General features: G+C 56.1%; 46 protein-coding genes. 36 read left to right on the forward strand and 10 right to left on the reverse strand.

Annotated features, from left to right (window positions below):
• Positions 1–478 precede the first annotated feature (478 nt).
• The 3 genes from AC27KL_RS05995 to AC27KL_RS06005 form a co-directional block, all read right to left on the reverse strand.
• Entirely contained in the window at positions 479–1,966 is a 1,488-nt protein-coding gene (locus AC27KL_RS05995; RefSeq protein ID WP_487169153.1) for a UxaA family hydrolase, read from the reverse strand.
• Between the two features lie 16 nt (positions 1,967–1,982).
• Positions 1,983–3,392 (reverse strand): tagaturonate reductase, encoded by a 1,410-nt coding sequence (locus AC27KL_RS06000; RefSeq protein ID WP_487169154.1) that lies wholly within the window; start codon positions 3,390–3,392, stop codon positions 1,983–1,985.
• A gap of 93 nt (positions 3,393–3,485) precedes the next feature.
• Positions 3,486–4,481 (reverse strand): LacI family DNA-binding transcriptional regulator, encoded by a 996-nt coding sequence (locus AC27KL_RS06005; protein WP_487169155.1) that lies wholly within the window; start codon positions 4,479–4,481, stop codon positions 3,486–3,488.
• Positions 4,482–4,753: 272 nt separating this feature from the next.
• Between AC27KL_RS06005 and AC27KL_RS06010 the strand changes: the two genes are divergently transcribed.
• Positions 4,754–6,997: a helix-turn-helix domain-containing protein gene (locus tag AC27KL_RS06010; RefSeq protein WP_487169156.1), complete on the forward strand. Its 2,244-nt coding sequence runs from the start codon at positions 4,754–4,756 to the stop codon at positions 6,995–6,997.
• A 205-nt stretch (positions 6,998–7,202) separates the two neighbouring features.
• Here AC27KL_RS06010 and AC27KL_RS06015 read toward each other — a convergent pair whose 3' ends face one another.
• Positions 7,203–8,087, reverse strand: a complete 885-nt coding sequence (locus tag AC27KL_RS06015; RefSeq protein ID WP_036706498.1) for a carbohydrate ABC transporter permease — start codon at positions 8,085–8,087, stop codon at positions 7,203–7,205.
• Between the two features lie 321 nt (positions 8,088–8,408).
• On the opposite strand from AC27KL_RS06015, the gene AC27KL_RS06020 reads away from it, so the two are divergent.
• From AC27KL_RS06020 to AC27KL_RS06090, 15 genes are all read left to right on the forward strand, one after another.
• Positions 8,409–9,347: an ABC transporter permease gene (locus AC27KL_RS06020; RefSeq protein WP_487169421.1), complete on the forward strand. Its 939-nt coding sequence runs from the start codon at positions 8,409–8,411 to the stop codon at positions 9,345–9,347.
• A 47-nt stretch (positions 9,348–9,394) separates the two neighbouring features.
• Entirely contained in the window at positions 9,395–10,912 is a 1,518-nt protein-coding gene (locus tag AC27KL_RS06025) for an extracellular solute-binding protein (RefSeq protein WP_212950393.1), read from the forward strand.
• Between the two features lie 79 nt (positions 10,913–10,991).
• Positions 10,992–12,116, forward strand: coding sequence for a glycoside hydrolase family 88/105 protein (locus AC27KL_RS06030; RefSeq protein WP_487169157.1), 1,125 nt, complete (start codon positions 10,992–10,994; stop codon positions 12,114–12,116).
• A gap of 78 nt (positions 12,117–12,194) precedes the next feature.
• Positions 12,195–13,565 (forward strand): glycoside hydrolase family 28 protein, encoded by a 1,371-nt coding sequence (locus tag AC27KL_RS06035; RefSeq protein WP_487169158.1) that lies wholly within the window; start codon positions 12,195–12,197, stop codon positions 13,563–13,565.
• A gap of 79 nt (positions 13,566–13,644) precedes the next feature.
• The gene (locus tag AC27KL_RS06040; protein WP_487169159.1) at positions 13,645–14,628 is read left to right on the forward strand and encodes a pectinesterase family protein; all 984 of its coding nucleotides are present in this window, start codon (positions 13,645–13,647) and stop codon (positions 14,626–14,628) included.
• The gene (locus AC27KL_RS06045; protein WP_487169160.1) at positions 14,619–16,205 is read left to right on the forward strand and encodes a glycoside hydrolase family 43 protein; all 1,587 of its coding nucleotides are present in this window, start codon (positions 14,619–14,621) and stop codon (positions 16,203–16,205) included. The genes AC27KL_RS06040 and AC27KL_RS06045 overlap by 10 nt, the downstream gene beginning before the upstream one ends.
• A 373-nt stretch (positions 16,206–16,578) precedes the next feature.
• Positions 16,579–17,406: a C40 family peptidase gene (locus tag AC27KL_RS06050; RefSeq protein ID WP_487169161.1), complete on the forward strand. Its 828-nt coding sequence runs from the start codon at positions 16,579–16,581 to the stop codon at positions 17,404–17,406.
• A 514-nt stretch (positions 17,407–17,920) separates the two neighbouring features.
• Entirely contained in the window at positions 17,921–18,883 is a 963-nt protein-coding gene (locus tag AC27KL_RS06055) for an ABC transporter permease (RefSeq protein WP_036706504.1), read from the forward strand.
• A 16-nt stretch (positions 18,884–18,899) separates the two neighbouring features.
• Positions 18,900–19,808 carry a carbohydrate ABC transporter permease gene (locus tag AC27KL_RS06060; RefSeq protein ID WP_340997865.1) on the forward strand — a complete coding sequence of 303 codons (909 nt, stop codon included), beginning with the start codon at positions 18,900–18,902 and terminating at the stop codon, positions 19,806–19,808.
• A gap of 46 nt (positions 19,809–19,854) precedes the next feature.
• On the forward strand, positions 19,855–21,465 hold the full coding sequence (locus AC27KL_RS06065) for an extracellular solute-binding protein (RefSeq protein WP_339321654.1): 1,611 nt from the start codon (positions 19,855–19,857) through the stop codon (positions 21,463–21,465).
• Positions 21,466–21,595: 130 nt separating this feature from the next.
• Positions 21,596–23,896, forward strand: coding sequence for a glycoside hydrolase family 3 N-terminal domain-containing protein (locus AC27KL_RS06070; RefSeq protein ID WP_487169162.1), 2,301 nt, complete (start codon positions 21,596–21,598; stop codon positions 23,894–23,896).
• Between the two features lie 98 nt (positions 23,897–23,994).
• Complete coding sequence (locus AC27KL_RS06075) at positions 23,995–25,356, forward strand: sulfatase family protein (protein WP_487169163.1); 1,362 nt, start codon at positions 23,995–23,997, stop codon at positions 25,354–25,356.
• Positions 25,357–25,544: 188 nt separating this feature from the next.
• Complete coding sequence (locus AC27KL_RS06080) at positions 25,545–26,099, forward strand: TetR/AcrR family transcriptional regulator (RefSeq protein ID WP_487169422.1); 555 nt, start codon at positions 25,545–25,547, stop codon at positions 26,097–26,099.
• Positions 26,100–26,300: 201 nt separating this feature from the next.
• The gene (locus AC27KL_RS06085) at positions 26,301–27,713 is read left to right on the forward strand and encodes an MFS transporter (RefSeq protein WP_487169164.1); all 1,413 of its coding nucleotides are present in this window, start codon (positions 26,301–26,303) and stop codon (positions 27,711–27,713) included.
• Between the two features lie 70 nt (positions 27,714–27,783).
• Positions 27,784–28,341, forward strand: a complete 558-nt coding sequence (locus AC27KL_RS06090; RefSeq protein WP_340997873.1) for an NADPH-dependent FMN reductase — start codon at positions 27,784–27,786, stop codon at positions 28,339–28,341.
• Between the two features lie 279 nt (positions 28,342–28,620).
• Here the strand turns inward: AC27KL_RS06090 and AC27KL_RS06095 are convergent, their stop codons facing one another.
• On the reverse strand, positions 28,621–29,499 hold the full coding sequence (locus tag AC27KL_RS06095; protein WP_487169165.1) for a LysR family transcriptional regulator: 879 nt from the start codon (positions 29,497–29,499) through the stop codon (positions 28,621–28,623).
• Between the two features lie 178 nt (positions 29,500–29,677).
• On the opposite strand from AC27KL_RS06095, the gene AC27KL_RS06100 reads away from it, so the two are divergent.
• From AC27KL_RS06100 to AC27KL_RS06175, 16 genes are all read left to right on the forward strand, one after another.
• Positions 29,678–30,913 (forward strand): amidohydrolase family protein, encoded by a 1,236-nt coding sequence (locus AC27KL_RS06100; protein WP_487169166.1) that lies wholly within the window; start codon positions 29,678–29,680, stop codon positions 30,911–30,913.
• Positions 30,914–30,943: 30 nt separating this feature from the next.
• Positions 30,944–32,176, forward strand: a complete 1,233-nt coding sequence (locus AC27KL_RS06105) for an amidohydrolase (protein ID WP_487169167.1) — start codon at positions 30,944–30,946, stop codon at positions 32,174–32,176.
• Between the two features lie 179 nt (positions 32,177–32,355).
• A complete protein-coding gene (locus tag AC27KL_RS06110; protein WP_487169168.1) occupies positions 32,356–33,564 on the forward strand; it encodes an acyl-CoA dehydrogenase family protein in 1,209 nt (402 codons plus the stop codon).
• Between the two features lie 172 nt (positions 33,565–33,736).
• The gene (locus AC27KL_RS06115; protein ID WP_487169169.1) at positions 33,737–34,354 is read left to right on the forward strand and encodes a LysE/ArgO family amino acid transporter; all 618 of its coding nucleotides are present in this window, start codon (positions 33,737–33,739) and stop codon (positions 34,352–34,354) included.
• A gap of 254 nt (positions 34,355–34,608) precedes the next feature.
• Positions 34,609–35,235, forward strand: a complete 627-nt coding sequence (locus AC27KL_RS06120; protein WP_339321645.1) for a nitroreductase family protein — start codon at positions 34,609–34,611, stop codon at positions 35,233–35,235.
• A gap of 163 nt (positions 35,236–35,398) precedes the next feature.
• Positions 35,399–36,037 carry a phospholipase D-like domain-containing protein gene (locus tag AC27KL_RS06125; RefSeq protein WP_487169170.1) on the forward strand — a complete coding sequence of 213 codons (639 nt, stop codon included), beginning with the start codon at positions 35,399–35,401 and terminating at the stop codon, positions 36,035–36,037.
• A 186-nt stretch (positions 36,038–36,223) separates the two neighbouring features.
• Positions 36,224–38,059 carry a UbiD family decarboxylase gene (locus AC27KL_RS06130; protein ID WP_487169171.1) on the forward strand — a complete coding sequence of 612 codons (1,836 nt, stop codon included), beginning with the start codon at positions 36,224–36,226 and terminating at the stop codon, positions 38,057–38,059.
• Between the two features lie 399 nt (positions 38,060–38,458).
• Positions 38,459–39,283, forward strand: coding sequence for an ABC transporter permease (locus tag AC27KL_RS06135; protein WP_339321642.1), 825 nt, complete (start codon positions 38,459–38,461; stop codon positions 39,281–39,283).
• A 15-nt stretch (positions 39,284–39,298) separates the two neighbouring features.
• Positions 39,299–40,339 (forward strand): ABC transporter ATP-binding protein, encoded by a 1,041-nt coding sequence (locus AC27KL_RS06140; RefSeq protein ID WP_487169172.1) that lies wholly within the window; start codon positions 39,299–39,301, stop codon positions 40,337–40,339.
• 27 nt (positions 40,340–40,366) lie between these two features.
• The gene (locus AC27KL_RS06145; RefSeq protein ID WP_487169173.1) at positions 40,367–41,557 is read left to right on the forward strand and encodes an extracellular solute-binding protein; all 1,191 of its coding nucleotides are present in this window, start codon (positions 40,367–40,369) and stop codon (positions 41,555–41,557) included.
• Entirely contained in the window at positions 41,554–42,447 is an 894-nt protein-coding gene (locus AC27KL_RS06150; protein ID WP_487169174.1) for an ABC transporter permease, read from the forward strand. The genes AC27KL_RS06145 and AC27KL_RS06150 overlap by 4 nt, the downstream gene beginning before the upstream one ends.
• A gap of 17 nt (positions 42,448–42,464) precedes the next feature.
• Positions 42,465–42,947 carry a hypothetical protein gene (locus AC27KL_RS06155; RefSeq protein WP_487169175.1) on the forward strand — a complete coding sequence of 161 codons (483 nt, stop codon included), beginning with the start codon at positions 42,465–42,467 and terminating at the stop codon, positions 42,945–42,947.
• Positions 42,928–43,926 (forward strand): CehA/McbA family metallohydrolase, encoded by a 999-nt coding sequence (locus AC27KL_RS06160; protein WP_487169176.1) that lies wholly within the window; start codon positions 42,928–42,930, stop codon positions 43,924–43,926. The genes AC27KL_RS06155 and AC27KL_RS06160 overlap by 20 nt, the downstream gene beginning before the upstream one ends.
• Positions 43,927–43,989: 63 nt before the next feature.
• A complete protein-coding gene (locus AC27KL_RS06165) occupies positions 43,990–44,712 on the forward strand; it encodes a glycerophosphodiester phosphodiesterase (protein ID WP_487169177.1) in 723 nt (240 codons plus the stop codon).
• Between the two features lie 21 nt (positions 44,713–44,733).
• Complete coding sequence (locus AC27KL_RS06170) at positions 44,734–45,756, forward strand: LacI family DNA-binding transcriptional regulator (protein ID WP_487169178.1); 1,023 nt, start codon at positions 44,734–44,736, stop codon at positions 45,754–45,756.
• Between the two features lie 46 nt (positions 45,757–45,802).
• Entirely contained in the window at positions 45,803–47,164 is a 1,362-nt protein-coding gene (locus tag AC27KL_RS06175; protein WP_487169179.1) for an MATE family efflux transporter, read from the forward strand.
• A gap of 162 nt (positions 47,165–47,326) precedes the next feature.
• Here the strand turns inward: AC27KL_RS06175 and AC27KL_RS06180 are convergent, their stop codons facing one another.
• Positions 47,327–48,496 carry an oxalate decarboxylase family bicupin gene (locus AC27KL_RS06180; protein WP_487169180.1) on the reverse strand — a complete coding sequence of 390 codons (1,170 nt, stop codon included), beginning with the start codon at positions 48,494–48,496 and terminating at the stop codon, positions 47,327–47,329.
• A 206-nt stretch (positions 48,497–48,702) separates the two neighbouring features.
• Here AC27KL_RS06180 and AC27KL_RS06185 point away from each other — a divergent pair, with 206 nt between their 5' ends.
• Entirely contained in the window at positions 48,703–49,242 is a 540-nt protein-coding gene (locus AC27KL_RS06185; protein ID WP_487169181.1) for a GNAT family N-acetyltransferase, read from the forward strand.
• An 87-nt stretch (positions 49,243–49,329) separates the two neighbouring features.
• Here AC27KL_RS06185 and AC27KL_RS06190 read toward each other — a convergent pair whose 3' ends face one another.
• From AC27KL_RS06190 to AC27KL_RS06200, 3 genes are read right to left on the reverse strand one after another with little or no spacing between them, the layout of a single operon-like run.
• Positions 49,330–50,832 carry an ABC transporter substrate-binding protein gene (locus AC27KL_RS06190; protein WP_487169182.1) on the reverse strand — a complete coding sequence of 501 codons (1,503 nt, stop codon included), beginning with the start codon at positions 50,830–50,832 and terminating at the stop codon, positions 49,330–49,332.
• A gap of 58 nt (positions 50,833–50,890) precedes the next feature.
• The gene (locus tag AC27KL_RS06195) at positions 50,891–51,853 is read right to left on the reverse strand and encodes a carbohydrate ABC transporter permease (RefSeq protein WP_052146749.1); all 963 of its coding nucleotides are present in this window, start codon (positions 51,851–51,853) and stop codon (positions 50,891–50,893) included.
• Positions 51,854–51,868: 15 nt separating this feature from the next.
• Positions 51,869–52,810 (reverse strand): ABC transporter permease, encoded by a 942-nt coding sequence (locus AC27KL_RS06200; protein ID WP_246537063.1) that lies wholly within the window; start codon positions 52,808–52,810, stop codon positions 51,869–51,871.
• Positions 52,811–53,050: 240 nt separating this feature from the next.
• Here AC27KL_RS06200 and AC27KL_RS06205 point away from each other — a divergent pair, with 240 nt between their 5' ends.
• Both AC27KL_RS06205 and AC27KL_RS06210 read left to right on the forward strand, forming a co-directional pair.
• Positions 53,051–54,823 (forward strand): sensor histidine kinase, encoded by a 1,773-nt coding sequence (locus AC27KL_RS06205; protein WP_340997892.1) that lies wholly within the window; start codon positions 53,051–53,053, stop codon positions 54,821–54,823.
• Complete coding sequence (locus tag AC27KL_RS06210) at positions 54,816–56,417, forward strand: response regulator (protein ID WP_487169183.1); 1,602 nt, start codon at positions 54,816–54,818, stop codon at positions 56,415–56,417. The genes AC27KL_RS06205 and AC27KL_RS06210 overlap by 8 nt, the downstream gene beginning before the upstream one ends.
• On the opposite strand, the gene AC27KL_RS06215 is transcribed toward AC27KL_RS06210, so the two are convergent.
• Positions 56,414–56,626: a DUF2905 domain-containing protein gene (locus AC27KL_RS06215; protein ID WP_036706539.1), complete on the reverse strand. Its 213-nt coding sequence runs from the start codon at positions 56,624–56,626 to the stop codon at positions 56,414–56,416. The genes AC27KL_RS06210 and AC27KL_RS06215 overlap by 4 nt on opposite strands.
• 135 nt (positions 56,627–56,761) lie before the next feature.
• Here AC27KL_RS06215 and AC27KL_RS06220 point away from each other — a divergent pair, with 135 nt between their 5' ends.
• Positions 56,762–57,661 (forward strand): LysR family transcriptional regulator, encoded by a 900-nt coding sequence (locus AC27KL_RS06220; RefSeq protein ID WP_212951335.1) that lies wholly within the window; start codon positions 56,762–56,764, stop codon positions 57,659–57,661.
• The last annotated feature ends 10 nt before the right edge of the window (positions 57,662–57,671 follow it).

Here is a 57,671-nt window from a genome sequence, read left to right on the forward strand (position 1 = left end):
CTCCATCCTTGAGGTTTTTGGGTTTGGTCACTTGAAAACTTCTCCAAGTTGGGGTGAAGTCCCTTTTTTATGTCCGAAAATCCTTACGGCTCAAGGCCTCAGATTACTGCAAAACGCTCAAATAAATGATTTAGGATAAGTCGGAATAACCTTCAAAGCATTAACTTCACTTTGTGAGGGGTCTTTGTTTTTGTTCGGGGCCCCCGCAAAGTAATTGGAATAACCTTCGAAGCATTAACTTCACTTTGTGGGGTGTCTTTGTTTTGGTTTGGGGCCCCCGCAAAGTAATTGGAATAACCTTCAAAGCTTAAGCTCCCCTTTGTGGGGTGTCTTTGTTTTTGTTCGGGGCCCCCGCAAAGTAATCGGAATAACCATCGAAGCTTAAGCTCCCCTTTGTGGGTGTCTTTGTTTTCGTTCGGGGCCCCCGCAAAGTAATTGGAATAACCTTCAAAGCTTAAGCTCCCCTTTGTGGGGTCTCTTATAGCGTGACCCCGGTTTTGAAGATGGCCAGCTCGCGCACGTCGTTTTGCTCGTTTCGGGTTTTCCGGCCGCTGGCGACTTCGATTACGTATGCGATAAATTGCTCCAATATGTCGGCCATCGGGGTTTCGAGCAGCGGCCCGGCGTTAAAGTCCATCCAATGGCCTTTTTTGGCGTACAGCTCGTTGTTGGTCGCGATTTTCACCGTCGGCACGAAGCTGCCGAAAGGCGTGCCGCGTCCGGTCGTAAAGAGGACCAGATGGCAGTCCGATGCGGCCAGGGCGGAGGAGGCGACAAGGTCGTTGCCCGGCGCCTGCAGCAGGCTTAAGCCTTTTTTGCGGAGCTTTTCGCCGTATTGCAGCACGTCGACGACGGGCGCCGTTCCGGCTTTTTGCGTGCAGCCGAGCGATTTGTCCTCGAGCGTGCTGATGCCTCCCGCTTTATTGCCGGGGGAAGGGTTTTCGTACACCGGTTCGCCGTGCGACAGGAAATATTGCTTGAAGTTTTGGATGAGTTCGACGATGGATCGGTAAACCTCTTCGTTTTCCGCGCGGGCCATCAGCATTTTTTCGGCGCCGAACATTTCCGGCACCTCGGTCAGGACCGTCGAACCGCCCTGGGAAATAAGGAAATCGGAAAAGGCGCCCAGCAGCGGATTCGCCGTAATGCCCGAAAATCCGTCGGAGCCGCCGCATTTGAGCCCCACGTTCAATTCGCTGATCGGCACCGGCTCGCGGCGGTCGGTTTTCGCGGCTTCATGCAGCTCTTCCAGCAGCGCAAGACCCGCTTCGACTTCGTCGCCGACCTCCTGCGCCACCAGGAACTTCACGCGCTCCTCGTCATAATCGCCGAGCAGGCTGCGGAATTCGGTTACGACGTTGTTTTCGCAGCCGAGCCCAAACACAAGGACGCCCCCGGCATTCGGATGTTTGACGGCATCCAGCAGGATGCTGCGGGTCTGCCGGTGATCGTCGCCAAGCTGGGAGCAGCCGTAAGGATGCTTGAGGATGGTGACGTTATCGAACGGGCCCAAATCGGGATGGATCGCCTTGAACTCTTGCAGCATCTGCTCGGCGATGCCGTTCACGCAGCCGACGGTCGGGACGATGAACAGATCGTTGCGAATGCCGACTTTGCCGTTTTTGCGGCGGTAGCCCTGAAAGGTCAGGCCGCGCGGCGGATAGGAGATCGGATGCAGGTCGGGCACGTACTCATATTTTTCCTCGCCGCTCAGGTTCGTTTTCATGTTATGGGTGTGCACCCATTCGCCGGGTTCGATCGCATTGGCGGCATGGCCGATCGGATAACCGTATTTGGTGATCATGTCGCCGGGCCCGAACCGGGCAAGCGCGATTTTATGCCCCTGTGGAATATCCGAAAGGGCCGTCAGCGGCCGATCCAGGCCGGTGATCGCTTCCCCGGCGGCAATCGGGCGGAGGGCGACGGCAACGGTGTCCCGCGGGTTTAATTTCAGCCATTGTTTCATTGGGAACCTCCTATTCCTATACCAGTTGTTGTAATGCCGATCGGCTGCCGGCCTGCTCCAACTGCCGGATTCGTTCCGCGACGGCGGGGACCAGGCCCGGGATGAGCGCGAGGTTCTCCCCCCACAAGCTTTCGTTCCTCAAAATGGTCTCGGCGAAAGTATCGGGACGGCTCCAAGCCTCGTCAAAGGCGGCGATCGCCCCGGGAACATCCTTGCGCGGCACGCGATCGCCCCGGTAACTGAGCAGCAGCGCGGCCAAAGACAACGTCAACAACGGCGGGAGCTCTCCCTTGGCGCCGGCGTATTTCCGGAGGATCGGCAGCAGGCGGGCGTTGAACTTCGAAATGCTGTTCAGCGAGATCGACGCCAGTTCATGCCGGATAAAGGGATTGCTGAAACGCTCCCGGATATCCTTCGCATAGGCGAGCAGATCGGCTTGCGGAAGATCGAGCATCGGGGCGATTTCCTTTTCCATGAGGTCCCGCACGAACCCCGAGAAGCATTCATCCTTCATGACGTCCTCCACCGTTTCCAAGCCGGCCAGCAATCCGAGCGGTACCATGGCGGTGTGGGGACCGTTCAGCAGGTGGACTTTGCGTTCGCGATAAGGCGTCATGTCGCCGGTGAACAGCACGTTTAGTCCCGCGCGGTCCAGCGGCAGCCGTTCAGGCAGCCACGAAGGGCCTTCGATGACCCACAGCAGATAGGGCTCGGATGCGACCATGAGATCGTCTTTGTAGCCGAGATCGCTCTCCAGGCTTTCGGCCTCGCCGCGGGGATACCCGGGGACGATCCGATCGACCAGGCTGCAGCAGAAGGTATTTTCCGCATCGAGCCAGGCCATGAACGCCTCGCCCAGCTGCCATTCCCGCGCATACCGCTGCACAAGCTGCTTGAGCTGCTCCCCGTTGCGGTCGACAAGCTCGCAGGGGATGATCACGAATCCTTTTTTGCCGAGCGCAAAACGCCTGAACAGCAGCGCCGTCAATTTGCCCGGAAAGCTGAGGGGGGGGCGGTCTCCGGCTTCATCCCGCGCATCGTAGGCGATGCCGGCCTCCGTCGTGTTCGAGGTGATGAACTCCAGGGAATCGTCCTCCGCCAGCGCGAGGAATTCGTCAAACTGCTGATAAGGGTTGATGACGCGGGTCACGCAGGAGACGATCTCCCGGGAATTGACGGTTTGCCCTTGGAAAATGCCGTTTTGCAGCACGGTATACAGCCCATCCTGCCTGTTGATCGCATCCGCTTGCCCGCCCGGCGTCGGCTGCACGACGACCGCGCTGCCTTGGAACAGCCCTTGGCGGTTCATCTGCTGCAGCTGCCAATCGACGAAAGCGCGCATGAAGTTGCCCGCGCCGAATTGGATCATGCGTTCGGGGTATGCAGGCAGTTCGGGGAGCAGGCTTCTGGAGAGTTGCTGCGCCATTCAAAGATCATCTCCTTATTCAAATAGATAAGTCACGTTGTTTATGCACACGTTAACATTTTGATTAAAAAATAGAGGCCTCTGATGCATCGGTCATACAGAAGCCACGCTCTGGCGCACGACCAGCGAGGTTTTTACGAAAAGGCGCTGAGGTTCGTGGTCCGGTTCCTTCATCAGCTCGATCAACTTGGTCGTGCCGAGCTTGCTGATTTCGGCCACGGGCCGATGGATGGTCGTCAGCGCCGGGTTCGTGTACCGGGCGAACACGATATCGTCGAACCCGATCAGGGACATTTGCTCCGGAATCGAAACCCCTCCGGCGTAACAAGCGTTCATGGCCCCGATGGCCATGTCGTCGTTCGCGCAAAAGACGACGGTTGGCGGATCCGGGAGGGACAGCAGCGAAGCCATCGCCTCATAACCGCTTTCGATGCCGTAGTCGCCCGCCGCAAAATATTCCGGGACGAGCGGCAGCCGGTTGGCGATCAGGCTGTCCAGAAAACCCTGTTTGCGTTCGGATGAAGATTTGAAGCCCGCTTTCCCTTCGATGATGGCGAATTTCCGGTGCCCCTGCGCCGCAGCGTAATCGATCGCCTCTCTGACGCCTTCGCGGTCGCCGGCCACGACGTTCATGATGCCGGGGTCCTCGAGCTGCCGGTTCAGCACGACGAGCGGAATGCCCATTTTTTTGACGTGATAAATGAAGGCGTTGTCCGCGTCGCTTTGGCTCATGACGAGAATGCCGTCGAAGCGCTGCGGCAATATGGCGTCGAAATGCTTGATGCCGTCGATGCCGTGCACGGTCAGGTTGTAATTTTCGTCCAGCACGTGGTGGATGCCCTTCATCGCGTCGACGAGAAAGCTTGACGAAGTGCCTTGGTCGATGCTCGAGAAAAACAGTCCGATCGTGTACGACCTTCTCATCACCAGGCTTTTGGCGCTATAGTTGGGGATGTAGTTCATCTCGGCGGCGATTTTTTCGATTTTGTCGCGGGTTTCCTTTTTGATGAGATGGCTTCCGTTAAGCGCCCTGGAAACGGTGGTGTGGGAAACGCCCGCGACGCGGGCGATATCTTTTATCGTAATCATTGCTACCTCTGGTCTTCCTGAATGGATGGAATCGGGTCATTCCTGATCGGAGCCTGTCGCGTCCCAAACCCAAGAACACGTCCGCGGTTTCGAGCGCTTGCTTGATCCAGGCGCCGATAGGCGCTGCCCGTTTGTTCACGCTTTCAGTTTAAGTTCTTGCCATTCCCAAGTCAAGGAAAATCAAAGAAAATGCACACGTGAAAAATCATTTGTCAATAACATGATGTAAACGCTATAATTGGAACCAAAGACGCAGTTAAAGGAGTATTTCGATGAAAAAAGGCCGCATGTTTTACAAAACCTTCATACCGATCCTGGTACTCGGCGTCGGGCTTGTCATCAGCTTCGGAGCCTATATTTACGTCAATACGACCCATTCCGTCGTGGACAGGGTTTCAAGCAGCAAGCAGAGCTTCATTTCGCAAACGAAAAATTCCTTGGAGCAGAAAATCCAAACGATCGAATACGCCTTCAATACATACAGCACGACCAGCTCGTTCGAATCCGTCGTCAAAAACCCGATTACCGAAAAAGACTTCGAGGCATACCGCAACGTCAACACCCAGCTGAACTACATTGCCACAATGGGACTGGACGGCACGGAATATTCGCTGATCAGCCTGGCCCAAAACTGGAAAATCTCGAACGGCAAGCTCTCCTATTTAACGGAGGCGGACCGCAAGGCGCTGTACGACACCTACATTAACGGCCAGGAGCGGGGGCTCTTCTGGATGAAAACGAAGGACGGCATCCGTTTCGTCAATACGCTGCCCGCGTTTTCGACCAAAAAGCAGGCGATCGCCCTGTCCGACATTTCGCTCGCCACCCTGGACAACACGCTGAAAACCGAAGAGAACACGCCGATCATCATTCTGAACAAACAGGGCGAGCTGATGTACGAGACGGGCCCGGAAGACAAACGGCTGACGAAGGAGCAGCTTGCAGGCATCGCCAAATCGGTCGGCACGGAGCACCGGACCGGGACGGTGACGGTACCGGACGCGGGGGACGGCCCCGTCAAAGCGATATATGCAAGATCCAGCTACAACAACTGGACTTACGTTACGCTGCTCGACCAGAAGGAAATATCCGAGGCGCTCAAGACGACCAAGTTCGGTTTGATCATGATGGGATTCGTCATTACCGTCTTTATCGTCATCATCGCCTATATGATCGCCGTTTACTTCAACAAACCGCTGCAGCAAATCCAGCGCAGCCTGCCCAAACATCCGCATCCGTCCTTCAAAAACGAAGTCGAATGGATTTTGCACTCCATCAACCGGATCGTCACCGAAAAAGAAAACCTGGAGAACCTGATCGAAGCCGAACTGCCGCAGCTTGAAACGCAGCTGATCTTGAACCTGTTCCGCAACCGGGTCACCCCTGAAGAGCTGGAACGGATCATGCCGCGGTTCGGGTACGAAAAAATCGAAAAGCCGCGTTATGTCACGATGCTGATCCAAATGGACAGCTACGGCGGACGCGAGGCGGCGGATAAAGATTTGCTGCTGTTTGCCATCAACAAGATGGTGGAAGAGATCGTGCCGAAGGAATCGAGACTGCTGCCGATCCTGTTGAACGACAAAACCCAGGCGACGATTCTGGTTTTTGACGGCACCGGCGAGCAGGAGATCCGAAAGCAGGTTCTGGATTACGCCAAGACGATCATGAAAGCGGTTCGCGAATACCTGAAGGTGTCGGTCAGCTTCGGCATCAGCCAAACGTACGGCCGGCTCTGGGAAAGCAAGGAAGCCTGCGAAATGAGCAAGCAGGCGCTGCACCATCGGCTGAACCTCGGCAAGGAATCGATCATTTTTTACGAAGACATGGCCATGCTGGTATCCGGCCCGGCGCTCCTCCATTATCCGACCGAGCTGGAATCCCAGCTGTTCGACGCGATCCGGCTTGGGGACGAAGAGCAGGTGCCCCGTTTCCTGTATCCGCTGCTGGCGGAAATGATGAAAAAGAACAACAATTCGATGAATTTCGAAGTGGCGCTCGTGCGTTTCGTGAACAACCTGATCCAGCTGGAGCAGCTGCTGGGCGTCGAGGTGCTGATGACGAAGGACAACCACGCGCTGTACCACCGGTTGCTCGACATCCGGAACCCGGAGGAAATCGAACGCATTTTGGTGCAGGAAGTCATTTTGCCGATGGTCAAAAGCATGAAGGAAAAAACGAACCAGCAGTTCCGTTCCTTGTCCGAAAAAATCGCCGCGATCGTCCGGGCCGAATACGACCAGGAGTTGTCCCTGGAATGGATCGCCGACCGCCTTCATTATAATCCCAACTATTTAAGCAGCATCTTCAAAAAGGAATTCGGCATGACGTTCAGCGAATATTTGATGAATTACCGGCTCGAAATGGCCAAAAAATGGCTCGTGGAAACCGACATGACGATCAAAGACATCGCCGAACGCCTGCAGTACCACAATTCCCAAAATTTCATCCGATCGTTCCGCAAAAAAGAACATGTTACCCCGGGTTCGTACCGCAAGCTGAAGCAGGCGCAGTAGCCGGGGCCGGTCGTCAAGAAGTCTTGTTTTCGCGCATCGAATGCCTGCGGGAAAGCAAGACTTTTTTGGGTTGCGAACGTTCGGATTCAGGGCAAGGGCCCAACACGGGTGGGGCGCTTCGGGAAAGACCGGACGCGTTGCCATGCCGGCCGCTACTGATCCATGCCCGTCAACCGGACGGCTGGATCGATGCATCAGGCTTGCGTCATCCCTTGACCGATCCGAGCAGCGCGCCTTTGACGAAATGCTTTTGCACGAACGGGTAAGCGACGAGCATCGGCACGGTGGCGATCACGATGACGGCCATTTTGATCGTCTGCGCAGGGGGGACGACGTCGACCGACGTGCTTTCGGCCTGCATGCCGCTCGAGACGATGACGATCTGGCGCAGCAGCACCTGGATCGGCCATTTGGCGGAATCGGTGATGTACAGGATGGCGTTCATGTACGTATTCCAATACGCTACGCCGTAGAACAGCGAAATCGTCGCGATGGAAGGCAGCGCCAGGGGAAGCATGATTTTGAAAAATACCCCGAAGTCGTTGCAGCCGTCCATTTTGGCCGATTCCTCGAGGCTGTCCGGCAGCGCCTGAAAGAAGTTCCGCATAATGATGAGGTTAAAGGCATTGATCGCGACCGGAAGGACAAGCGACCAATAGGAGTCGATCAGTCCAAGGCTTTTGACGACAAGGAACGTCGGGATCATGCCGCCGCTGAACAGCATGGAAAATACGACGATGAAGTTGATCGCGTTTCTTCCATATAAATATTTGCGGGAGAGGCCGTACGCCATCAGCGCGGTCAAGGCCATGCTCACCACCGTGCCGATGAGGGTCACGCCGATCGAAACGGCCAAGCTTTTAAAGATGGTCGGCGTCGACAGAATGTACCGGTATGCATCCAACGAAAACGTGGTCGGAAACAAAATGAATTTTTTGGCCACCACTTCCTGCGTCGACGCAAACGAACTGGCGATCACGTTCACGAAAGGCAGCAGGCAGGCGAGCGCGATCAATATCAATAACGTGGAGTTCACAACCGTAAATGCGATGCTGCCTGCGGATTGTTTTTTTCTAAGGGATCGTGCCATAAGTTTGTCCTCCTTGTAGTCGGTTTCATGGACACTTTATCAAGCCGGAAGGGTTACGTATATAATCAAATGCTAAGGTCTTGCCGGGACGGTAAACGGCAGTCGAACCGGGCCGGAATTGCGGCATAATCATTATGTTGCATCGCGATCATCAGATGAGGTGAACAGGCCGGAAACCGCATAACCGCGCCGTTTTGCAATCGCTATCATGAAATGATTATGTACGGAATGCCGAAAAGACCTTAAGCTGAACAACGTAGACGTCAACATGAAGACAAGGAGGTCGACTCGGTGAAGGATTCAAGTACCGCCGCAGTGAACATGAACATGAAAGCCGCCAAAAAGGAGCGGCCGGCGCGAATGCGTCTCGATAGCCTGAAACGGAACAAGCTGCTGTACCTCATGATTTTGCCCGGCGTGCTTTACTTCATTATTTTTAAATATTTGCCGATGGGCGGACTCGTGATCGCGTTTCAGGATTATCAGCCTTACCAAGGCATTGCAGGCAGCCCCTGGGTGGGATTCAAACATTTTATCCGTTTGTTTACGGAACCGACGTTTTTTATGCTGCTGAGCAACACGCTGATTTTGTTTGCGCTGAACATCGTCATTTTTTTTCCGCTTCCGATCATCTTGGCGCTCATGCTGAACGAAGTCAGGCACAAGCTGTTTAAAAACGCGGTCCAGACGATCATTTACATTCCGCATTTTATGTCGTGGGTCATCATCGTCTCCATTACTTACGTGTTCCTGACCGTGGACGGAGGGGTGTTCAACGAGATGCTTGCCGCGCTCGGGCTGCCGAAAATCAGCTTCCTGACCTCTCCCGAATGGCTGCGGACCGTATATATCGGACAAGTCATTTGGAAGGAGCTCGGCTGGTCCACCATCATTTATTTGGCGGCGATCACGGTCGTGGACACCCAGCTGTACGAGGCCGCCGAGATGGACGGCGCGGGAAGGCTGCGCAAAACATGGCATGTTACGCTGCCGGCCATCCGTCCGGTCATCATTACGCTTCTGATTTTAAAAATCGGCAGCACGCTCGATCTGGGCTTTGAACATATGTACTTGCTGCTTAATTCCCTCAACCGCGAGGTCGCCGAAATTTTCGACACCTACATTTACACCGCCGGTCTGAAAAACGGCCAGCTCAGCTTCAGCACCACCGTAGGCCTTTTCAAAGGGCTGGTAGGGTTGATTCTGGTCATGCTCTCCAATCGGCTCGCCAAAAAATTCGGGGAAGACGGCGTCTATTGATCATGCGGGCGGGATGCTCTCAATCATTTGAAAAAGGGGAAATGAAGATGAAAAAAATGGTCAAAAAAATGGCCGCGCTTGCGATCTGCTCCGCGCTGGTACTGACGGCATGCGGCGAGAAAGAAAAAGCGGCGGGGGGGACGACCGGAAGCGGCTCCGACGCAAACGCGAAAACAAGCATCACTTGGCTGAACATTTTGCATACGGCTTCGCCGCCGACGGACACGATCATTAAAAAGATCGAAGAAAAAACGAACGCCGAGGTCAAATTCTCCTGGATCCCGGACGCATCCAAAGAAGAACGCATCAACACGTCGCTGGCTTCGGATTCCCTGGCGGACATCGTCACCTTGACCATTCTCGACAACTCTTCCGTACGCAATGCGCTGAAATCGGGCATGTTCTGGGAAGTCGAGCCGTATCTCAACGAGTTCCCGAACCTGGCCAAAATTTCCGAGGACACGCGCAGATCTGCTTCCATCGCCGGCAAGCTGTACGGCATCCCGTTCCAGAAGGATTTGGCCCGCAACGGCGTTGTCATCCGCAAGGACTGGCTGGATAAGGTCGGACTGCCCGTGCCGAAAACGCTGGATGAGCTGATGGAAGTCGCCAAAGCGTTTACCGAAAAAGATCCCGACGGCAACGGCAAAAATGATACGACCGGTTTCATGGACCGCAGCGACCTCGTGTACGGCGCATTCAAAACGCTCGGCTCCTACATGGGCGTTCCGAACTACTGGAAAGTGAGCGAAGACGGCAAAATGACGCCGGAATTCGATACCGAAGAATACGTCAAAACGATGGATTACATGAAAAAGCTGTACGACAACGGCTACATCAACCAGGACTTTGCCGTGACGGCGAAAACCGACCAGCAGCAAAAATTCGCGCAGGGCAAAGCCGGCATCTACGTGGGAGCACTGTTTGACAGCAAAAACCTGAAAAACATGGCCAAAGGCGTCCAGGACAACATGGAGCTCGTCCTCGCCAATAACATTACGCCGACCGGCAGCGAATCCGAGCGCCATATTTGGGCGGGCAACAACGGCATCGGCGGCCTGCTGGCCTTCCCGAAATCGGAAGTGAAGGACGAAGCGGAGCTGAAGCGGGTGCTGAAATTCGTCAACGACTTGATGGATGACGACATGTACGCCCTGATGACGTACGGCATCAAAGACGTTCACTACAAAGTGGACGAAAACGATGCGGCTACGATCATCAACCAGGATTTGTGGCAGCAGGAAGTGCAGCCGTTTGCGTCTTCCCGTCCGAACGAAACCGGCTATAAAATCCACGACTCCGATCCGCTGAAGGCCGAATCCGACAAGCTGATCAAGGAAAACGCGAAGTACGCGGTGCTGAACCCGGCTTATTCGCTCGAATCGGAAACCTATTCGACGCAGGGCTCCGAGCTGCAAAAAATCATCACCGACGCCACTTACAAATACATTCTCGGCAAAATCGACCTGAACGGGTTCAAGGACGCCGTCGAGAACTGGAAAAAATCCGGCGGCAGCAAAATCATCGCCGAATACGAAGAAGCATACAAAGCCGCCAAAAAGTAAGGAATTAAAACCATAACAAAAATAGGGTCCTATCCGCCTAACCCGGGGTTAGGACCTATTTATTCCGCAGGAGGTCATCATGGAACATACGAGCTGGGCCGCGCGTACGGCAAAATCGATCATGGAACGAACGCCGAAGCTGCATGAAGACAAAGGTTACGGGGGCAAATGGTCATACGATTACGGCGTGGTGCTAAAAGGCTTCGAGCTGCTTTGGCGCCAAACCGGCGACCGTGCGTATTATCGATTCATTCAGGACAACATGGACGATTTCATTCAGGAAGACGGCACGATCCGGGGGTACCGCCTGGACGAATACAACATCGACCATATCAACAACGGAAAACTGCTGTTCGTCCTGCATGCCGAAACGAAGCAGGATAAATACAAAAAAGCGGCGGAGCTCCTCCGAAATCAGCTGCGGTCGCATCCGCGGACGTCCGAAGGCGCGTTCTGGCACAAGCAAATCTATCCTTATCAAATTTGGCTCGACGGGTTGTACATGGGCTCCCCTTTTTATCTCGAATATTTGCTTGCGTTCGAGGACGGGGAAGGCATCGGCGACGTCACGAAGCAGTTCATCCTTTGCGAGCGGCATACGAAAGATGCGAAAACGGGCCTCCTGTTCCATGCATGGGACGAAAAACGGGAGCAGCCTTGGTGCGATCCGGAGACGGGGCTGTCCGCAAATTTCTGGGGCCGTTCCTTGGGCTGGTTCGTCATGGCTCTGGTCGATGTGCTCGCCCTGCTGCCGGTGCAGCATGCCGATTATCAGGAGCTTGTCCGCATCCTGAGCGATACGCTGGCGGCCATCCGCAAATTCCAGGATCCCGAAAGCGGCGTGTGGTACCAGGTGGTCGACCAGGGGGGCCGCAAGGGCAATTATTTGGAAGCATCGGCTTCCAGCATGTTCACGTATGCCATGGCCAAAGGCATCCGTCTGGGCGTGCTGGACGACGGCTGGAGGGAGACGCTCGATCAAGCGTACCGGGGGCTGATCGCCGAATTCGTGCTGGAAACGAAGGAAGGCTGGGTCAACCTGAACAAAAACTGCCAGGTCGCAGGCCTCGGCGGCGCCGACAAGCGGGACGGCACGTACGCTTATTACATCAGCGAGCCGATCGTGACGAACGACCAAAAAGGACTGGGCGCGTTTTTGCAGGCCTGCGCCGAATATGAGGCGTTGCCTCGCGCGAAGGCGTAATCGCCGCATGGAAGAGACTGAACCGGCGGCATCCGGTCGCCCGGTCGCCGAAGCTTCAGCATAACGAGAGGAGCTGACATGCACTTGCATAACATTATCGACTACGGCGCGCACCGCAACAGCCCGGAGCCGTCGACGGAAGCGATCCGCGCCGCCATCGCCGCGGCAAGCGCGGCCGGCGGCGGCACCGTATACGTGCCGGCGGGAACCTTCCGCACGGGGGCGATTTTTCTGAAGGATCATATCGAGCTGCGTCTGAGCCCGGGAGCGGTGCTTTCCTTCACGACCGATCCGGGCGATTATCCTGCCGTGGAATCCCGCTGGGAAGGCGTCCGGCGCCAGGTCCACGCCTCCTGCATTTTCGGCAAAGACCTCGTCAACGTGTCGATCACCGGCAGCGGGACGCTGGAAGGCAACGGCCAGGCGTGGTGGGATCTGTTCCGCAACCGGCGGCAGGAGCTTGAATACCCGCGGCCCAAGCTGATCAGCTTCGACGGCTGCTCCCGGGTGACGATCAAGGACGTCACGCTGCGGAATTCCCCCAGCTGGACGATCAACCCGATCCGCTGCAACGACGTAACGATCGACAACGTTTCGATCTGGAATCCGGCCGATTCGCCGAACACCGACGGCATCGATCCGGAATCCTGCAGCAACGTGCGCATCAGCAACTGCCATATCGACGTCGGGGACGACTGCATCGCCATCAAATCCGGAACCGAAGACACGCAGGAGCGCGTACCGTGCGAAAACATTGCGATCGCCAACTGCACGATGATCCACGGCCATGGCGGGGTGGTGCTGGGGAGCGAAATGAGCGGGGACATTCGGAACGTCGCCATCACGAACTGCATCTTCAAGCAGACCGACCGCGGCATCCGCCTTAAGTCGAGACGGGGCCGCGGAGGGACCGTCGAGGACGTCCGGGTGAGCAATATCGTGATGGAAGACGTCATTTGCCCGTTTATCATGAACCTGTATTATTTCTGCGGTCCGCGCGGCAAAGACAAATACGTGTGGGATAAGCGGCCATACCCGGTAACGGAGGAAACGCCGACGTTCCGGCGGATCCATTTTGCGAACATTACGGCGCGGAACGTCCATGCGGCAGCCGGTTTCCTGTACGGTTTGGCCGAGCGCTACGTTTCCGAGGTGACCTTCACGGATATCGACATTTCGATGGCTGAACAGGCCATTCCGGGCAAGCCGGCCATGATGGCGGGAATCGAGGACATGAACAACCGGGGCTTTTACCTGGGCAACGTCCGGGACGTGCAGTTCCGCCACGTGACGGTCGAAAATCACGAAGGTCCGGCGTTTTATATTGAAAACGGGGACAACGTCGAGGTGTCCGGCTGCCGCTCGCGAAACACCCGCAAGCCGGAAAAGCTGGTGGAGCAGGTCACGGCGGCACCGCCGGAGCCGGAACTTAGCGAAACCGAAACGTAGGACGGATGGTTTGCCGGCAGGCGGGGACAACGGCAGATGCGTTCGTTGAATAGGCCCAAAGAAAGGACGGCCATGCGGCATGCTGGTTGGAAAAGAGAGCTTTTGCGATTTTCATACGATCCGGGAAGCGGTGGACGCGCTGGAACGGATGCCCGGCGAGCGGCCGGAGACGCTGTACATCCTGTCCGGCGTCTATGAGGAGGCGGTCCGGATTTACCGCTCGAACCTGCGCATCGTCGGCATCGGGCGCGTGGAGCTGACGATGAACCGTTACGCCAAACAAAGGGACGAAACGGGAGAAGAGATCGGAACCTTTGCGACGCCGACCTTGTTTTTGGGCGGCAGGCGGCTGCTGCTGGAAAATCTGGTCGTAACCAATGCGGCGGGGCAGGGAGACGGCATCGGGCAGGCCGTTGCGGTATCCGCCTATTGCGACGAAGCCGTGTTCCGGCACTGCACCTTCAAAGGCCATCAGGATACGCTGTTTACCGGGCCGCTGCCCCCGGCGCCCAAGCATGGGGGCTCCTTTGGCGGCATCCCGTTAAAAGAGCGCCATGACCGCTGCCGCCAGCTGTACCAGTACTGCCGGATCGAAGGCACCGTCGATTTTATTTTCGGCGGAGCGACCGCCTTTTTCGAGCGGTGCGAAATTCGCAGCTTGGCCCATGCGAAGCGGGGGAGCCGGGGGTACGTGACGGCGGCTTCGACGCCGCCGGGAGCGGAACACGGCTACGTGTTCCGGGATTGCGCGTTGACGGCGGAGCCCGGGGTGACGGGCGTGTATTTGGGCCGTCCCTGGAGGGCGCATGCCAAGACGGATTTCGTCAGCTGCAAGCTGGGCGGGCATATCGTTCCCGAAGGCTGGCATAACTGGGACAATCCCGCCAACGAAACGACGGTCCGCTACCGGGAATTCGGGGTCCTTGACGCCAAAACGCTGCGGGAGCGGCGGGTGCCATGGGCGCTTTGCACCGGTTCGCTTGATGCGGCCCCGGATAAAAAAGACGTGTTCCAAGGCACGGATTTCTGGATTCAGGGAGGAGAGAACGGAACATGGCAGTAACGACGGCAAGAGGCGTGATCAAAAACCCGATTTTGAAAGGATTTAATCCGGACCCGTGCATTTTGCGCGTGGACGACATGTATTATATCGCGGTATCTTCTTTTGAATGGCTTCCGGGGATCAGGGTGTACCGGTCCCGGGATTTGGCCTCCTGGGAGCATTTTACCGATCTGCTCACGGACCAGGTCGACTTGCGGGGCAATCCGAAAAACTGCAGCATCTGGGCACCGCAGCTCAGCTACAGCGACGGCCTTTTTTACCTGTTGTATACCGACGTGAAAAGCACGAAACGCCCGTTTAAGGATGCGCATAACTATTTGATCACCGCAAGCTCGCTCGAAGGGCCTTGGTCCGAACCGGTGTACCTGAACAGCAGCGGCTTTGATCCTTCGCTGTTCCACGACGAGGACGGGCGGAAATGGCTGCTCAACGCCTTATGGGATTACCGCATCACGGAAGGAAACAAATCGAGCGGCATCGTCATTCAGGAATACGATCCCGGGCAGCGGCGGCTTGTGGGCAAACCGCATAAGCTGTTCGACTGCACCTGGCTGAAAAAGACGGAAGCGCCCCACATTTACAAACGAAGCGGGTATTATTACCTGATTACGGCCGAAGGCGGAACGGGGGCGGGACACGCGGTGACCGTGGCACGGTCGAAGGACTTGCTCGGCCCATACGAAGTGGACCCGCTCAATCCGATGCTGACCTCGCGAGAGCGGCCGGAGCTGGCGCTGCAATGCGCAGGGCACGGCAGCCTCGTGCAGACGCCCGCAGGCGAATGGTACATGGCCCATCTATGCACGCGTCCGGTCGAAGGCCAATACGCCATTTTGGGACGGGAAACCGCGCTTCAGCAAGTGTATTGGGATGACGCAGGCTGGCTGCGCCTGACGGGAGGCGGCAGCGCGCCGCGCACGGAGGTGCCGGCTCCCCAAGGCGTGGAGGTGCCGGAGCGGACGGAACGGCATATTTTTGAGGACGCTTTTGATGGCGAGCAGTTGAACAAAACGTGGAATACCCTTCGGATCCTGGCGGATGAAAGCTGGTGTTCCCAACGCGAGCGCCCCGGATATCTGCGAATCCGCGCCGGGGAGTCTCCGCAAAGCCTGTTCCGCCAGCATATGGTGGCGATCCGGCAAACCGACGTCCGTTTTCGCGCCGAAACCGCGTTCGAATTTGCGCCGGAAAGTTATCTGCAAATGGCCGGGCTGATGCTGTACCTCAATGAAGACAATTATTTGTACGCTTATGCCACCCACGAAGAAGGACAGGGCAAGGTGCTGCGGATGATGCGCTGCGCGGCGGACGAATTCGCCCTTTTGCCGGTACTTGTTCCGGTTCCAGGCGAGTCGGTCCAGCTGTCGGTGGAAGCGGAGGGCACAAAGGCGCGGTTTTATTATCGGGCGGGTGCCGGCGAAGAAGATTGGCAGCCGCTGCATGGGGCGACCGACATCGGCTTCCTGAGCGGAGGTTTTACGGGGAACTTTATAGGGATTGCGGTCCACGACATGCAGCAGTTCCAAGGCATACATGCCGATTTTTCCTATTTCCGTTACGAAGGAAAAGATGAATAAAACCGCGCTAACCGCCACTTGCGGCCATGCGCCAAAGAAACGGCGTTTACGATCACGGATCGTGCGCCGTTTTTTGTACTACTCAAGGGTTCCTGCCACGATGCCCGCATAGATGCGTCGTTTTAGTAGTACGAACTCTGGGATTTTTAAGTCTCGGCAGATCCTTAATATTCCTATATAACCATTTTCCTATCTCCACAGGGACAAAAGACCTATATTTAACCATAATTTGGAGAGATTTTTTGTGAAATATTGACCATGTCCCAACGTCCAAGCTCTGACATAATGGTGAACAGTACAACACAAACCATGCCTGAGGCAACGCTATAACCTAAATGTTACAAAAATGTAATCTTTTCAAGGAGGAAACAACATGATCAACATCAAGAAAAGCATGCTCGGCTGTCTTGCGGTATCGGCGGCGATATCGGCAGCCATCATTCTTCCATCTCCGTCCCATGCGGCGGAGGCTTCGGCCGTAGTCCAATCGGCAGCCAAGGTTCAGACCGGCTTGGTTCAAGCCTCGGTCCGATTAAGGGACAAGCCTTCCCTCTCCAGCCATGTTCTCAGTTACTTGAAGCGCGGGGAGCAAGTGACAATTTTGGACCAAAGCACGCCATATTACTACAAAGTAAAAACGTCGTCCGGCAAGGTCGGATACACAAGCTCCTCCAGCCAATACATCAAAGTGGCCGCAGGTTCGGCGGGATCGTCGAAACCGGATGGAAACACGGCGGCGCCGAAACCATCCCAGAACGCATCGGCAGCCATCGAGAAGGTCATCCAAACGGGCATGAAATATTTGGGCACGCCGTATGAATTCGGCTCCAACCGGAATACGACCACGACCTTCGACTGCTCCGATTTCATCCGCCAAATTTTCAAGGAAGGGGCCGGACTGGTGCTTCCTGCCGATTCCCGCCAGCAAGGAGCCTGGATCAAAGAAAAAAGCACGCCGGTTTATGACGTGGGCGGCCTGAAGCGCGGCGACATCCTCTTTTTCATGAGCTACAGAGGCTCCAGCAGCGCCGCGTACCAAGGCATCGATAAATCCAGTCAGCGGATCACGCATGTCGCGATGTACCTGGGGGACGGCAAACTCCTTCATACCTATTCGCAAAAAGCGGGAGGCGTCGTGGTGACGGACTTTACGAACTCCTGGAAGTACCGCTTTTTATACGGCGGCAGCGTATTGAAATAAGGGACGATCCAAGCGGATCAGTGACCACGTTTGATCGGCCCGGTATCGGGTCGGAAGCCCGATCGAAGGCACGCCGGAAACGGCGTGTCTTTTTTGCTGCCGGTCAGGATCAGGAGCAAGACAAGGGAACCCGTTTCGATCCGGGACGATCTATCTTCCTTTAAGCGTCAATAAAAAAACGTCACTCGCCTGTAAGCGTATACATGGCGTTTTTGATGTCAGCTTAAACGGGGGCCAGCCAAGGGTTGTCTGCCCATTGTCATTTTTGCGGTCGGGAGCTCAAAAGGGCGTAAATCCAAGCAAAAATGACATATTTACGCCTGACAACGACGTTTGGTGTCCGGCACGAATTTAGGAGCGGAGCGCGTTTTTGCCCCATTGCAAAAATGGCATATTTACGAGTCCCGCGGGGTCGGATATCTTTGGGGTTGTAAGCGCTGTCAGGCCGCCGGGCGTGTAGTCCGGGAAGGAGCGGGCAGCCAAAACGTTCATCAGTGGATGAGGGAGTGGTTCTATGCAGGATACGAAAACGGCCATCCCGCTGGGAGCGGTACCGAAACGCAAAACATCCGGCAAAGGCGTCTGGAAAAGAATCGTCCAGAACTGGGAATTGTACATCTTTATTGCGCCGGCGTTTCTGTACTTTCTCATTTTCTCCTACGGGCCGATGTACGGCATCCAAATCGCGTTCAAAAACTTCATTCCCACCAAAGGGATCACGGGCAGCCCGTGGGTCGGCTTCGACCATTTCATTCGTTTTTTCCATTCGTATTATTTTTGGGATTTGTTGTGGAACACGCTGAGCATCAGCTTGTACGAACTCGCCGTCGGATTTCCGATTCCGATCATTCTGGCGCTTGCGTTTAACGAGGTCAGAAACGGCTTTTTCAAAAAGCTGGCCCAAACGGTCACGTACGCGCCGCATTTCATTTCGGTCGTCGTCATGGCCGGGATGATCATCTCGTTCCTGTCCCCTTCGACGGGCATCGTCGTTCATGTCATTGAAGGGCTCGGCCTCCAAGCGCCGGACTTTTTGACGGATCCGAGATGGTTCAAAACGATGTACGTGTTATCGGGCGTGTGGCAAAGCGCGGGTTGGGGCACGATCATTTATTTGGCAGCGCTTTCCGGCGTGGACCCGGGGCTTCACGAAGCGGCCATCATCGACGGGGCTTCGCGGTTTCAGCGCATCCGCCATATCAACATCCCGACGCTCATCCCGACGATGACGATCCTGCTGATTCTCAATATGGGAAGTTTGCTTGGGGTCGGCTTCGAAAAGATACTGCTTTTGCAAAATCCGCTCAACATGAGTTCTTCCGACGTCATCTCGACGTTCGTGTACCGTTCGGGGCTCGTGGATGCCCAATACAGCTTCTCGACGGCCATCGGCTTGTTTAATTCCGTGATCAACTGCGTGCTGCTGATCGTCGTGAATCAAATCGTGCGCCGGACGAGCGAAAACAGCTTGTGGTAGAAAGGAGGATGCGCGGATGCTTTCGGGCGTAAAAGAAACCAAACGCGACAAGGCGTTTCTCGTCTGCAACTACATTTACGTTTTTCTGGCCTTTGCAATCGTGTTTTATCCGCTGGTGTACATGATCAGCGCATCGATCAGCGATCCGAAGTTCGTCGGCTCCGGGGAAATGTGGCTGTGGCCGAAAGGCATCACTTTTGAAGGCTACAAACGGGTGTTTGAAAATTCGAACATTTGGAACGGATACGCGAACACCATTTTATATACGGTGGTAGGGACCGCCATCAACCTCGTGGTTACGCTGCCCGCAGCTTATGCGCTGAGCCGCAGGGATTTCGTCGGCCGCAATTTCTTTATGGGAATGTTCATGGTGACGATGTTTTTCGGCGGCGGTCTGGTACCGACTTACCTGCTCGTCAAGCAGCTTGGCATGATCAACACCATGTGGGCGATCGTCATTCCGTCTGCGGCATCGATCTGGAACATCATCGTGTCCCGCACGTTTTTCCAGAGCTCGATTCCGAAGGAGCTGCAGGAGGCCGCGCAAATCGACGGCTGTACCAACATGCGGCTGTTCGTGAAGATCATCCTGCCGCTGTCGATGCCGATCATTGCGGTCATGGCGCTGTTTTACGGCGTGGGCAACTGGAACAGCTATTTCTCGGCGCTTATTTATTTGAATGATTCGGCCAAATATCCGCTGCAGCTCGTCCTGCGCCAAATCCTCGTGTTGCAGGAGATGGCGGCCCAGGGCGGCGGGGCGATCGACGCCTCGACGGCGGCGGCAATGAACAGCAAAGCTGAAATCGCAGCGCTGGTCAAATACGCGGTCATCATCGTGGCAACCGTGCCGGTCATCGTCATTTATCCTTTCCTTCAGCGTTACTTTGTGCAAGGTGTCATGATCGGTTCCGTCAAGGGCTGATCTTGCCATATATCAAAAACTTACATTGAAAAAGGGAGTTGTTGTCATGAACAAGATTCGCAAGGCTTCATCCATTGCGCTCTGCCTCGCGGTGTCCGTCAGCCTGTTGGCGGCGTGCGGTTCCAAAGAAGGAGCGGGAGAAAAAGGCTCAGCGTCCCCGTCAGCGGCCGAAGGCGTCAAAAAAGAAGGCTTCCCGATCGTTGACAAACCGATTACGCTTAAGGTGATGTCCCAGGATGCGGGGAAAGCGGACTGGAACCAGATGCCCGTCTTGAAAGAAATGGAGAAACTGACCGGCATTCACCTGGAGCCCCAGCTTTCGCCGATCGACAGCTTCGCCACGAAGAAAAACCTGATGTTCGCGAGCGGCGATCTGCCGGATATGCTGTACGCCGCCGACCTTAAGCCGTCGGAGCAGGTAACCTACGGTACGCAGGGCATCCTGCTGCCGCTTGAAAAATACATCGACGAAGGGTATGCGCCCAACATTAAAAAAATACTCGATGAGCATCCGGACGTGCGCAAATCCTTCACGACGCCGGACGGACATATGTATGCGCTTCCGTTCATCGATACGGCCGCCGTTTGGTACCGCAGCCCGATGTGGTACAACGGCAAATTCCTGAAAGCCTTGAACGTCACCGAACTGCCGAAGACGACCGACGAGCTGTATGCGTTCCTGAAACGCGTCAAGGAAGAGGACCCGAACGGCAACGGCAAAAAGGATGAAATTCCGCTGACTTCCGTCAAGCTGGACGACCTGCGCATGTACTTCTTCGGCTTCTGGGGCATGTACGACGAGAAAATTTACGCCGACAAAGACGGCAAGGTGCATTATTCTCCTCAGGAAGAAGGCTACAAAGGATATTTGACGTTCATGAACAAGCTGTGGAAGGAAGACCTGCTGGATCACGAAACGTTCTCGCAAACGCCTGACCAGAAAAAGGCGAAAGGGCAGGACAACCGAATCGCATTGTTTAACGACTATTATCCGTACTTCACGCTCGGCGGCGAGCCAAGCGGGGACAACCCGCTCATGACGCCGGTGAAAAGCGAAATTCCGGGCACCCCGGTCTACGGCAAACATCCGGGCATGTCCGCCAACGGCACCTTTGCGATCACGAACAAAAACCCGAATCCGGAAGCGACCATGCGCTGGATCGACTACCTGTACGGCTATGAAGGTTCCACGCTCTTCAACCAGGGACCTGAAGGCACGCTGTGGAAATATAAAGACAAGGAAAACCACGTCAAGGAATGGCTGCCGGTTCCGGGCGGCGGCGACCGCGAGGAATACCGCGGAACGATTACGCCGAACTTCGGCATTTTGACGCCGGGCATCAACGATCCGGAAGTCACGAAAGGGCTGCGGACCGACTTTGACGCCTGGATCGATAAAGAAAACGCCGAAAAACTCGTGCCGATCGGCAAAACGCCGTTCCCTAACGTATACTTGACGAACGAGGAACAGTCGGAAGCTTCCGCATTGTTCTCCGACCTCGATACGTACGTGCAGCAGATGGAGGCGAAATTCGTCACCGGGCAAGTGCCGCTGTCCGATTGGGACAGCTACGTGGCCCAGCTGAAGAAAATGGGGGCCGACCGCATCGTCGAGCTGTACCAGGGAGCATACGACCGCTGGAACACTGGAAAATAACCTGACGTTCCAAGCCGCAATAGCCAACATCTCCGGCGTTTTCGCCGGGGGTTGGCTATTGCCTTTATTGTTTCATCGAATGATTTCATGCCGGGAAAACCGGATATGTCACGGAGGAGGAGCACGACCGGTGAATTACAAAGACGCATCTTTAAGCATCGAAGCCAGAACGGAGCATTTGCTCGGTTTGATGACGCTGCAGGAAAAAGCGGGGCAGCTGGTGCAGCTGTTCGGCTGGAAAGTGTACGAGCGACACGGCGGGCAAATTACGTTGACCGAGTCGTTTAAAGAGGAAGCGGCCCAAGGCAAAATCGGTTCGCTTTACGGCGTGCTGCGCGCCGATCCGTGGACGGAGGTCACCCTGGAGACGGGACTCTCCCCGAGGGAGGGGGCGGAAACGATGAACGCCATCCAGCGTTACGCGATAGAGCATTCGCGGCTCGGCATCCCGATCCTGTTCGGGGAGGAATGCTCCCACGGCCATATGGCGATCGGGGCCACCGTCTTTCCGGTTCCGTTGTCGCTGGCCAGCGCGTGGAACCTGGAGCTGTACGAGCGGGTATGCCGGGCGATCGCGCTTGAGACGCGCAGCCAGGGCGGGGCGGCGACGTATTCCCCGGTGCTGGATGTCGTCCGCGATCCGCGCTGGGGTCGCACCGAGGAAACGTACGGGGAAGATCCTTACCTGGTCTCGGTCATGGCGGAAGCGGCCGTCAGGGGGCTGCAGGGGGAACGCCTGGACGCGGATGACAGCGTCGTCGCTACCCTGAAGCATTTTGCGGGCTACGGCAGCTCCGAGGGCGGGCGCAACAGCGCGCCGGTGCATATGGGGCTGCGGGAGCTGCACGAGGTGGATTTGAAGCCGTTTCGGGCGGCCATCCGGGCCGGAGCGAAGTCGGTCATGACGGCGTACAACGAAATCGACGGCATCCCCTGCACGTCGGATTCGTATTTGCTGACGGACGTGCTGCGGAAGCAGTGGGGCTTCGACGGGTTCGTCATCACGGACTGCGGGGCGATCAACATGCTCGTATGGGGACATGATACGGCGGCAAGTCCGGAAGAAGCGGCCGCGGCCGCGCTGAATGCCGGCGTGGACATGGAAATGTCGGGGGACATGTTCCGGGCCCATCTGGAGCAGGCGGTGCTGAACGGGCGCGTGGACATGGCGGTCCTGGATGAGGCGGTATCCCGCATTTTGCGCATCAAATTCGAGCTCGGATTGTTCGAGCGGCCGTACGTGGACCCGGAGCGCGCGGCCCGGATCATCGGCAGCCGCGAACATGCCGCTTTGGCCCGCCAGGCGGCTCTGGAAGGCATCGTGCTGCTGAAAAACAAGGATCGCATGCTGCCGTTAAGCAAGGATGGCGCCGGCAAAATCGCCGTCATCGGCCCGAATGCGGACAACATGTACAACCAGCTTGGGGATTACACGTCCCCGCAGCCCCGTCAAAACGTCTCCACCGTTCTGGACGGCATCCGGAACCGGTTGGCGCATGCGCCGGAGCGCGTGCTTTACGCGCCGGGCTGCAGAATCAAGGATGACAGCCGGGAAGGGTTCGACACGGCGGTCGAAACGGCGGCAAAAGCCGACGTGGTCGTGCTGGTGCTCGGCGGTTCGAGCGCGCGCGATTTCGGGGAAGGCACGATCGACCTGCGCACCGGCGCATCGATCGTCACGGACAGCCCGCACAGCGACATGGACTGCGGGGAAGGGATCGACCGCGCCAAGCTTGCGCTGTCTGGCGTGCAGAGAGAGCTTGCGCAAGAAATCGCAAAGCTGGGCAAGCCGCTGGTCGTCGTGTATATCAATGGACGGCCGGTTGCGGAGCCGTGGATCGACGAACATGCCGATGCGATCCTGGAAGCATGGTATCCGGGCCAGGAAGGCGGCAACGCCCTTGCCGACCTGCTGTTCGGCGATGCCAATCCTTCGGGCCGGCTGACCGTATCGATTCCGAAGGATGTCGGCCAGCTGCCCGTCCGTTACAACGGAAAAAGAACGACCGGAAGACGTTACCTTGAAACCGATACGAAACCAAGCTATCCGTTCGGGTACGGGCTCAGCTATACCGAATTCGAATACGGGCCGTTGTCCCTTTCGGACTCCGAAATCGCGGCAAACGGGAGTACCCGGGCAACGGTTTGCATAACGAATAAAGGCGGCCGGGCCGGCGCCGAAACCGTGCAGCTTTACATCGGCGACAAAGTCAGCTCGGTAACCCGGCCCGAAAAAGAGCTCAAGGGCTTCGCCAAAGTGTTCCTTGCGCCGGGCGAAACCCGGGAAGTGACGTTCGAGATCGGAGCGGAGCAGCTTTCTTTCGTGGGAAGGAACTTGGAGGAAACCGTTGAGGAAGGCGAATTCGACGTTATGGTCGGCCCTCATTCGGCGGACGTTCAGACCGTTTTATTGCGGGTCAGAGGAGTGTAGGGACGAACACCGAAGCGCTGCCGTGAACTCGGCCCCTAACCGTTAATGACGCTTTGAAAACGGAAGGACGCTATTTCAAAAAGGAGGGATGCTGCAACATGAAAAAACCAAACGTTGTTTTTATCATTTCCGATGATCACCGTTACGAAGCCATTCGGTCTTCAGGCAACGGCGTCATCCAAACGCCGACCTTGGACGCGTTGTCGGGCGAAGGCACGGCGCTTGAAGGAATGCATATTTTCGGGGGACTGACGGGGGCGGTCTGTGCGCCGAGCCGGGCTTGCGTCAATACGGGCCGGCCCATCTTCCGGTCGATGGTCGGAAGCGACGTCAGCGTCTGGGAGCATTCCGTGAACATAAGCCCCGACGTTCCGCTGATGCCGCAAACGTTCCGGGCGGACGGATACCATACCTATGCCGTCGGCAAGTGGCATAACGACAAGGGGAGCTTTGCCCGGAGTTTCGCCGGGGGAGACAAACTGTTTTTCTACGGCATGAGCGACCATGACCGCGTTCCGGTCCAGCCGTTTGATCCCGAAGGCAGCTACCCGCAGGAACGCGAACAGGTTTGCGAGACGTTCTCCACCGAGCTGTTTACGAACGCGGCCGTCGATTTTATCCGGGAATACGATCGGGACCAGCCTTTTTATCTGTATCTCGCTTATACCGCGCCGCATGATCCCCGTACCGCGCCCGAGCCGTATGCGGGAATGTACGATCCGGAGACGATCCCGCTGCCCGCCAATTTCTTGGAGCGCCATCCGTTTGACTCGGGGGATATGGAGGTGCGGGACGAAAAGCTGGCGCGGCTCCCGCGGGACGAAGCGGAAATCCGCCGCCATATCGCCGATTATTATGCGATGATCACCCATATGGACGCCCATATCGGGCGCGTCGTCTCCGCGCTGAAGGACAAAGGGATCTACGAGGATACGATCATCGTGTATACGGCGGATCACGGCTTGTCGATCGGCCAACACGGGTTGATGGGCAAGCAGAACGTTTATGACCACAGCATTCGGATTCCGTTCATTCTGCGGGGACCGGGCGTTCCGCAAGGACGGCGGATTCCGGCGCTGGCCAGCAACATCGACATGTTTCCGACGCTGGCGGAGCTATGCGGGCTCCGGATGCCTGCCGGTGCGGGCGGGGTGAGCCTGGTTCCCCTGCTCGGAGGCCGGGAGCGTCTCCGTCCCGTCGTCTGCACGGCATACCGCGACGTGCAGCGGATGGTCAAGGACGGCAGATGGAAGCTCATCCGCTATTACCGTTCGCCGGTGACCGATACCGGAACGGACCGGATCCAGCTGTTCGATTTGGAGGCCGACCCTTGGGAAACGAACGACGTTTCGGGCGACCCCGCGAATGCCCCTCACATCCGGCGGCTGGCGGAAGAACTGCAGCGCTGGATGGCGGAATACGGCGATTTCATGCAGGAGAGGCCCGTTTTGCCGAACTAAATAACGAAGCCGGCAATCGATTTGTCCCCGCAAATGATCCTTGGTGCAAGGAAAATAGGCGGGGCTTTTTTTAATGGCTATTGACACTTGGAACATATTGGGATAGACTATGACTGTCAGTACACACTGTCACGATGGCTGAAGGAGATGAAGCGACATTGGAAAACGCACTGTGCAACCGGGACAAAATGCTGCTTTCCGCCATCGAACTGATTGCGGAAAAGGGATATAAAGGGGTGACCACCCAAGAAATCGCCGCGGCCGCCGGCGTCAGCGAAAAAACGCTGTTTCGCCATTTCGGCTCCAAGCGGAACCTGGTCGACGAAGCTTTTGAACGTTTCCATTATACCGGGGAAATGTCGAAGCTGTTTCAGGAGAAGATCACGTGGAATTTGCACGCCGATCTGCTGCTCATTGCGCGAACATACCACGAGATGATGGGCCGCAACCGGAAAATGATTTGGATCAGCATCAAGGACGAAGCGCATCTTCCGGGAATCCGGCAACAAACGCAGCAGCACCCGCGGCGGCTGATGGAATTTTTGACGCAATATTTCGTGGCCATGTCCGAAAAGGGGAAGCTGGTCCGGACGAATCCGGAGCTTCAGGCGATGTCCTTTTTGATGATGCATTTCGGCGCATTTTTGAATGAGCTGGAAAAAGACGAAAACTTCCCCGGCGTAACGCTGGATGCGTTTATCGAGGAAAGCGTCCATATTTTTGCGAAAGCGTTGACCCCGTGAACTTTTCGCGCGGCCTTCCCGGGCATGATCCCGCTCGCGGAACGGATTTGCGGGAAGAGGTCCTACCGCATGTTTTCTCGGGACAATAGGTTGATCGGGTTCCAACCGTTCGGAAACCTAGAACTACGTCTTCACGACGTTTTTCTTTTGCTTTAAATGTCAGTTAGCACTGACAGACACTATTGGAGGAGGATGAGAGATATGGAGGAAGAAGCCCGGCAAAACCAGGCCATGAAGCTGATCCGTTTATTGGCCTGCACCTTGATCATATCCGTCATGAGCGCGGGGATGTTCAACATCGTGCTTCCGCAAATCCGGGAGCAGTTCCATTTGACCCTTTCGCAGGTCAGCTGGATGACGTCCGTCTATACGCTCATTTATGCGATCGGGACGGTGATTTACGGCAAGCTGGCGGACCGGTACCGGCTGAAGCAGCTGCTTACGGTAGGCCTGCTCGTGTTCGCCGCCGGTTCCGTACTGGGGCTCTGCTCCGCGACATTCGGCATGGTCATATTCGGCAGGGCGCTTCAGGCGGCAGGGGCGGCCGTCATCCCGGCAACGGCGACGCTGATTCCAGTCCGATATTTCCCCGTGGAAAAAAGGGGTACGGCGATGGGCATGTCGGCAGTAGGACTGGCGATCGGGAATGCGCTGAGCCCGGTCGTATCGGCGCTCGTGTCCAGCGTGGCGGACTGGCGCTGGCTGTTTTGCATCCCGCTGCTGACGCTGCTTTTGCTGCCCTGGTACCGCAAATATTTGAACGACGAGCCGGGAACGGCGGCAGGGGTCGATTGGCCGGGAGCCATTTTGCTCGGCGCGGGAGTGGGCCTGCTGCTGTTCGGATTGTCGGAAGATTCGTGGCTGCTTATGGCGGGAGGCGCCGCGGCGTTTATCCTGTTCGGGCTCCGGATCAAATCGGCTGAGGAGCCTTTCATTCAGCCGCAGCTTTTGAAGAACAAAAGCTACATGGTTTACCTGGCTGGCACCTTCCTGATGACGGGCATTTCATATTCGCTGATCTTTTTAAGCCCGCTGCTGCTTGCGGAAGAACAGCGGCTGTCGTCCGGATGGATCGGGCTCGCCCTTGTGCCTGCAGCCTTATGCTCGGCGCTGCTGGGGAAAAAGGGAGGCAAACTTGCCGATGCGCGGGGCGTGTCGTTCGTGTTCCATATCGCCTCCGTCCTGCTGCTGTCCTGCTTTGCCTTGATGTCGGTCTTCACGGGGGCAGCGCCGGCGGCCATCGCCCTGATTTTGGTGCTGGGCAACGTCGGCCAAACCTTCATGAACATTGCGCTCGCCAGCTCGGCGTCCAAAACGCTTCCCAAGTCGCAAACGGGCGTCGGCATGGGCATGTTTTCCATGATGAATTTCATCTCGGGGAGCGTCGCCGTAGCCATTAACGGCAAATTCATGGACCTGGGCTCAAGCCGTGTCTGGAATCCGCTGAGCTTCGGCACCGGCGGCGGGGGATACATCTATTCGAATATATTCCTGGTGCTTGCGGCCGCGCATGCCGTGCTGCTGATCGCAGGACATTGGTATTTGAAAAGGGAGAGCCGCTCCGGCATCAAGCCGGCAGGTGCGCCGGCAGCACAGCCGCAGGGAAAGGCATAACAGGCTCCAATGACGCGATTCACCTATGTATTTAGAACCGTTATCCAATAAAAACAGGGAGGAAAAACACATGTTGAACATTGCCATCATTATCGGAAGCACGCGCCCGGGGCGCCACGGAAAGGCCGTAGCGGATTGGGCGTACGACATCGCCAAACGGCGGGAGGACGCCAGGTTCGAAATCGTCGACATTGCCGATTATAACCTGCCGCTGCTGGATGAGCCGATGGGGGCGGCATCGGGCCAATACACGAAACCCCATACGATCGCCTGGTCGGAAAAAATCAAATCGTTTGACGGCTATGTTTTCCTTGCTCCGGAATATAACCATGCCATTTCGGGAGCGCTCAAAAACGCCATCGATTATTTATATTACGAATGGAACAACAAAGCCGCCGGCATCGTGGGTTACGGCGGAGGCGGCGGCGTGCGGGCCGCGGAAAACCTTCGCCTCATCGCCGGCGAGCTCATGCTGGCCGTCGTCCGCGCGCAGGTCGGATTGACCTTTCATGGCGATTTCGAAAACTATACCGTGTTCAAACCGGCGCCGCATCAGGAAGGCGTTTTGAATACGATGCTGGATCAGGTCATCGCTTGGAGCGGCGCGCTGAAAACGCTGCGCGAATAATTGCGCATAAGAAAGAGGAAACACGCCGGACACGGCGTGTTCAGAGTGTCGAGAAAGTCCAACGGACTTTTCGACACTCTAATTTTTATATGGGGAAACATATCTTTTAAAATAAAAATCGATTTAAACAGCTCTGAGAACCCTACTTCTGTGACCGGTGAAGGCAATTTTAAACCCCTGCAAAAAAACAGGGGGTTTCTCGACAGACTGAACACGCCGGACACGGCGTGTTTTTTTTTCGTTTGCACCGGGTTCCTTTCCTCGCATGCAAAAGGACGATCACTGGCGCTCCTCTTGAATCAGCTCGACAAAATGCTGGGCCGTTGCGGACAAATGATGGCCTTTGAGCCAAATCAAGCCGGTGGCGCCGGTCAGCTGGGGATCCGTTATTTTGGCGGCATGGAGGTTCCCGTCGGGAATTTGGCGGGTAACCGTCTCGGGCACGATCGCCGAACCGAATCCGGAAGATACAAGCTGGAGAAGCAGCGGAATGTCGGAGCATTCGGCGACGATGTTCGGTTTCAGCTGCCGGGCGGTGAACGCCATGTGAATCGTGTAGTGAACGCCCAAACCTTCCGTGCTCGGCAGGATCAGCGGCACGTCTTGGAGATCGGAAAGGGACACTTCCGAACCGCTTCCGCGCTTCTTTGGCGACGTTAGGCAATAAAACGGCTCCGTATGCAAATGGATGACCGAAAACGCGTCCAGCTCCAGGGGCAAACGGATGATCGCAAGCTCCAGCACCCGGTTTTTGACCAATTCGCACAGGCGGGAGGATTCGTTTTGCTGGATTTTGTACGTTACATGCGGATAACGGTCCTTGAACCGGTGCAGCAAGCCGGGCAGTTCCACGGAAGACAACGTGTTGATCCCGATGTTCAGGCTGCCTTTTGCCCCTTTCCCGACCTCCATCACTTCGGAAACGGCTTCGTCCATCAGCTGCGTCATTTGCAGGGCATACCGGTACAACGCTTTACCGGATGCGGTCAGCTCCAGCGTTTTGCCGCTGCGTTCGACAAGGCGCGTTCCCAGTTCGTCTTCCATCGCTTTCAGCTGCTGGCTAAGCGGCGGTTGGGACATATGCAGCCTTTGGGCCGCGGCGGATATCTTCCTCTCCTCCACGATGGCGATAAAATATTTCAGCTGCCTGATATCCATGATTCCCCTCCATAGGTCCAAAGTACATCTACGATGCCGAGGTTAGACGGTTTATCTATATGATTAAAGTTTGCAATTGAAAGGTTATTAATATTTTTCATATAGTCATCCCCATGTTAGCATAGATGATACGCAATCCGATAGATCCAATTTCGAACAGGCAGGAGGCAAAAGACGGATGCAAAACGACCATTTTTGGTTCACCCATGTGCGGCTCGAAACAGGCTACCGCCTCGAAAACGGGGTCGTGACCGGCACGGAAACGGGCATCTTCCATATGAGGGTCGAACAAGGGAACATCGCGCAAATCGAACCGGAAACGTTTGTTTTCGAGGATTCGCTGCCCAAACGGGACATGAACGGGAAGCTGATGCTTCCTTCGTTCCGGGACATGCATATCCATTTGGACAAAACCTACTACGGAGGACCGTGGAAGGCTCCAAGCATCGCGACGAACGGCATTTTTACGCGATTCGAAGAGGAAAGGGAGCTGCTGCCGAAGCAGCTTCCGGTGGCGAGGGAACGCGCGGGCAAGCTGATCGAGCTGCTGCTGCAAGCCGGAACGACGCGGATCCGCAGCCACTGCAACATCGATCCTTCGATCGGGCTGCAAAACCTGGAGGCAACGCTCCAAGCCGCCGAGGATTACAAAGGAAAAGCGGGGATCGAAATCGTGGCGTTTCCGCAGCACGGTCTGCTGCTCAGCCAATCGGTTTCCCTCATGCGGGAGGCTTTGAGAAACGGGGCGTCTCTGGTTGGAGGCGTCGATCCGGCGACCGTGGACGGCGACATCGAAAAATCGCTGCAGACCACGATGGAGCTTGCGGTGGAGGCGAATGCGGACATCGATTTGCATATTCACGACGGGGGACATCTCGGGTTGTTCACGTTCCAGCGGCTGGCCGATTTGACGGAAGAAGCAGGCTGGCAGGGAAGAGTGACCATAAGCCATGCGCTGGCGCTGGCCGACATTCCGCAGGAAAAAGCAGCGGCCTTCGCCGACCGTCTGGCCGGCTTGGGGATATCGATCGCTTCCTCCGTGCCGCTCGGGCGGACGATCCCGATTCCGCAGCTGCATGAGCGCGGGGTGAAGGTATGGCTTGGGGACGACAGCATTACCGATCACTGGTCCCCGTTCGGCAAAGGGGACGTGCTGGAAAAAGCGGGAACGCTGGCGGAACGTTTTCACCTCGTGGACGAGGTCGAGCTGGGGCAAACGCTCGGGTTCATTACCGGGGGCGTGACGCCGCTGAACCGGAACGGCGAGCGGATGTGGCCGCGCGTCGGGGATGAAGCAAGCGTCGTGTTCGTGGACGCCGGCTGCTCGGCGGAAGCCGTAGCCAGAAGGTCTGAGCGGGTCGCCGTCTTTTTCAAAGGCAATCTCGTTGCCGGGGCGCTTCCGGCCGCCCGCTGAACTTATGTCGAATAGAAAGGATGACCGATGATGGAACATCGCTATTGGTTGATTAATGTCCGTTTGGAGAGCGGTTATGAGACGAAGGACGGCGTCGTGACCGGCACGAAAACGGAAGTGCGCCATCTGCTGATGGAGGAAGGGAACATTGCGCAAATTGTTCCGGCGGACCGGCCGATCGAAGACGGGCTTCCGCAAATCGACGCGGGTTACCGCCTTGCGCTGCCATCTTTTATTGAAAAACACTGCCACCTGGACAAAACGCTGCTGGGCGGCCGCTGGAGACCGGTCACGCCGGTGAAGTCGATTTTCGGTCGGCTCGACGAGGAGAAGACCTTCGACGCGTCGCGCACCATCGCCATTCGCGACAGCGCGGCGAACTACCTTGAAGCGTCTTTAAGATCGGGGGCCACCCATATCCGGACGCATGTGGACATTTTTCCGGAGGTCGGGCTTTCCCACTTGGAAGAGGTGCAGCAGGCGCTGCATCTATACAAGGACAAGCTGTCCCACGAAATCGTGGCGTTTCCGCAGCAGGGGCTGCTTCGTTCAAATTCGGAAAAGCTGGTGCGGGAAGCCATCCGGCAAGGCGCGGGTTATGTCGGCGGCGTCGATCCGGCGACGGTGGACGGAGACATGGAAAGATCGCTGCAAACGATGGTGACGATCGCCGCCGAGGAACATGCGGGAATCGACCTGCATCTGCATGATCCGGACCGTCTGGGCATTTTTACGATCAAGCGTCTGGCGGAGCTTACCGTCGAAGCCGGGCTGCAAGGCAAAGTGGCCGTCAGCCATGCCTTCAGCCTCGGGGACATTCCTGCTGCGCAGGCGGCGGAAATGGCGGATATGCTTGCGGACGCGGGCATCACGATCATCACGAGCGTTCCGATGGGCCGGAAATTTCCGCCCGTGCGGCTGCTGCATGACCATGGGGTTGCGGTCGCCGTCGGCTGCGATAACGTGTTCGACATTTGGTCGCCGTTCGGAAACGGGGATATCCTGGAACGCGCAGGCCGATTGGCCGAAATTTCGGGCTTTGCGAACGAACGCGCGCTCGGCCAAACGCTGGGGTATATCACCGGCGGCGTGACCCCGCTGGATGAAGCCGGCGTTCAGGCTTGGCCGAAAGCAGGAGACGAAGCCAACCTGGTGCTGGTCGAGGCTTCTTGTTCCGCCGAAGCGGTCGCCAGAAGATCCAAGCGGGCTGCAACCTTGTACAAAGGGGTTGTCGTCGCAGGCGCTTTGGATCAAGAGCAATAAGATTCGGCCGGTCCATGACGGCAAAAGCCGCAAACACAGAAAGCGTGTTGCGGCTTTTTTTTGCCCCCATGTTTTTGTCCGGAATCGGGGCCCGGGAGGAATCCGGAGAAACGTTTTGGAAATTCCGACTAAAAGGGTATACAATAAAAGGAATGAAGCAGCAGAGGGGAGAATGCCGCATGAATTCCATCCAATCGGATCCTTTTGTAAGAAATGAGCGCGAAAAAGGCATCGCAGCCCGGTCCGACCGGCTTGCGGCCTTGTTTGCGGAACGTGCCGCGCTGCACGACCGCGAAGGGTCGTTTCCGTTTGAAAACTTTGAAGATTTGCGCGAAGCCGGGTATTTGGCATTAACGGTGCCGCAAACATTCGGCGGGGAAGAAGCATCCTTATATGAAATGCTGCTTGCGCAAGAGCGGCTTGCCAAAGGAGACGGGTCGACGGCGCTGGCCGTCGGCTGGCATGTGAGCCAAGTGCTGCAGATGAGGATCAAGCAGTCGTGGCCGCCGAAGCTGTACGCGGATTTTTGCCGGAGCGTCGTCGAACAAGGCGCCATGATCAACCAGTTTGCAAGCGAACCTTCCACGGGCAGCCCGAGCCGGGGAGGACGCCCGCAGACGTCCGCAACCAAAACCGGGGGCGGTTACCTGTTAACCGGGCGCAAAACATTCAGCTCGCTGATTCCGGTCCTCGATCAGTTTACGGTCACGGCTTTCGTCGAAGACGAGGAACGCATCGGCACGTTTTTCGTGCGCAAAGGTCCCGGCGTCGGCATCGACGAAACCTGGGATACCCTCGGCATGAGGGGAACCGGAAGCCATGATTTGCTGCTGGACGGCGTGTTCGTGCCGGCGGAGGAAAGAATCGACGGAAACGAAGGCGGCGGTCAAGACGCCGGGGAAGGGATGTCCGACCACGGGGGCGCGCTGCTGCATATCCCCGCATGTTATTTGGGCATCGCTTGGGCGGCCCGCGATTTCGCGGTGCAATTCGCCGCGGATTACCGGCCGAGCAGCCTGCCGGGACCGATCGCGGAGCTGCCGCATATCCAGCAAAAAATAGGGGAGATGGAGCAGGAGCGGATCACCGCACGCACGCTGCTGTACAGCGTCGCGGACCGCTGGGACCGTTTGCCTGAAGAGCGGGCTTCCATGAGACCGGAGCTGGGCCTCGCCAAAACGGTGGCGACGAACGCCGCGATTCGGATCGTCGATTTGGCCATGCGGATCGTGGGCGGATCGAGCCTGTCGCGCAGCCTGCCGCTCGAGCGGATGTACCGCGACGTCCGCGCCGGCCTGCATAACCCGCCGATGGACGATTCCGTCATCGCCATGCTTGCCCGGCGGGCCGTTGAAGCATGCAGGAAAGGAACGAACCTGGCCGAGTGAATCGAGGGGCAAGCCTCCGGAGAAATCCGGAGGCTTTTTTGCGATGAACGGCGCCCGGCTATGGCCCGGCGGATGCATCTATGCGTCCGTGCGGATTTCGGTATACACAGATCCGGGGTTACATGGTAGGATATAGCTTATATCATTTTGACGAAAGAGGATTGTTGAACGTATGCTTACTGCAATCATCCACGGTATCCTGCTCGCTTTCGGGCTGATTCTCCCGCTCGGGGCGCAAAACGTGTTCGTGTTCAACCAAGGCGCTTCGCAGCCGAAATTCAGGGGGGCCATACCGGTGATCGTGACGGCGGCCTGCTGCGACTCGCTCCTGATCCTGCTTGCCGTTCTCGGCGTTTCCGTCGTCGTGTTTACGATTCCCGTGCTGCAAACGGCCATCTTTGTTGTCGGCCTCGCCTTTCTGCTGTATATGGGCTGGTCGATCTGGAAAAGCAAACCGGCCAAGCTGGACAAGCGCGAAGCGGCATTGTCGCCCAAAAAGCAAATCATGTTCGCCATGTCGGTATCGCTCCTGAACCCGCATGCCATCCTCGACACGATCGGCGTGATCGGAACCAGCTCTCTCGGCTATACGGGCGCGGACAAGCTGATGTTCACCGTCGCCACAATGGCCGTGTCCTGGATCTGGTTTTTCGCGCTGGCGTTTGCGGGGAAAATGGTAGGGGAAGTGGATACCGGCGGCCGGATATTAAACGTAATCAACAAGCTGTCCGCCTTGGTCATTTGGGGCGTGGCCGTCTACATCGCGTTGAAGCTGCTTAAGCTGGTTTGACGCGGTCCAAAGAGGTTTTTGAGCAGCCTAGAGCAGCTGCCGGCAAGAGAACCATACAAAGAAGCCATCCTGAATTCGTCTTAGGTTTTTGGGGTGGCTTTTTTTCTCGGTCGGCGCGATCGAACCGAATAACGGCGGCCTTTTCCCGGGCACTATCGCAGCTGAAATATTTAACTTACTTTTTTAAAGTAAATGTGATAAAATAAGCTTAATCATACCGCTTGGAAAAATATACATAGAGGAGAAGATGCATCATGAGCCAGTTTCAACAATTGGTGCAGGCCCGCAGATCGGCCAATAAGTTTAAGATGGACGTCGCCATCAGCGAGCAGGAGCTTCACGACATGTTCAACCTCGTCAAATTCGCCCCTTCCGCGTTCAATTTGCAGCATGCCCGTTATGTGGCCGTTACGGACAAGGAACTCAAGGATAAAATATACGAGGCCGCCCATAAGCAGTACAAAGTCAAAACCAGCTCGGCCGTCATTGCGGTCCTGGGTGACCTGGAGGCTTACCGGAACGTCGGGCCCATCAATGAGGGGCTGCTGAATCTGGGAGTCATGGACCAACGGGAATTCGATGAAACCGTCAGCGATGTCACCCGCATGTACGAGGAGGGCGGCGATCAATTCAAACGGGACGAGGCGATCCGCAACGCAAGCCTGTCCGCCATGCTGTTCATGCTGATTGCCAAGGACAAAGGCTGGGATACGTGCCCGATGATCGGTTTTGATCCCGAGCAGCTGCGGCAGGTGCTGAACATTCCGGACCGTTTCGTGCCCGTCATGCTGATTGCCGTCGGGAAAGAGGACACCGAAAAGCAAAGGCCCCGCGGATACCGCAAACCGGTCGGCGAATTCGCGTCGTTTAACGGATTATAAAAGAATGCCGCAAGAACCGTCTTTCCGAAAAGGGCGGTTCTTTTTTTCATTTTGTCGTCCCCGCAAGGCGCGGCAAACGCTGCTTCCGATTGGAAATCCGCCCTAATTTTGTTACGATGGTAGGCAGTAAAAACGCCGACATCCATCACGAGGAGGGATACTTATGAAAGCTTTCCGACAGCTTTTCTGGATCGCTTTGCTGTGCGTTGCCGTTACCGGCTGCTCCGGAGGCGGAAAACAGGCCGAAACCGTCCAACCGGCGGAAAACGGGACAAGCCCGACACACCCGGCAAGCACGGACGCTTCGCAAACGACCTCGGCAGGGGAGAACGCATCCGCCGACATCCAAGCGTATTTTACCCAGGAGGGGGATCGGCCGGAGGAGGCGATCATCGAGCTTATCCATGAGGCGAAAAGCACGCTCGACATAGCGATCTACAGCCTGAACTACAAGCCGATCGTGGATGCGATCGAAGATGCCGCCGACCGGGGGGTTCGGGTGCGGATCTTGACCGACCGCGAGCATGCGGAAGAGAAAAGCAAACAGCGGGATGCGCTGCAAAGACTGAAGAAGGCCGGCATCCCCGTCAAAATAAACCGCCATGAAGGAAAAATGCATTTGAAAATGCTGGTGGCCGACGGCGTCCATGTGGAGGCGGGATCGTTTAACTATTTGGACTCCTCCGTCAAAGAAAACGACGACGTGGCGGTCATCATTCGCGACGATCAAGTCGGCCGGAGGTTTGAGGCTGCTTTTGACAAGATGTGGAACGACAAGGACCGTTTTGAAGACGACAAGTAGCCTTTCGCTTGGCCGGATGTAACAAAATGATGAACATTGCCTTTCCAGGCATTCGGGTGCATGAATATCGTTTGACATCCGCAGGGAGTTTTGTTTTAACTATATTTAACGTAGTAGCGCGTACTAGAAGCGAAAAGCTGGAACCAACAGCTGGAACAAACTCTCATGGAGATTGGAGTCATACCATTGTATCGGAATTTGGAAGAATGCATCGTTGACCTGGAAAAACACGGACATTTGGTCCGGATCAAAGAAGAAGTCGATCCTTATCTGGAGATGGCCGCCATCCATTTGAAGGTGTATGAAGCGGGCGGCCCCGCGTTGCTGTTCGAAAACGTCAAAGGCTCGAAATATAAGGCGGTATCCAACCTGTTCGGCGATATCGCGCGCAGCAAGTTCATGTTCCGGAGCACCTGGGACCGCACCCAAAAGATCATCGCCCTGCGGGACGATCCGATGAAGGCGCTGAAACACCCGTTTCAAAACATCGGGAACGGATTCGGGGCGCTGAAAGCTCTGCCGCTCAAAAAAGGAAGCGGGGTGCCCGCCGGTTTTCAGGAAATCCGGATTTCGGACCTGCCCCAAATCCAGCATTGGCCGATGGACGGGGGCGCTTTTGTGACCTTGCCGCAGGTGTATTCCGAAGACCCGGACAAGCCGGGGCTCATGAATTCCAACTTGGGCATGTACCGGATTCAGCTCAGCGGCAACGATTATGTGCAGGATCAGGAAATCGGCCTGCATTACCAGATCCACCGCGGCATCGGTGTCCATCAGGCCAAGGCTAGCAAAAAGGGAGAGCCTCTAAAGGTCAGCATTTTTGTCGGCGGTCCTCCGGCCCATACGCTGTCGGCGGTCATGCCTTTGCCGGAAGGCCTGAGCGAAATGCTGTTTGCGGGTCTTTTGTCCGGGCGCCGTTTCCGGTACAGCTACGTCGACGGTTATTGCATCAGCCATGATGCCGATTTTGTCATTACCGGCGACATTTACCCGGACGACACGAAACCGGAAGGGCCGTTTGGCGACCATTTGGGATATTACAGCCTGACGCATCCGTTTCCGGTGATGAAGGTCCATAAGGTGTACGCAAAACCAAACGCGATTTGGCCGTTTACCGTCGTCGGGCGTCCGCCGCAGGAGGACACGGCGTTCGGCGAGCTGATTCACGAACTGACGGGCGACGCGATCAAGCAGGAAATCCCGGGTGTCAAGGAAGTGCATGCCGTCGATGCGGCCGGGGTTCACCCGCTTCTCCTTGCGATCGGCAGCGAGCGGTATACGCCGTATCAACGGGTGAAGCAGCCGACGGAACTGTTGACGCTGGCCAACCGGATTTTGGGGACGGGGCAGCTGAGCCTTGCCAAATACCTGTTCATTACCGCCGAAGACGACCGCCCGCTCGATACCCACGATATCGCCGGATTTATGGCCTATATATTGGAGCGGATCGATCTGCGCCGGGACATTCATTTTTATACGAACACGACGATCGATACGCTCGATTATTCGGGAACCGGTTTAAACAGCGGCAGCAAAGTCGTTTTGGCGGCATACGGGGATGCCAAGCGGGAATTATGCCGCGAAGTGCCGCAGGTGCTTCAGGAACTGCGCGGATATGAAAATGCGCGTCTGGTCATGCCGGGCGTCGTTGCGATTCAAGGCCCTGCTTTCGAGAGTTATGACAAGGCGGAGCGGGAAATGAACGCTTTGAGCGAAGCGTTGGCGGCCCAAGGACCGCTGGATGGCTGCCCGATGATCGTGTTATGCGACGACAGCACGTTCGTTTCCGACACGATGTCCAATTTTTTGTGGGTCACGTTTACGCGCAGCAATCCGTCGCATGACATGTACGGCGTGAACGACGGCGTGCGGCACAAGCATTGGGGCTGCGACAACATGATCATCGACGCCCGCGTCAAGCCGCATCAGGCGCCGCCGCTCATACCCGATCCGGCCGTGAAAAAAAACATCGGGCGTTTGTTTGCGAAGGGCGGAAGCCTGGAAAACGTAAAACTGAAATGACATCAACTTAATAAATGACTTGGAGATAAGATCCTAGGGCGATTCAACGCCCTGGGATCTTTTTTTATTCCGGCGGTTTCTTACGTTGCCCGAACAAAAATCGCCCTTCCCCTTAACAAGAACATGGAACGGATTTAACATTCGGTCCTTAAGCTTAAGGAGGAATAAGCGACAAGGAGGCTGGGACAACAGGAGAAGACGTTCCATGATTAAATTGGTATCGATACCAATGTTCGAATCGCCATTTTGCGGGCAGCACCCGCCAGGCCGTTCGTTCATCATCGGTGCCGAAATCGGCCGGTAGACGGCGAGATAGGTAGCAAAGCGAAAATGATGCGGGTTAGGTTTGTTCCAATTGGTATCGATACCAATTTTGAAAATGTTGGAGGTGATCGTTCATTGAGCTGGTACTTTAAACAACTGGGCCGCAGGAAAATTTTAGAATTCGTCATATTCGCCCTGTTCATATTCTTTTTTCTGGGGCCGCTGATCAATCTGGCGCTGCTCGCTTTCTCGGGGCAATGGCAGTTTCCGGCGGCGCTTCCCCAAAGCTGGTCTTTGACCTGGTGGAAATACGTGCTATCACAGCCGGAAATTTTGAAATCGATCGGTCTGTCGTTTCTCATTGCGAGCGTCGTTACCGCGTTGTCCATCGTTATCTGCGTGCCGGCCGCTTACGCTTTCGCGCGCATCCGGTTTCCGCTTAGCCGCTGGTTTTTGTTTTCGTTTCTGCTGACCAACGCGTTTCCGAAGATGGGCCTTTACGTCGCCATCGCAGTGCTTTTTTTCAAGGTCGGCCTGATGAACACGTTCGCGGGCGTCGTGCTGATCCATATCGTCAATACGCTGATGTACATGACCTGGATTCCGTCCGCCTCCTTTAAAAGCGTGCATCAAGCGCAGGAAGAGGCGGCTCGTGATGCGGGAGCGGGTCCGCTGCGCGTGTTCCGGAGCGTAACGCTGCCGATGGCCATGCCGGGAATCATCGTCGCGTCGATCTTCACGTTTCTGTCTTCGCTCGATGAAGCACAGGGAACGTTTATGGTTGGCATGCCCGATTACAAAACGATGCCGCTGATTATGTACGGAGCCGTTCAGGATTATCCGGCCACCGCAGGAGCCGTTTTTTCGATCCTGCTTACGCTGCCGACGATCATTCTGCTGTTTGTCTCGCGGCGCTTCGTCAGCGCGGACGTCATGTCCAGCGGCTTCACCATGAAATAGCAGGGAGGTATGAAAATGGCTGCACCGATCCAATTATCGATCCAAAACTTAACGAAACGTTATAAAACCGGCGACGGCGTGAGCGGGATTTCGCTCGAAATCGCCCGGGGGGAGCTTGTGACGCTGCTCGGGCCTTCCGGCTGCGGCAAAACGACGGTGCTCCGTTCCGTGGGGGGATTTCTCGAGCCGGACTCCGGGGACATTCAAATCGCCGGCAAAAGCGTGCTGCACCTCCCGCCGGAAAAACGCCCGACGGCGATGGTGTTCCAGAGCTACAATCTGTGGCCGCATATGACCGTCTATGAAAATTTGGCTTTCGGTTTGAAGATCAGGAAACAAAGCAAAGAGCAAATCCGGGAAGCGGTAGACCGCGCGCTGCGCCTCGTCCGGCTTCCGGGAACGGAGAAGAAACGGCCCGGCGAGCTTTCGGGCGGCCAACAGCAGCGGGTGGCCGTCGCCCGCGCCCTGCTTCTCGAGCCTGCGGTGCTCCTGCTCGACGAACCTTTTTCGGCGCTGGATGCGAAGCTGAGGAGCGAGCTGCGCGAGGAACTGCGCGAAATCCAGTCCATTGCCAAGCTGACGATGATGTTCGTTACGCATGACCAGGAGGAGGCGTTGTCGCTGTCCGACCGGATCATCGTCATGAACCGCGGAAACATCGAACAATCCGCGTCCCCGCAGCATATTTACGATGTGCCGGCGACGTTGTTCGTCGCCAATTTCATCGGCCGCATGAACATGCTGGACGGCATGGCGGACGAGGAAGGCATCCGGCTGAACCGGTATAGCCTGGCCAATCCGGAGGGATTGCGGGGAGAGGTCGTCGTTGCTGTCCGTCCGGAAGACGTCAAGTGGGACGATCCTTCCCGCCCCGGTCTGGCCGCTGCGGTCAAGCAGGTGATGATTCTGGGGCATTATGCGGAAATTACGCTCCTGACGGAGTCCGGCATCCTGAGGATGTTCCTGCCCCGCGAAGAAGCGGGCCGGCTGACCGGCGGACAAGCGGTATCCTTGACTTTCGGCAAATACAAGGCTTTTGCGAAAACATCCCGTTAAACGGGCTGATTAGGAGGAACTTTAGCGATGAGTATAAACCGTGGATTCAAACGTAAAGGGAAAGCGATGCTTCTTGCAACTTTGGCGGCCGTGACGCTTCTTGCCGGCTGTTCTTCCGGAACGGGCAAAAACGGCGCGGACGCCTCCGCAGCGGGAGGCGCTTCGGATGGCGGCTCCGGCAGCCCGACGGAAATTTCGTTTTATTTCAGCGGCTCGCAAAACGTGCAGGAGCTGTGGGAACATTTGAAGGACATGTACGAGCAGAAGCAGGATAAGGTGAAGGTCAAGCTGGTGTACATTCCTTCCGGTCAAGGCGAACAGGCGACGATGAACCGCATCGTTGCAGCCAAACGCGCCGGGAAAGACAGCGTCGACGTCGATCTGTATGAAGCCAACGGAGGATCCGACATGGCCGCCGACAAAAAAGACGGGGTGTTCGAAAGCTTGAGCGAGCAGCAGATTCCGAATCTGAGCCTGATGAACCCGGCGAACATGAAGGATTTGAACTATAAAGCCGTTCCTTACCGCTCTTCCTCCGTCCTGCTGGCCTATAACAGCGAGAAAGTGCCTTCCCCGCCGACAACGCTCGACGATTTGTATGCGTGGATCCATGAGCATCCGGGGCGGTTTGCCTACAATGATCCGGCAACGGGAGGCTCCGGCGAATCGTTCGTGCTGACGACGTTGTACAAATCCCTGCCGGAAGACGCGATCCACAACCAGGATCCAAACATCATGAAGGAGTGGGACAAAGGATTCGAACAGCTGAAGTCGCTCGGAAAAGACATGTATCAGAAGGGCGTTTATCCGAAGAAAAACCAGGGAACGCTCGACCTGCTCGCGAACGGGGAAGTCGACATGATCCCGGCCTGGTCCGATATGGCGCTCGAGCAAATTAACAAAAAGCTGCTGCCGGAAACGACCAAGCTGGCCCAGATCGAACCTGCATTTACCGGCGGACCGGGGCTTTTGACCGTGCCAAGCATGTCCAAGCATAAAGAAGCGGCTTACGATTTCATCAATTTCGTGTTGAGTCCGGAAGCCCAGGCGGAAGTGGTAAACGAAATTTACGGCTTCCCGGGCATCGAATGGTCCCATATGCCAAGCGAGCTTCAGGAAAAATTCAAGGGCGTTTCCGTCAGTTACCGTTCCTTTAACCTCGGCGAGCTGGAGTCCGAAGCGATGAAACGCTGGCAAAGGGAAGTCGCCGGACAATGAGCGGGCAGGGACTGAACATGCCTCTCGAAACGGGAAAACCGCTGAAAACGGCGTGGAACCGCCGCGGAGTCAAGCGCTCCGCGCTGGGCCTCGCCATGGTGATTCCTTCCTTTCTCCTGCTGCTCTTTATGATCGTGGTGCCGATCGTGACCTCGATCCGGGAGAGCCTGACCGGAAGCGACGGCGCGTTTACGTGGGGCAATTACGAATATTTGTTTACCGATCCGGGCATGAAAGCCAATATTTTGTATACGTTGAATTTGACCGTGGTTTCGTCGGCGATCGTGCTCGTCATTGCATACATGCTGGCCGTGTTTTTAAGATTTTCGACGGGCAGGCTCGCGGGATGGATCGAAAAGCTGTATTACATCCCGATGTTTATCCCTTCCGTCATCGCCACGTACGGGATGATCAACATGTACGGGAATCACGGCTGGCTGGCGCGCATCCTGCTGCTGTTCACGGACGCCCCTTTCATGAAAATACTGTACGACTATAAAGGGCTGCTGCTCGCAAATTTATGGTTTAACATCCCGTTTGCGACGATGATGCTGAGCTCGGCCTTGTCCGGCGTGCCGAATTCCGTCATTGAAAGCGCCAAGGATATCGGGGCGGGAAAAATGCAAATTTTTTTCCGGATTATTTTCCCGATGACGTTCAAATCGATGCTTGTGGCCGCGACCTTTGTCGTGATGGGCATCATCGGCAGCTTCACCGCGCCGTTCCTCATCGGGCCGAATGCGCCGCAGGTGCTCGGCGTGGCGATGCAGCAGCAGTTTTCGGTCTATTATGAAACGGGCATTGCCAGCGCCTGCGCCGTGTTTATGTTCGCAATTTGCTCTCTGGTCGGATATTTCTATATCCGCAATATGATGAAGGAAGAACGGTAGAAAGGCGGGAATCGCGCATGAAAGAGCTGCTGGCGGTCGAAGGGGCTTTGACCCCGCTTAGCTCCAAAACGCATATCACGTACCAGCTGTATATTCCCAAAGGGATCGACGTTCTGGAAATTGATTTTGCGTATGACCCGAAAACATTGGATGACAAGGAAACCTCCAAACCGCTGATCGAGGAAGCGATCCGGAAATACGTCGATCCTGCGCTTCAAGAAATCTATTTGCCGCAGTGGGGAAAATTCCATCCGCTGCAAAACCTGTTGACGCTTTCCGTCGACGATCCGGACGGATTCCGGGGATCGGCGCACCGTCATCCGAACCACCAGCGCCACGTGTTGTCGCCGCAAGCCGCTTCGCCCGGTTTTTTTGCCGGAAAGGTAGCGGAGGGCGTATGGAAAGTGACGATCAGCGTTCATTGCGTCGTGACGCCGGAATGCCGCTATCGGCTCCGGATCGGGGAAGGGGGAACGAGACATGAGATGGCTTCCGTTTGAGCTGCATACCCATACGCCGCACAGCGACGGCACGCATACGCTGCTCGAAATGTGCGCAAAAGCCCGGGAGCTCGGCCTTAGCGGCATTGCGCTGACGGATCATAACACCACGTCGGGCATGGCCGAGGCGGCTTCGGTTACGGAAGAAACGGGCGTCGCCATAATTCCCGGGCTCGAGTGGACGACCTTTTACGGTCATATGCTGACGCTTGGCGTTCCTTATTCCGAATGGCGCGATTTGGGACCGACCGATATCCATAAAGGAATCGACAGAGTGCATCGGCAGGGAGGCATTGTGGGCATTGCGCATCCGTTCAGCCTGGGGAGCCCGATCTGTACCGGCTGCCATTGGGAGTATACCGTGCAGGATTGGAGCCGGATCGATTATATTGAGGTATGGCACGAAACGCTGCCTCCGATGCGGAACCATAACGCGCCTGCGTTCGACATGTGGACCCGGCTGCTCAACGAAGGGTACCGGATTTCGGGGACGGCGGGCCGGGACTGGCACCGTTCGTCCGATGAGGATGATCCGCCGGCATTTACCTACCTCGGACTTGCGCATGAAGCCGGGCTGCCCGGCACGGAGGACGTGGTGGACGCGATTCGCTCCGGCCGGATTTGCGTGAGTATGGGTCCTTTGCTTGAGCTGCAGATGACATGCGGCGAAGGCAGGTATGGAATCGGGGACGTCATCGATGCGGAAAACGCCGGAGCGGATGCGAGCTGCGAGCTGACGGTGCAGGTGACTCCATCGGCGCATCCGGGCCGCCGGTTGGGCACGCATGAGTCGGGACGAGTCATCATCGTCGAAACGAATGCCGGGGAAATGCTGCGGCTGCCGGTCAAGGAAGGAGCGGACGAAATTCGATGTTCCTTCGGCGCCAAAGACTTGAGGTGGATGCGGGTCCGCCTTTCCGGCATGCTGAACGGAGCCTTGACGACCATTGCCTTTACCAATCCCGTTTATTTTAAATAAGCACCTGAATCATCGTCAGTGCAAAGGCCCCGCTTTGCGGGGATATTTAGAGGAGGCTGTTTTATGAATGTGCCGCTGATTATCGCGCATACCGGCTGCGAAGGCACGCCGGACAATACGCTGGAATCCTGCCTTGCCGGATGGGATGCCGGTGCCGACGTGCTGGAAGTCGACGTTCAAGCGACGAAAGACGGCGTATGCGTCCTGCATCATGACGATCATCCCGCATTTGCGTCCTGCACCTATAAGGCGTTGGTGGAGGAAAATCCGCTGCGGCTTGAGGCGGGAGAAAGTCTTGTAAAACTGGAGGATGTGCTCGTCCGGTTTAAAGGAACGCCCGTATCGTTTAACCTAGATCTCAAAAATGACGCGGCCGCCCTGCCGGCGGTAAAGCTGCTTGAGACCTTGGACATGTGGGAGCAGATTTATTTTACCGGCGCGACGGACCGGATTTTGAAGACGCCTTTTCGTGCCAGGGTGATGCGGAATACCCCCGAAAGCTTAAGGGAACTGGGCTCTGTAGTCTATGAGGCGGCCGCCGAAGAGATATGCACCCGGGCGAAACAGGCCAGATGCGCCGGGATCAACGCGGATTTCCCTTCCTGCCGCGATTCTCTTGTGCGGATCGCCCATGCGTACGGCCTTCAGGTGTGGATCTATACGCTGCAGGACGTAAGGGAGATGAAGGCTTTTGCCGAGATGGGCGTGGATGCAGTGTCCGTGCTTGACGTATCGGGTGCCTCTGCGCTAAGAAGGCAGTGGACTCCCGATCGGGAATTACGATGATAAAGCATTGGAGAAGTTGATATGGCTGTAAAAATCAAGGACGTGGCGCGCGCGGCGGGCGTTTCCGTCACCAGCGTCTCCCGCGTGCTGAACAACGGCGAACACGTCAGTGAAAAGCTGGAAAAAAAAGTGCGCCGGGCAATCGAAGAGCTGAATTATTCGCCGAGCCTGATCGCCAAAAGCCTGAAGCGTAACAAAACCAATCTGATCGGCGTCATCATACCGGATATGACGTCCAATTTTCAGGCGATGATTTTGAGCCGGATCGAAGAGATAGCCGGCCAACGGGGTTACAACCTGCTCGTGTCCAACATCGTTGAGGACACCGGCAAGGTAGTGAAATATTTGAACATTTATCAGGAGATGCGCGTGGACGGCATGGTCCTCATGCATGAAAAACTGAACGAGGACATCGAAAACTTTTTAAACAAAACGCATATCCCGCTTGTGGTTCACGCCGATTTGGGCATGAATCTGCCGACCGTCATCATCGATGATTTTCAGGCGGGGTACGATGCGGCCTCCTATTTGATTGCCCAGGGACACCGGGAAATCGCGATAATCGCCGGCGATCCAAGGGATGTGTGCGCAGGCTTGAGGCGGATGGAGGGATATACGGCCGCGTGCAGGGATCACGGAATCGAGTTGAAGGAAACCTTGATCCGCCATGGCGATTACAAGCTGGACACCGGCTACCGGTTGATGGCCGAGCTGCTTGGGGAAGCCCGCGGCGCATTTACCGCCGTCTTGGCGGCAAGCGACGACATGGCGGCAGGGGCCGTGAACTGCATCCAGGACCATGGGCTTCATGTCCCCGGCGACATTTCCGTCATCGGCTTTGACGGCAGCCAAATCGCCGATATCGTGAGGCCGAGGTTGACGACGATCCGCCAGCCGGTGGAGCAAATCAGCGAGCGTACCGTCGAACTGCTGCTGGAAATGATCGAGGATGAAGGGGAGCGATGGAGAAAGGATCGGATGAAGACGGTCGTCCTCGGCCATGAACTGGTGGAGCGGGGCAGCTGCCGCCGCATCGAAGCGTGAGAAGCGCCAAACATTCGAGCAGGACAAGAAACAAAAGGCGGACGGTATGAAAAAACAACAAGAACAAACTTTTACGTTATGGGGACTCACCTGGCCTATCTTTTTGGAACAGTTTTTGCAAACAATCATTTTGAATATCGATACGCTGATGCTGAGCAACTATTCGGACGAAGCGGTGGCGGCGGTCGGCGTCGCCAATCAGATCATCATCGCGGCGAATTTGCTGTTCGGGTTCGTGACGCTTGGCCTTGGCATCCTGATTTCCCAGCTGCTGGGGGCGGGCAAGGAGCGGGAGGCGTCCAAACTTGCATCGTTATCGATCGGCCTGAACCTGGGACTCGGAATCGCCGTCAGCATCGCCCTGCCCGTTTTTGCGAAACCGCTCCTGCAGCTGCTGAAGCTGCCATCCGAGCTGATGGCCGACGGCGTCTCGTTCCTGACGCTGACGGGGATGTGCTCCTTCGCCTCCGCGTTGATCCTCACGGCGGATACGATATTGCGGATGCATGGTTACGTCAAACAAATGCTGCTTTTGACCTTCACGGTCATTTTCTTGAATATCGCCGGGAATTATTTGTTTTTGTACGGTCCGCTCGGCATACCGGTGCTTGGGGTTCGCGGCGTGGCCATCGCCACGGACGCCAGCCGGCTGATCGGGGTCGCCATCGCGGCCATTATGCTGGTCCGATTGATGCGGCATCCGCTTTCGTTCCGTGCAGCCCTCCGGATGCCCCGGAGCGTGATCAAAGATTTGCTTCGCATCGGGATCCCGTCGGCCGGGGAAAACATTTCGTATCAGGTTTCGCAAATTTTCATCACGTATTTCGTATCGATGCTCGGCGCATCCGCGCTTACGACGAAAATATATACGCAGAATATGACGACATTCGTGTTTCTGTTTTCGGTTTCCATCGGACAGGCGACATCGATCTTAATCGGACGGCTGATCGGCGGGAACAGGCAGGATGAGGCATATCGCGTCTGTTACCGCCATCTGCGGACCGGACTGCTGATTGCGTTCGGAGCCGGCTGCCTGCTCGTCATCTTTTCCAAGCCGCTCCTGGGCTTGTTTACGGCCGATCCGGAGGTGATCCGCCTCGGCCGAACCTTGCTGCTGCTGTCGCTGGTTCTCGAGACGGCACGCGCCTGCAACGTCATCGTGATCAGTGCGCTCAACGCCGCAGGCGACGTCAAATTCCCGGTGTACGCCGGGCTTGTCTCCATGTGGGGCATCAGTATCCCGCTTGCTTACCTGTTTGGGATCGTCTGCCGTCTTGGCATTCCGGGCATCTGGCTGGCGTTTATCGCCGACGAATGGCTGCGCGGCGCGGCGATGGTGCTGCGCTGGCGTTCGCAGAAATGGCGGCGCATCCGGCATGCCGTGGTGAGCGGAGAGGTTTCGCTGTAGCGGCCGGAAACCTGCTGCGGAATCCGCGCGACAAACGCAAAAACATCGCCGCTTCGATAGTGGCGATGTTTTTTTGCGCCAATGCCATGGGATGCCGATCGTCTTAAATGTTGCATCAGCAGAAGCAGAGGGTGGCCGCGGCGGAACATGCCGGTCAGACGGTTATTTAACGACGGGCCATTTTTCCTTGCGCAGCGCATCAAGCAGTTCGGAGCAGACATGCAGGTTTTCGCCGACAAGCTCCTTCGGCGTCAACGCCATCCATTGGTTCAGGGAGACGTCCTCGAACCGGTCGCTTCGGAACATTTCAAGGAACCAGAGGCTTTCGGTGCCGGTATTTTGGATGTAGTGGCCGTAAGCGAACGGGACGTATCCTACGTCGCCCGCCCTGTAGTTGAAAGTTCTGGCCGCCCCGCTGCCGGCAAATACCGTCATCCTCCCCTGGCCCGTCAAATAATATTGCCACTCATCCTGGTTCGGGTGCCAGTGAAGCTCGCGCATGCAGCCGGGTTTGATTTCGACCAGCGCTGCCGCGATCGTTTTGGATATCGGGAAGTTCGAGGAGTCGACGATCCGCACGCTTCCTCCCGGGGTCGCGATCGGCGTTTGGGCGAGCAGCCGGTGCTTGAAGCTGAGGGGCACCGTTCCGTAAGGGGAGTCGACGCGCTGGCTTTCCAGCGAACCCGGGACGGGGGCCTGGAACATATAGACCTGTTCGTCCGGCACGGATTCGAAAGCATGTTCGGGAACGCCGAAATTGGCGGAGAGCACGTCTTTCGGCGTATGCGCAAACCAATCCGAAATCGAGAGGGTGTTCAGATCGGAGAAATTTCCGTCGTCGAACACGAGCAGGAATTCGCAGCCGTTTTCAAGGCCTTGGATGGAATGCGGCAGGCCGGCCGGGAAATACCATAAATCGCCCGGGCCGATGTCCGCGATAAAATTCCGGCCGTTCTGGTCGACGGCGGTCACCCGGGCGCTGCCCAGGATCATGTAAGCCCATTCGGCCTGTTGATGCCAGTGCAACTCGCGGACCCCGCCCGGCGTCAGGTACATGTTGACTCCCGCAAGCGTTTTGGCCACCGGCAGCTCCCGCACCGTAATCTCGCGGGACCAACCGCCGTGGTCCAGCTTCATATTCGTATCGGAGAAGGAAAATTTAAGATTCGGCAGAAGTCCCGCGTCGGTGGCCGGAGGCACGAACATATCCGGGTTTTCCAGGTCCCTTAATACGTCGCGCGGTCCCCGGTCCGGACCGCCCGCTCCGTCTGCTCGGATTGGCTGGGGAATGCGAAAATTGCCGCCGGACGGGTGTTCCGGATGGTCTCTCATCGTTTTACGCCTCCCGTTCATCAGATTTTTCCCAGATCCAACATGCCCTGATCCGTATCCCAAGATGTGAGATGTGTATGAACGATGGCCCGGCCATTATGTTGGGCTCCTCATGCTTTCTTTTAAAACCTTTGCAAAATGATCCTATCAATGGCATCATATTCGTAATATGTTCGCCAATATTTTACATAAAGGATGTGCGGGAGATGTTTCCGGAACTCGAGACGGAGAGATTGGTTTTAAGGGAAATCACGAAAGAGGATGCGGACGACGTTTTCGCTTGCTTTTCGAACCCGGAGGCGATGCGTTATTATGGCCAGGATCCGTTTGAGCGCCGCGAGCAAGCGGAGCAGCTTATCGGCTTTTTCGAGGGCAACTTTCGCGACCAACGCGGGATCAGATGGGGGATCGAACGCAAACGTTCGCCGGGCCTGATCGGCACGATCGGGTTGAATGCATGGTCGCCCAAACATCGGCGCGCGGAAATCGGGTATGAAATCCATCCGGACCACTGGCGCAAAGGATACGCCTCGGAAGCGGCGGCCTGCGTGGTGGGCTATGGGTTCGAGGCTTTACGCCTCGCCCGCATCGGCGCCGTCGTGTTTACGGAAAATGCCGCTTCCAGCGGGATGCTGGAGAAACTCGGCTTTCGCCGGGAAGGGGTGCTGCGGAATTACATCGTACAATCCGGGGTTTCGCACGATACCTACGCGTACTCCGTCGTATCCGAAGGAGAGGGACGATAGGCGGGTTTCCTTTCAGGGAAATTCCGTCCCTAACAAAACACCTTCCATCATTAAAAATGACGGAAGGTGTTTTTGGATGTCTTCGCCTTACTTGTTGTTTTGCGCTCTCCATTCGTCCAGCTGCTTCTGGCATTCGGCGATGATTTTGTCGATGCCTTGCGCTTTCAGCTTTTCGATCGCCTTCGGAAGCACTTTGTTTGGATCGACGGAGCCGGTGTTCAAGGACGGGCCGTATTCGTCCACGGCGTTTTTGACGTTGGCGATTTCGGTCAGCACGTTCGTCGGGTCGAACTGGAAGCCGAGCAGCGGCGCGTTGGTCGCGGACGAATTGAATTTTTCGTATTGCTCCCACTTATCCTTCGGATCTTCCTTCAGCTTGTAGAGCAGGAACATGTTGCCGAGCGTAAACGAAGGCATCGAATATCCGGAATCCGGAATCGGCTCGTACGTGTCTTCGGACAGCTTTTTGTAATGCACGCCCTCCAGGCCGTAGTTTACCAGGTTGCGCAGGTACGCGTCGGTGTTCAGCAGGTTCAGGAATTCCATCGCTTTTTCCGGATGTTTGGATTTGGCGGAAATGGCCTGCATCGAACCGGTGACGGACCAGTTGAAGACCATCGGCTCGTGAATCGGCGACGAAACGATCGGATAACCAAGGGAATCGGACCACAAAATGTCGGCGAAAGGCACGGTATGCTGTTTATCGACCAGCCATTTGCCGGTTTTTTCATGCTCGTTGCCCTGTTTGGTGGCGGCGTCCGGCGGCAGGTAGCCTGCTTTATAATATTTGTGCATCGTATCGAATACCTGCTTTGCCTCCGGCGTATCCCATACGTTGACGACCTTAAAATCCTTCGTGTCGATCGACACGCCGACCGGCAGGCCTTCGAGCGCGAAGTCGTACGGCAGGTACGGGCCGATGTTGGACGGGATCGGGTAGACGTCCGGTTCGTTGTCTTTTACCGTTTTCAGCATCGGCTCCAGGCTTTCGAGCGTCGTCGCTTTCGTCACATCGAGCTTATATTTGTCGACGAGAACCTTGTTGAAGCGCCATACGGCTTGCGCCGGAAGCTCTTTGTTCGTCGGGATGGCGTAGTTGTGCCCATTGACTTTGGAGCCTTCCAGGAAGGCCGGGTTCAGCGCTTTCGTGATGCCCTGGCCGTATTTTTCCAGCAGGCCGTCAAGCTCGTAGAAGTAGCCTTTTCTTGCGCTTTCCACGTAATTGAACGCCCAGGACGAGGTAAAGGCGATGTCGAACGGTTCGCCGGAAGCGGCGATGACCTGCATTTTCTGGGAGTAATCGCCCCAGTCGATCAGGCGCAAATCGATTTCGGCATTGATTTTTTCGCCGACGTATTTGTTGACCTCCGCCATGACTTTGTCCTGATCCTTTTGCGGACCGCTGATGGTGTACCAGATCAGCTTGACCGGCTTTTCTTTTTCGGTGCTTTTGGCCTCGCTGCCGGTGCTGTCGGTTTTGGTGCCGGCCGTGTCGGAGCCGCCGTTATCCTTGCCGCCGCAGCCGGCGAGGGCCATGGAGGTCAGCAGGAACAAGCTGAGCAGGAGCGTAAGTCCTCTTCTTTTTTTCATTTCTTTTTCATCCCCTTGTAATTTGGTAGTGGTGCAGCTGTAAAAACCTATGTGATGACTATTCCTTCACAGAGCCAATCGTCAGCCCTTGCACGAAATAGCGCTGGAAGAACGGATACGCGAATATGATCGGCAGCGTCGCAAGCACGACCATCGCCATGCGGGTGGTTTCCGCCGGCATGCTCTGGGCGATGGCCGAACGGTCCGTGCCGCTGCCGATCGCGGAGTTTTGCAAAATGAACTGGATGTTGGTTTCGATTTTCATGAGCAGCGACTGCAGCGGCAGCAGCTTGGCGTTGTCGATGTAAAGCAGGGCGTTGAACCAGTCGTTCCAATATCCGAGGGCCGCGAACAAGCCGATCGTGGCGAGTCCCGGCAGGGAGATCGGAAGGATCAGATACAAGAATACGCGAAATTCGCCCGCCCCGTCGATCTTTCCGGATTCGATGATGGCGTCGGGCACCATCGTTTTGAAAAAGGTCCTCATGATCAAAATCGAAAACGCGCTTACGCTCATCGGCAAAATGAGGGCCCAAATCGTGTCCTTCAGGTGAAGCACCTGGGAAACGACGATGTAGGAAGGGACGAGGCCGCCTCCGAACAGCATCGTAAAAAACGCGATGAACGAAAAGAGGCCGCGGAACTTGAAATAAGGCCGTGAGATGGCATAAGCGTAAAGCGAGACGATCGCGACGGTCAGCAGCGTGCCGACGACCGTGATCAAAATCGTGACGCCGTAGGAGCGGAGCAGCTGGTCGCCCGTCTGGAAAATATACTGGTACGCCTGGAAGGACCATTTTTCGGGAAAAATGCTGTACCCGTTCAGCGCCAGCGTTTTTTCGTCCGTCAGCGAGATGACCACGACGAACAGGAACGGATATACGCAGGCGAGGGAAAAAAGCCCGATGACCAGATGCGCCGCTGCGTTCCAAAACGGCGACAACCGGTGAAAATCCCGCGTTTTTTTTGCGCGTTTGTCCGGCCGGCTTGCAGGCTGCCGGGAGATCACGCTGTTTTCCATGCGGCATGCCTCCTTTTAGAACAAAGCCTGTTCCTTGTTGATTTTTCGAACGATAAAATTGGTTGCGATGACAAGCACGAATCCGACGACGGATTGGTACAAGCCTGCGGCGGTGCTCATGCCGATATCCCCGGTTACCTTCAGCCCGCGGTATACGAAGGTATCGATGACGTTCGTGACCGGGTACAAGGCGCCGGTGTCGCGCGGAACCTGGTAAAACAGCCCGAAGTCCGCCCGGAAAATGCCGCCGATGGCGAGGATGAACATGATGACGATAATCGGGGTGATCATCGGGATCATGATTTTCCGGATTTGCTGCCATTTGCTTGCCCCGTCGATCATCGCCGCTTCGAAATAGGATTTGTCGATGCCGACGATGGCGGCCAAGTACACGACGCTTCCATAGCCGACGCCTTTCCACAGGTTGACGATGACGAGGATGTACGGCCAGTATTTCGTTTCGGAGTACCAGAATACCGGATCCGCTCCGAAAAACTTCAGCACCTGGTTCAGCACGCCTTTGTCGACGCTCAAGAAACTGAACACGAAATAACTGACGATGACCCACGAAAGAAAATGGGGAAGGAACATGCCCGTCTGGTAGATCTTCGCCATTTTTTTGCTGGCGATTTCGTTGACCAGGATGGCGACAAGCACCGAAAGCACCGTGCCCAGCACGATAAAAACGGCGTTGTACAGCAGGGTGTTCCGCACGATAATGAAAGCGTCTTCCGTTTTGAACAGATATTCAAAATTTTTAAACCCGACCCAGTCGCTGCGCAATATGCTCGCCAAAAATCCGTCGGTGTCGTACCTGTAATCCTTGAAGGCGATGACCGCGCCGGGCATGGGCAGGTAGCAAAAGAGAATGAACCATACCGTTCCCGGAAGCACCATAAGCAGCAAAGCTTTGTTGCGATTGAGCGTCCTGAGCCAGCGCATCGGCCCGTGTTCCATGAGAGCCCCTCCCGTCTGTGGTGTGTATGTTGATAATCCTAATCTACCGCAGCTGTAAGCGCTGTCTAAAGTGAAAAAAACAAACAAAAGATGCACAAACCAAAGAATAGTTCGGCGGGCATGGGCCGGCTCCGGGGAAATTATGGTAAGGTAATAGATGAAGCGGAAAAAGGAAACAACGCCTTGTTGAAAGCGCATACAAGATAGAACGAAGCCTGTCGCAAAGGATGATTTTACGGCATGAAAAAGCTGGTTGATTTTTATAAAATACATTTCAGGAAAAAGCTGTTCAACAAAATCGTGTTCATTTATTCGATCATCACCGTGTTGTCGCTGGCCAGCCTGTCGGCCTTCGTTTACACGTATCAGCTGAACGTGCAGGCGAGCAAGGAGCTGGAATTGAACAACCGCATCCTGTCGAACATCGGCAAATACTTGGACATGCGGTACGCGACCTCCCAGCAAATCGTGCAGCAGATCTACCGCGACGAATCCGGGACGCTGCTCGAGGACGTGTATTCTTTCCTGCGCAGCGATTTTGCCGAATATTTGGACGACCGTCTCGAAAAATACGGCGATACCGGCGTCCGGAGGCGGGACATCATGTCCTACTTGCGCCTGCAGCTGAACAATTATCCCGACATCCGCATGATCGCGCTGTACAGCGAGAACAAAAAATTCATTCTGCTGCTTACCCGGGACAGCCAAAATTACTATGAGGCGAACGGGGACCTGCAGTCGGCCCTTAAGCGGTACGTCGTTTCCGACAAAAGCTTCACGACCGTCAGCAACATCAACAGCATGACCCGGCAGGAGAGCATCGGGAACCTGATCATCGATTACGATCTGAGCGGCATGTACGGGGATTACATGGTGGACTGGGGCGGCCTGAAGGGATACGTCGCGGTCGTCACGCCCGCAGGAGACGTTCTTTTCGATTCGTCCAGCCGTTATTACGGCAAAACGTATCCTTATCTGGCCAAGCTGTCGTCTTCATCCGACGTTCAGCATTTCGAAGAGCCCTCTTATACGAACGTCCAGGTTTCGAACCGGTTCGGCTATTACGTGGTCGGGGTCATCCCGAAGGCCGAAATCGCCAAAAGCCTGGTCGGGCTTCGGAACACGCTGTTTCTGGTGACGGGCATATGCATCGCGGCGGCGATGATTCTGACCCGGTTTACGATCGTCAACTTTTCGCGGCGGACCCGGGCGATCATGAAGGCGCTTGAAAAAGCGAGGAACGGGGATTTGTCGGTGCGCATTCCGGTGGAAAAGGAAGACGAGCTGTATGAAATATCCGACCGGTTTAATCATATGTGCGCGGATCTGGCGGAGTACATCGACCGGGTGTACGTGTCGGAGATCAAGCAGAAGCAGGCCGAGCTGGTGGCCTTTCAGGCGCAGATCAAACCGCATTTTCTGTACAACACGCTGGAAGCCATCCGCATGCGCGCCCTTTCGAAAAAAGCGGATGACGTCGGCGAGATGATCTATATTTTGTCCACGCTCTTCCGGTATTCGGTCAAACGGGATACGATCGTTGCGCTGGCCGACGAAATCGAATACTGCAGCTTGTATCTGGACCTGTTCCGCATCCGGTACGCGAACAATTTTACGTACGAAATCGACGTGGAGCCCGAGCTGATGAACATTCCCGTGCTGAAGCTGTCGATCCAGCCGCTCATTGAAAATTATATCGTCCATGGTTTGGTCATGTCCCGTTCGGACAACCGGATTTCGATCCAGGCGGAGCTTCGGGGGAGGGATCTGGTCATCGTCCTGAAGGACAACGGAAAGGGCATCGAACCGCAGAAGCGGGAAGAAATCAGGCGGCGCCTGCAAGGGGAATCCGCGGAGCGTTCGGCCTCCATCGGGCTGGTCAACACGCATGAACGGATCAAAATCTGCTTCGGTGACCGCTACGGGCTGGAGCTCTCGGACGAGAGCCGGCAGGGAACGGTCATCATCATGAAATTACCATCTGGGGAGCAAGGAGGACGATTGTATGCGTAGCGTGTTTATTGTGGATGATGAGCCGTTTATACTGGAAGGCTTGAATAACGTCGTCGAATGGGAGGAGCTGGGGACGACGTTATGCGGCAAGGCATATGACGGCAAAGAGGCTTTCGAGCAGCTGCGGGAAACCGGGTGCGACATTCTGATCACCGACATCATGATGCGCGAGATGGACGGTTTGGAGCTGATCCGGCGGCTTAAGCCGCTGCATCCGCACATGAAATTCATCGTGCTGAGCGGCTACAACGAATTTAATTACGTGAAGGAAGGCATGAAGCTTGGCATCGAAAATTACCTGCTGAAGCCGGTCAACATGAAGGAGCTGGCGGAAACGATCCAGAGCACGGTCCAAAAAATGGACAACGCCGAGCGCCCGGCATATTGGAATGCGGAAGAGCTCGATATTTTGCGGGACAACGTCATGAACCGCTGGGCAACGGGACGGATCGACCCGGCCGAGTTGAAAAACCGGCTGGAATTTCTGGATATTCCGTCCGATCGGTCCTGCTATGCGGCCGCCGTCGTCCGGGAGATTGCCGAAATGGAGGAGCCTGCCGGCGTGACCCCTTGGTACAAGGCGGAGGCCGACAACCGCAAGGTGTACTCCCTTTGCAGGGAGATGACGGAAGGCGGCGGGTCCGGCATTTGTTTTTGCGATACGGAGGGCGACATCGTCATCGTCTATGCGGGGTCCGACCCGGAATCTTTTCAGGCCGGCAGCCTGGAGCGGCTGGAACAGATCCGGCACGCGCTGAAAGGACGGAAAATCGACGTCATGATGACGCTCGGGAGCATGGAATCGGGGTATTTGGGCATGCCGCAAAGCTACAGCCAGGCCAAACGGCTGCAGGAATATTTCCTGACCCACGAGGAAGGCGAAATCATAACGGCAAGCCGGATGTCCCCGCCGGACGAACCGCCCGCTTGGGCTGCGCTGGATACGCTGGAATACGAAAAACGGCTGCTTGCCAGAAACAAAACGGCCGTCGACGAATACATCGATCAGGCGTTTAACGTAAAAACAGCCGTGCCGGTGGCCCGCATCCACAACATGGCCGTCGAGCTGGTCCTGTGCACGAAGCAGGTCGTGAAGGAAAACAAGCTGAATTTCGAACTTGCCACGAGCGGTTACAAGCAGCTGTTCACGGCTTTGTTCAAAGCCCAGACGATCGCCCGGCTGGCCCAGCACGTCAAATTCATCGCCCATGCCGCCATCGATTATTTGTCGGTCGATGAGGATGAATTCAGCCCGGTCGTCAAGCAGGTGCTGCACCAGATCCGGACGAAATACGCCGAGGAAATGTCGCTCAAGACGCTTGGGCATGAATTTAACGTCCATCCGTTTTATTTGGGCCAGCTGTTCCAGAAGGAGACGGGCGTCAGCTTCAGCGATTACCTGAACTCGCACCGGATCAAGCAGGCCAAGGCGCTGCTGACGGATACCCCGATGAAGACGAGCGAAATTTCGAGGCGCGTCGGTTATTTGGAGCCCGGATATTTTTACAGGCAGTTCAAAAAATACGCGGGCGTATCGCCGACCGAATACCGCAACAGGGTCAAAATGTCGGCATGCCGCGACGAACAGGCTTAACGCCGGAACAGCATCATGATAAGCGACCCGATGACGCTGATGAGGATGCAGGTCACGATCGGAAAATAGAATTTGACGTTTCCCTTTTCATAGACGATGTCGCCCGGCAGGCGGCCGAGCGGAATCCAGCGCCCCACCAGCCACCAGATCAAACCGGCGGCGATCAGGACGATGCCAAGGATGATCAGGATTTTGGATGCACTAGGCATGACGGTTTCACCTCGCAAACTTCGATATCGGATACGGATATTTATGCTATAATTCTCACAAAACGGCCGCCGTCTATCGCGGGGAGCAACGGCCCGACTTTTTCTTATTGTATATCAAGGAAGGGATTATAATCCATGACACTGCAGCAGTTGAAATACGTCATCGAGGTCGCGAACCGGGGGTCCATGAACGAAGCCGCCAAACGGTTATTCATCTCCCAGCCCAGCCTGTCCAATGCGATCAAGGAGCTGGAAACGGAGCTTCGGATCACCATTTTCGAACGGACCAACAAAGGAATTACGTTATCCAAGGAGGGGGCCGAGTTTCTCGGCTACGCCCGCCAGGTCATCGAGCAGGCCGAGCTTTTGGAAAGCCGGTATTTGAACGCCAAACCCGCGCCGCAGCATTTTTCCGTCTCCACGCAGCATTATGCCTTTGCGGTGAACGCGTTCGTCCATCTGGTCCGCGAATACGGGCAGGAGGAATACGAGCTCGCGCTCCGGGAAACCAAAACCCATGAAATCATCCAGGACGTCAAAACCCAGCGCAGCGAAATCGGCATTTTGTACCTGAACGAGTTCAACAGCAAGGTCATCAACCGCCTTTTGAAAGACGCGAACTTGAAATTTACGAGCTTGTTCACGGCCAAACCGCATATTTTCATCAGCATCCACAACCCGCTCGCCAAGCAGTCGATCGTCACGATCGACCAATTGGAGGCCTATCCTTATTTGTCGTTTGAGCAGGGGGAGTACAACTCGTTCCATTTTTCGGAGGAAATACTGAGCACCCTGTCGCATCCGAAAAGCATCCGCGTCAACGATCGGGCGACCCTTTTCAATTTGCTGATCGGGCTGAACGGCTACACGATTTCGACCGGCGTGCTGAGCGCGGATTTGAACGGGAACGAAATCATCCCGGTTCCGCTGGACTGCCAGGAATCGATCAACGTGGGCTGGATTTGCCACCAGAACGCTGCCTTGTCCAAGCTGGCATTGGCGTATATCGACGCTCTCCATGAAGCTATCAAGTAAGGTGGGGCTG

This window comes from Paenibacillus sp. YAE3, assembly GCF_057546105.1.

Bases quoted from the DNA above. Each gene is read 5' to 3' on its own strand.
- AC27KL_RS06095 (WP_487169165.1), bottom strand. From the start codon at position 29,499: ATGGATATCAGGCAGCTGAAATATTTTATCGCCATCGTGGAGGAGAGG.
- AC27KL_RS06010 (WP_487169156.1), top strand. From the start codon at position 4,754: ATGAAAAAAGGCCGCATGTTTTACAAAACCTTCATACCGATCCTGGTA.
- AC27KL_RS06100 (WP_487169166.1), top strand. From the start codon at position 29,678: ATGCAAAACGACCATTTTTGGTTCACCCATGTGCGGCTCGAAACAGGC.
- AC27KL_RS06065 (WP_339321654.1), top strand. From the start codon at position 19,855: ATGAACAAGATTCGCAAGGCTTCATCCATTGCGCTCTGCCTCGCGGTG.
- AC27KL_RS06020 (WP_487169421.1), top strand. From the start codon at position 8,409: ATGAACATGAAAGCCGCCAAAAAGGAGCGGCCGGCGCGAATGCGTCTC.
- AC27KL_RS06165 (WP_487169177.1), top strand. From the start codon at position 43,990: ATGAATGTGCCGCTGATTATCGCGCATACCGGCTGCGAAGGCACGCCG.
- AC27KL_RS06120 (WP_339321645.1), top strand. From the start codon at position 34,609: ATGAGCCAGTTTCAACAATTGGTGCAGGCCCGCAGATCGGCCAATAAG.
- AC27KL_RS06050 (WP_487169161.1), top strand. From the start codon at position 16,579: ATGATCAACATCAAGAAAAGCATGCTCGGCTGTCTTGCGGTATCGGCG.
- AC27KL_RS06085 (WP_487169164.1), top strand. From the start codon at position 26,301: ATGGAGGAAGAAGCCCGGCAAAACCAGGCCATGAAGCTGATCCGTTTA.
- AC27KL_RS06110 (WP_487169168.1), top strand. From the start codon at position 32,356: ATGAATTCCATCCAATCGGATCCTTTTGTAAGAAATGAGCGCGAAAAA.
- AC27KL_RS06150 (WP_487169174.1), top strand. From the start codon at position 41,554: ATGAGCGGGCAGGGACTGAACATGCCTCTCGAAACGGGAAAACCGCTG.
- AC27KL_RS06195 (WP_052146749.1), bottom strand. From the start codon at position 51,853: ATGGAAAACAGCGTGATCTCCCGGCAGCCTGCAAGCCGGCCGGACAAA.
- AC27KL_RS06080 (WP_487169422.1), top strand. From the start codon at position 25,545: ATGCTGCTTTCCGCCATCGAACTGATTGCGGAAAAGGGATATAAAGGG.
- AC27KL_RS06175 (WP_487169179.1), top strand. From the start codon at position 45,803: ATGAAAAAACAACAAGAACAAACTTTTACGTTATGGGGACTCACCTGG.
- AC27KL_RS05995 (WP_487169153.1), bottom strand. From the start codon at position 1,966: ATGAAACAATGGCTGAAATTAAACCCGCGGGACACCGTTGCCGTCGCC.
- AC27KL_RS06015 (WP_036706498.1), bottom strand. From the start codon at position 8,087: ATGGCACGATCCCTTAGAAAAAAACAATCCGCAGGCAGCATCGCATTT.
- AC27KL_RS06030 (WP_487169157.1), top strand. From the start codon at position 10,992: ATGGAACATACGAGCTGGGCCGCGCGTACGGCAAAATCGATCATGGAA.
- AC27KL_RS06160 (WP_487169176.1), top strand. From the start codon at position 42,928: ATGAGATGGCTTCCGTTTGAGCTGCATACCCATACGCCGCACAGCGAC.
- AC27KL_RS06180 (WP_487169180.1), bottom strand. From the start codon at position 48,496: ATGAGAGACCATCCGGAACACCCGTCCGGCGGCAATTTTCGCATTCCC.
- AC27KL_RS06115 (WP_487169169.1), top strand. From the start codon at position 33,737: ATGCTTACTGCAATCATCCACGGTATCCTGCTCGCTTTCGGGCTGATT.
- AC27KL_RS06205 (WP_340997892.1), top strand. From the start codon at position 53,051: ATGAAAAAGCTGGTTGATTTTTATAAAATACATTTCAGGAAAAAGCTG.
- AC27KL_RS06220 (WP_212951335.1), top strand. From the start codon at position 56,762: ATGACACTGCAGCAGTTGAAATACGTCATCGAGGTCGCGAACCGGGGG.
- AC27KL_RS06075 (WP_487169163.1), top strand. From the start codon at position 23,995: ATGAAAAAACCAAACGTTGTTTTTATCATTTCCGATGATCACCGTTAC.
- AC27KL_RS06170 (WP_487169178.1), top strand. From the start codon at position 44,734: ATGGCTGTAAAAATCAAGGACGTGGCGCGCGCGGCGGGCGTTTCCGTC.
- AC27KL_RS06155 (WP_487169175.1), top strand. From the start codon at position 42,465: ATGAAAGAGCTGCTGGCGGTCGAAGGGGCTTTGACCCCGCTTAGCTCC.
- AC27KL_RS06210 (WP_487169183.1), top strand. From the start codon at position 54,816: ATGCGTAGCGTGTTTATTGTGGATGATGAGCCGTTTATACTGGAAGGC.
- AC27KL_RS06000 (WP_487169154.1), bottom strand. From the start codon at position 3,392: ATGGCGCAGCAACTCTCCAGAAGCCTGCTCCCCGAACTGCCTGCATAC.
- AC27KL_RS06190 (WP_487169182.1), bottom strand. From the start codon at position 50,832: ATGAAAAAAAGAAGAGGACTTACGCTCCTGCTCAGCTTGTTCCTGCTG.
- AC27KL_RS06045 (WP_487169160.1), top strand. From the start codon at position 14,619: ATGGCAGTAACGACGGCAAGAGGCGTGATCAAAAACCCGATTTTGAAA.
- AC27KL_RS06060 (WP_340997865.1), top strand. From the start codon at position 18,900: ATGCTTTCGGGCGTAAAAGAAACCAAACGCGACAAGGCGTTTCTCGTC.
- AC27KL_RS06035 (WP_487169158.1), top strand. From the start codon at position 12,195: ATGCACTTGCATAACATTATCGACTACGGCGCGCACCGCAACAGCCCG.
- AC27KL_RS06040 (WP_487169159.1), top strand. From the start codon at position 13,645: ATGCTGGTTGGAAAAGAGAGCTTTTGCGATTTTCATACGATCCGGGAA.
- AC27KL_RS06215 (WP_036706539.1), bottom strand. From the start codon at position 56,626: ATGCCTAGTGCATCCAAAATCCTGATCATCCTTGGCATCGTCCTGATC.
- AC27KL_RS06145 (WP_487169173.1), top strand. From the start codon at position 40,367: ATGAGTATAAACCGTGGATTCAAACGTAAAGGGAAAGCGATGCTTCTT.
- AC27KL_RS06090 (WP_340997873.1), top strand. From the start codon at position 27,784: ATGTTGAACATTGCCATCATTATCGGAAGCACGCGCCCGGGGCGCCAC.
- AC27KL_RS06055 (WP_036706504.1), top strand. From the start codon at position 17,921: ATGCAGGATACGAAAACGGCCATCCCGCTGGGAGCGGTACCGAAACGC.
- AC27KL_RS06140 (WP_487169172.1), top strand. From the start codon at position 39,299: ATGGCTGCACCGATCCAATTATCGATCCAAAACTTAACGAAACGTTAT.
- AC27KL_RS06005 (WP_487169155.1), bottom strand. From the start codon at position 4,481: ATGATTACGATAAAAGATATCGCCCGCGTCGCGGGCGTTTCCCACACC.
- AC27KL_RS06025 (WP_212950393.1), top strand. From the start codon at position 9,395: ATGAAAAAAATGGTCAAAAAAATGGCCGCGCTTGCGATCTGCTCCGCG.
- AC27KL_RS06185 (WP_487169181.1), top strand. From the start codon at position 48,703: ATGTTTCCGGAACTCGAGACGGAGAGATTGGTTTTAAGGGAAATCACG.
- AC27KL_RS06200 (WP_246537063.1), bottom strand. From the start codon at position 52,810: ATGGAACACGGGCCGATGCGCTGGCTCAGGACGCTCAATCGCAACAAA.
- AC27KL_RS06125 (WP_487169170.1), top strand. From the start codon at position 35,399: ATGAAAGCTTTCCGACAGCTTTTCTGGATCGCTTTGCTGTGCGTTGCC.
- AC27KL_RS06105 (WP_487169167.1), top strand. From the start codon at position 30,944: ATGGAACATCGCTATTGGTTGATTAATGTCCGTTTGGAGAGCGGTTAT.